Below are 57,671 nucleotides of genomic sequence, written 5' to 3' on the forward strand. Positions count from 1 at the left end.
GTCTGGTGTTATAAAATTGGAGATTTTATTGATGAGAAAATTAAAAAGATAAAAATCAAAAAACACGGCAGAAGGTCTGTTAGTGTATTCAAATACGGACTGGATTATTTATCTAGATTTCTATTAAGTGGATTTAATTTACTAGAAATCAGAATATTTCAGTTTTTGCCATGTACTTAAAAAGTATTTATAAAATTGATAGTAAAAGCTTCTTGGAAACAAGAAGCTTTTTTATATTTACATCAAAAAATACCACTATGAATATTGAAGCAATTAACAAGACGATTCAGCCCCAAAAAGAATCTTTGTTACAACATTCCCTATATAAAAAAGTACAAACAATTGAAGATCTGCATGTTTTTTTAGAAAATCATGTTTATGCAGTTTGGGATTTCATGTCTCTATTAAAAGCTTTACAAGGTAAATTAACCTGCACAACTACACCATGGTTTGCCACCGAAAATCCAGAAACAAGATATTTAATTAACGAAATTGTTTTGGCTGAAGAGACCGATCTAACCATAGACGGACGTCATCAGAGTCATTACGAAATGTATATTGAAGCCATGAAAGCTTGTGGTGCCAATACTGATGGGATTGAACATTTTTTAGCTGAAGTCCATTCCCTTAACAATGTATTTGTCGCCATCAAAAAAAGCAATCTACATCCTAACATTAAAGCCTTTTTAGACTTCACTTTCAGAGTAATCGATGAAGGAAAAACACACGAAATTGCCGCTGCCTTTACTTTTGGAAGAGAGGACTTGATTCCAAGTATGTTCACCGCAATCCTGAAAAATTTTCAGGAAAATTTTCCCCAAACTGATTTAAGTAAATTGATTTACTATTTTGAAAGACACATCGAATTAGATGCTGATGAACACGGCCCTATGGCGATGAAAATGATAACAGAACTTTGTGGCAATGACCCACAAAAATGGTCTGATGTAGAGGAAGTTTCGATTTTAGCTTTAGAAAAAAGAATCGGCCTTTGGGATGCAATTGAAGAAACAATTATGATGAATGTTGAATTGGCATAAAACCAATACTACCAAACAAACGTAACTATTATTTAGAAATAACTCCCTCCAAATTTCAAAATAATGAAAAAACAATTTCAAATAATAGTTGCGTTCCTTTTATTACTTTTTATTGCAAGTTGTAGCAGTGAAAATCCAATTCCTAAAACGACTTATGCAACAACAGTTACAAATCCTACATTAATAACAGTCCCGCAAACACAAAATCAAACCTTTAGATATTTAGCACTTGGCGACAGTTACACCATTGGTCAAAGTGTATGTGAAACCTGTAGATTTCCCGAACAACTAAAGAAAAACCTCAGTAATTTAAATCCAAATAATGCCTATCCATTAAAACTTATTGCGCAAACGGGCTGGACCACAACCAACTTAATTTCGGCGATTGATTTACAAAATCCAAGCTCCGATTATGATTTGGTTACCTTATTAATTGGTGTAAACAATCAATATCAAAACAAACCTTTTTCGGTATACGAGAAAGAGTTCCCTGAATTACTAACTAAAGCTATTGCTTTCGCAAAAGGTGATAAGGCGAATGTCATTGTGGTTTCTATTCCAGATTATGCCCATACGCCTTTTGGCCAAGGATCAGGAAATCAATCGCGGATTTCTATGGAAATTGATAGTTATAATGCTTACGCCAAAAAATATTGCACGGATAACAATATTGAGTTTATAAACATTACTGATATCACCAGACAAGGTTTAACAAATACCAATCTTGTAGCCCAAGATGGATTGCATCCTTCGGAATTAGCGTATTCTCTATTTGTAGAACGGATTTTGCCAAAAGCCGCTGCAGCAATCCAAAAATAAAAGATCAGTCCACTTATTAAAGAAGTATTCCTCCAATTACCCTTTAATAACAGTTTTTATATATCTTTATTTTTTTAAAACATACAAATGTCTTCCCAAGAACGATTAACAAAAGCCTATAAAGAAGCTAAAAGAATTCCTTTTGATGATCAATCAAAGTTTATTCTATTTAGCGACTGCCACCGGAGCGACAATAGTTTTGCTGATGATTTTGCAAACAATAGAAATGTCTATTTTCATGCAATGAACCAGTATTATAATGATGGTTTTGAATATTGTGAGTTGGGTGACGGCGATGAATTATGGGAAAATATATTCTTTAAAACCATTTTTGAAGCGCACAAAAACGTATATCTTTTATTAAAGAAATTTCATGACTCAAACAGATACCATAAAATCTGGGGCAATCATGATATGGTTTTTCGGAATAAAGATCACGCAGAAAAAACGCTTTCAACATATATAAATACCCAAAATGACCGAACCGAACCTTTATTTACCGGTATAAAATGTCACGAAGCCATCGTTTTGGTCCATCAGGAAACCAAACAAGAACTCTTTTTAACGCACGGTCATCAAGCTGATTTCATGAATTATGTAGGTTGGAAAATCAATCGATTTATGGTTGCTGTATTATGGAAACCATTACAAATTTGGGGTATCTCTGATCCGACAAGCCCTGCAAAGAATTATGTAGAACGTATAAAAGTAGAACTGCGAATAAAAAAATGGATTGAAAACAATAATCGAAAGATTACGATTGTAGGACATACACATCGTCCCAGTTTTTCGTACCCAAGTCAAAACTCAACCCCTTATTTTAATGACGGAAGCTGCGTACACCCGCGAAGTATTACCGGTATTGAGATTGCAAACGGAACCCTAACATTAATAAAATGGTACATTGACACAAGGGATAACGGTATTTTACAAATTGTAAGAGAAATACTTGATGGTCCAACCAATCTAAAAGATTACAAATAAAAAAAGCGTTCACCAAGATGAACGCTTTACTTTAATTTTCCGGAGCCAATTCCAGTTCTAATCCTTCCAGGCTTTCGGTGATTGGGATTTGACAACCCAATCGACTGTTCGATTTTACGTAGAACGCTTCAGAGAGCATCGCTTCTTCATCATCACCCATTTCCGGCAATACTACATCATTAAGAACATAACATTGACAAGAAGCACACATGGCCATTCCGCCACAAGTTCCTTCTACAGGTAGTTCATAGGCTTTGCATAATTCCATGATGTTCATGGCCATATCTGTGGGAGCCTGTAATTCATGCACTACTCCTTCTCTGTCTTTAATTTTTATTAATACATCCATAAGTCAGTTGTGAGTTATAAGTTATGAGTTGTGGGTTTGCGTGAGGGATAGAAGCTGGCTACCGAAGTAGCGCGGATAGCCCGACCGTTTTAAGAAAAAAGGCAAATACTCGTTCTATTGAGTAGCCTTTTTTCTTAAAAGGGGCACGCCCTAACATTTATAGGATATTTACAACAGTTTCTATTTGGGGTGCAAACTTTTTGATAGTGGTTTCAACACCAGCTCTCAATGTCATTTGGTTTACACTGCAACTGGTACATGCTCCTTCAAGACGTACTTTTACATGTTTGCCGTCTTCGATGGAAATAAGGGTAATGTCTCCGCCATCAGAGTTCAAAAAAGGTCTGATTTCTTCGAGTGCTTTTTGAACTTCTAGTGTTAATTCTTCTGTTGTCATAATTTAGACTTATTAGGTTTTCAGACCTTTTAGATTTTTAGATTTCTTAGTTTGTCTAAGTAGTCTAAAAATATAAGTAATCTATTTTTTATTTACTGCTGAACAACCTGCCATAGTTGTAATTTTAACAGCCTCAGTCGCAGGCAAATTTTCGTTTCTGCTTACTACTTCTCGCACTACATTGCGGGTTATTTCTTCAAAAACAGTTTCGATTATTGAACCTGTTTGCATGGCTGCAGGACGACCGTAATCTCCGGCTTCACGGATTGATTGTACAATTGGCACTTGTCCCAGGAATGGAACGTCTAAATCTTCTGCAAGATTTCGAGCTCCTTCTTTTCCAAAGATGTAATATTTATTTTCAGGTAATTCTTCGGGTGTGAAGTATGCCATGTTTTCAATAATTCCCAATACAGGGACATTTATTGCCTCAGACATGAACATGGAAACTCCTTTTTTAGCATCGGCCAAAGCTACTGCTTGCGGTGTGCTTACAATCACAACACCCGTAATAGGTAATGATTGTACGATCGAAAGGTGAATATCCCCTGTTCCCGGTGGCAAATCGACCAACATGAAATCTAATTCTCCCCAATCAGCATCAAAAATCATTTGGTTTAACGCTTTAGAAGCCATAGGCCCTCTCCAGATTACCGCTTGACTTGGTGCTGTGAAAAATCCTATTGAAAGAATTTTTACCTCGTAACTTTCAACCGGTTTCATTTTTGATCTCCCATCGACCATTATAGAAATTGGCTTTTCGCTTTCTACGTCGAACATGATTGGCATCGATGGTCCGTAAATATCGGCATCAAGAATTCCTACTGAGAAACCCATTTTGGCCAATGATACTGCTAAATTTGCAGTTACTGTAGATTTTCCTACTCCTCCTTTACCAGAGGCAACTCCGATAATGTTTTTTATTCCCGGTATTGATTTTCCTTTAATTTCTGGCTTGTCCGGAACCTCAACTTTACTATTGATTTTGATTTTAGCATCTGGAGACACTAATTCAAGAATTGTTTTTTTGATGTCGTCTTCAGCACGTTTTTTAATGTGCATTGCCGGTGTGTGTAATACTAAATCTACTACTACCTCATCGCCAAAAGTAACTACATTCGCTATAGCGCCACTCTCCACCATGTTCTTTCCTTCTCCAGCTATAGTAATCGTTTCTAAAGCTTTAAGAATTTCTTTTCTATCTAATTTCATTTTTAGTTAACTGTTTTCTATGGGCGTTTTACCGCCAGAATATTATCTTTATTTAAACTGATTTCAGATTGCAAAGATACTGTGAAAAGTTCTTATTATAAAGGTTTTGTATTGCATTTATTGATGTGGGGATTGCTGGTGGTTATTCATTTTTTCAAATAAATCATCAATTTTTGAAGATTAGGATATAAAGAAGATTCTAAAAATGTATTTCAGGTTGCCAAAAGTGTTTCTCAAAATCCATTATCTGATTATCAACCACAACAATTCCCTCATTTTCCAGTAATTGCTGCATGAGATTTGTTCCGTCAAAGTGAAGTTTTCCTGTAAGCAGCCCTTTTCTGTTCACTACCCGATGTGCCGGAACATCTTCCATATTATGGGAAGCGTTCATTGCCCAACCGACCATTCTCGCGGAACGGGCAGTTCCCAGTGCTTTGGCAATCGCACCGTAAGACGTGACTTTCCCGTAAGGAATTTGTCTGGCTATAATGTACACTCTTTCGAAAAAGTTATCTTCGGACATGAATTTGAATCTAATAAAAAATGGTGATAATGATACTAACCTGAGCTATAGAACTGTTAAATGCTCATGTAATGTTTTATTATGTTAATCAAGGTTACAACTGCTATCAATCCAGTTATACTGCCAATAATGGTATTCATATTTCGCATCATATAATCCGCTTTGTTTTGTATTTTTCCAAAAAAAGTGATGTAACAATAGAAAACCAAAAAAGCACCAAGCACAACCCCATTCACAAAAATAAAAACGAAAGAGGTATCGAAAGAAAACAAATTATACGAGGATAAGGTAATGCTTACCAAAACATAATACGGAATAGGGAAGAAATTAAGTGCAGAAAGTAACATTCCAAGAAAAAAACGAGAACTTTTGCTCTGCTTCTTTATTTTTCCTTTTATCTTCTTTGGCTTTTTGGCTATCAAAAGGAAATAAATGGTTAAGCCTGAGAAAACAACGCAACCAATTTCGCGCAATAAAAGAACCAAATCAGGGCGGTCATCAATAAATCTGGCAAAAAGTATTGCTAGATATGCTTGAAAAAATATTATAATAATCGCCCCAAAAACAAACCACAAAGCACTTTTTTTTCCTTCTTTCAAGTTCACTTTCGCAGCTGTCATATTGAGTAACCCCGGCGGAGTAATCCCTATAAAAGCGGTAATAAAACCGGAAACTAAAGATATAAGTAGATTCATAGGCTAGGTATCAGCATTCAAAAAAGAAAAACAATTCCAGTTAAAACCGTAAAACTATTCTTTAATTTTGAATCGAATATACGTAATTGCTTTGTTAACTTCCAAATATTGTTTTTCGTAAAAAGTCTGAAAAGCAGTCACTTCTTCCGGACTTCCTTCGTTTACGTATACATTATGATTGGCGTACAAAACCTCGTGTCCTTCACCATGAAGCAAACCAAGTGTATAACCGTGCATGAATTCACTATCGGTTTTAAGGTTTACAACACCCTCTTTTTTCAGCACTTTTTTATACAACTGCAAAAACTCGGAATTGGTCATTCTGTGTTTTGTTCGTTTGTATTTTATTTGAGGATCTGGAAAAGTAATCCAAATTTCATCTACTTCATTTTCGGCAAAAATATGATTTATCAATTCGATTTGAGTTCGAATGAAGGCTACATTATGCAAACCTGTTTCAACGGCTGTTTTGGCACCGCGCCAAAAACGCGCTCCTTTGATATCAATCCCAACAAAATTTTTATTAGGATATCTTTCAGCAAGACCCACGGAATATTCTCCTTTTCCACAACCTAATTCCAATACCAATGGATTATCATTTTTGAAAAATTCAGTATGCCATTTCCCTTTAAGTGGAAATAAATCGCCTAGTACTTCTTCTCTTGTTGGTTGAAAAACGTTTTCGAATGTTTCGTTTTCCTTGAATCTCTTTAGTTTATTTTTACTTCCCACGCTTTTACAAATATTTCGACAAAATTAAGGAATTATATAAGACCGAAAGCCCAAGCGGAGAAAAATTAATATAGCGCTATTTATTCCCTACCCTGTGGGTACAAAACTGCAGAGGATATCAAACACGAATTTCACGAATTTACACGAATTAATTTGTGCAAATCAGTGAAATCCGTGTTTAACCTTTTAATATCAACTTAAAATCAGTGTGAATATGCTTAATAATTGTTACCTTGATTCCATTTTAAACCTGCGTCTACACTTGGTTCGATTAGTTCCTTTTTTTATCTCAAAAAAAATAATTTGCAATCTTATCAGATGCATTTTCGAGTTATAAAAAAAATTCGAGATTACACCTTTATTTAGTACCATTCATTTTCTTTAAAATAGCATCTTCTATGTTTGTTTTTACTCTTACTACTTCGTTTGTATTATCATTTGGTATGGTCATAGACAAAACATAGTGTTTTATTTTCCATTCATTTCCTATTTTTACCAAAACGCCTGAACCACGGCAAATTTTCATTTGGGTATTCAGTAATTCGTCAAACCAAGCTGTCCTCCCTTTTTCATCAAAATAAACATGACGCTCTATTGCTGTAAAATTCCATGCTTTTCCTTTATCAAAAAAAGGCTTGGCGAAAGCCTGAAATTCCGTTTTGTTCCAGTTTTCAGTGGCATCAGTGCCAATAAAAATAGCGTCATTAGTCATCATCGCAAAATAATTCTCATAATTTGCATCAGCAGCCGCTTTATGCCAGGAGTCTAGCGTGACATTAATTCTTTCTTTTGAAATTGTTTGTTTCTCTATCAAGCTTTTGCAACTGAATAGTGCTAGAACGGCAAGAACAGCCAGTATTTTTTTCATTTGATTTAGGTATTATTCATGGTTTTTATTTTAATAAATACACTAACAGCCAGCAAATGGAATGCAATTCCCTTATTATGCATTGCGACCCTCTCAGTTATATGATGAACTTATCCTTTCTTATGGATTTCTACTGCTGCCAATATTTATAACATTTAGTTTTGGAATTAAGAAAAATCTGTATTTTACATTCTTAGCAGCTACACCCGATTAAACCGCTTTCTTAAACACAAATTTTGCTGTTTCTTATAAATTATTTCAAGAAAACCAGTAAAATTTGCATTTTATTTTTTGATCCAGAACCCTCTAAAAGTAGCTTGACTCTTTATAATCAGCGTCATCCATGATTTCTGTTTTACTATTACCAACTTGATAGCGCTACCCAATTCTTTCTTCTAAACTGCTTGTGTTTTTCTGTTGTCCGGACAAAAATAGACAGCAGGGGCAATTTTACATATTTATTTCTATTTATTTCATAATTTTTGGATTTACATTCCTTGCTTACATAAAAAGTTTCAAATTCATAAATAAACACAAAACCAAAAGCACTGACAAACAACTATTTACGAATATTTTTTTATTGATTTATATGAATAAAGTAAAAACAATACATAAAACTCAAAAAACCGCCCTTTTCAAAACTGGTATTTAAGTACTTGATTTGCCGTATTTTTGTATACCTATAAATAAATTATTACGCTTTAAAGTTTAAATTATGAAGAAGTTAAGCCCCAAAATTATAATCTTTTTTATTGCCGTTTTGTCTCTAACCATTTCGTGCAAAAAACAAGCAAAAAAGGAAGCAGAAGCCAATAAAATATCCCTTGAAACTCCTTTTGACAGTACCTTGGTAAAAACGTTTTTTGTTAATCATCCAAAATTAAAAAAATACCAAGCTGATGTTGAGAAATTGTATCGCAAACATCAATTCCATTATGTTTGGTATGACGACAACGGAATTAATGATTTCGGTAATCTATTGTATGATAAACTTAACAATCTCGAAGAAGAAGGTGTTCAAGTTGATGTGCCCTATAAAAACAAACTATCAGATATTTACGAAGATGCAGATAACGACCAAAAACCGGATATTGACGCAGAACTTCTAAGCTCTTCTCTTTACTTTTTTTATGCTGACAAAGTATATCATGGAATACCTGCCAGTAAATCGACGGATCTTGGATGGTATCTTCCAAGGAAAAAACAGTCGTATGTTAGTTATTTGGATTCTCTTTTAATTGAACCTAACTTAATCAACAAAGATGAGAAAGGGGTATTAAGTCAATATTACCTTCTTAAAGACGTGTTACAAAAATACCGTGATATAGAAAAGAAGGGCGGATGGAAAACTATTGCCATTGATCCAAATGTAAAATCATACAAACCTGGCGATAATTCTAAAACAATTGCGCAAATAAGACAACGCTTATTCATTACGGGCGATATTTCAAAGGATTCAAAAAGCACGGTTTACGATGATGTTTTAGCCGCTGGAATTTTGAGATACAAAATGAGAAATGGCAATACACTTGATAAAAGTATCTTGCCAGAACACATAAAAGACATGAATATTTCCGTTGGGCAGCGCATCAAAACAATTACGGTCAACATGGAACGTTGTCGATGGATTTCTAATGACATCACAAAATCCCCAGAGTTAATAGTTATCAATATTCCGGCTTATGAATTAACCTATATTCGAAACGGAAAACCGGAGTTACGTTCTAAAGTGGTGGTTGGAAAAGCCTTAAATAAAACGGTCGTATTTAGCGCCGTAATGAAATTTATTGCCTTTAGTCCGTATTGGAATGTCCCAACGAGTATTCTGAAAAAAGAGATACTTCCGGCAATTGAAGAAAACGAAAACTATTTAGCCGAACACAATATGGAATGGAACGGCAACGACGTGAGACAAAAACCAGGAGGTGATAATTCTTTGGGTAAAGTTAAGTTCTTGTTTCCTAATTCTAATAATATATACCTGCACGATACGCCTTCTAAAAGTTTATTCAATAGTGAAGACAGAGCATTTAGTCATGGCTGCATACGAGTTGCAAAACCAAAAGACCTAGCCAATATCATTTTGAAAAATGATCCAAACTGGACTCCGGAAAAGATTGATGCCGCGATGAACAGCGATACGGAGACCATGTATGCACTAAAAAATAAAATCCCTGTTTATATTGGTTATTTCACCTCTTGGGTAGATGACAAAGGACTCATCCATTTTTATGAGGACATCTACAATAGGGATGAACGATTAGCTTCCCTGATATTTGCGAAATAATCATTCGATTCGATCAGTATAAAATTAGTATTCCACAAAAAAATGACATTATCTTCTTTAAGAGATAATGTCATTTTTTTTATGTCGTCCAAAAAGGGATACTTTAATGTGCTTTCATTTTATCAAAAGTAGTTCCCAACACTTTTTTCATCTTTTCTAACGAACCTTGGAAAGCTTTCTCCGTAGTATCAGCATGATTAGTGACTACTATAGGTTGCATATTAGCAGCACGTACTTCGATAAGACAGCGTTTATCATTAATACCGGTTTTATCACTATTTTCATCTCCCAGATGTACTTCAAGACGTGTGATTTTATCTTCAAAACGAGCTAATACTTTTTCTGATTCGCTAGAAAAATAAGCTTCCAATCGTTCGTGTCCCTCAATATTTTTGTCTGTGTTAATTTGAATTTTCATGTTTATTTAATGTTTAGTATTGATTCTCAAATTTAACTATAGTCCAATAAAAACAATAGTAATTAATAAAACCTTATGAAAATAAATCCCATAAATACTATTAGCCAGGCATTGGCAGCAACTATTCATTTATTAATAAAATCATAAAAGAGACAAACAATTGGGGATATACTTTATACTGATTATATATTTTTTTATCTTTATGTACATAATTGGACTATGAGAAAATATCTTTTATCCATCGTAGTAATTGTATGTGGAGTGTCAGTTACTACAATTTACCATAACCGGAATGAAAACCTAACGGCTAAAGTATTTTCTATTGCCAAAAATATTCAGGAATACATTTTTGGAAAACCCGAAATTACCGTTAATAAGGCCATAATCACAGGCTTCTTTGCTAAATATCCCGAATTAAAAAAATACCAATCTGATGTCTCCGCTGTTTACAAAAAACGGAATTACAAATCCATTTGGTACGAGGATCAGCGAATAATTGAATTGGCCGGCATCTTATATGCTAAAGTAAGTCAAATGGAGCAAGAAGGCATTGACTCTAATTTTCCCTGCCAAGATAAAATTGACGGAATATTCGACACAAAATCTTTAACAGCGAATCCATCTGAAACGGATACCGAACTACTGCTTTCCTCTGTGTATGTGTTTTATGCTAAAAAGGTATATTTTGGTATTGACAGCGAAAAAATCAGGGAAATCGGATGGTTTTTACCAAGGAAAAACAACTCTTATGAAAACCTATTGGATTCCTTCTTAGCAGATCCCAGTTTATTGAATCAGAACGATAAAAATATGTTGGGACAATATTATAAACTCCGTGACTTTTTAAAAACATACCGACAAATAGAAAAAAATGGTACTTGGAATCACATTGCCACAGATAGTGCTGTAAAATTATACAAACCGAGTGACAGCTCAAAAACCATTGGCCAAATCAGACAACGTCTTACAGTTATTGGAGATTTAAAACAGGATTCTAAAAATAATGTGTACGATAATGAATTAATGGCCGGTGTATTGAAATACAAAAAACGAAATGGCTATCAACCGAATTATCTCATTACCAATTGGCAAGTGCAACGAATGAATTTACCAATCAAGAAATACATTCAAGCGATTGCCGTAAACATGGAACGTTGCCGATGGATGGATCCTGACTTAACAAATGCCAATGAGGTCATATTTATAAACATTCCCGCTTTTCAATTGGTTTACACCAAAGATGGCACCAAGGCACTAGAGTCCAGTTTGTTGGTTGGAAAAAACATTTCTGAAACGGCAGTTTTTAGCAGTTATGTCACTTCGATTGTGTTTAGCCCATACTGGAATATTCCTCAAAGTATTGTTGAAAATGAATTAGCGCAAGCGGTGTTTGGAGATAAAAACTATTTGGAAAAACATAACATGGAATCCAACAATGGAAGAGTCAGACAAAAACCTGGAGGAAAAAACCCAATGGGACTGGTTAAATTCATGTTCCCTAATCCAAATGATATTTATTTGCACGATTCGCCATCCAAAAGTTTATTTGAATTCAACTACCGAGCCCTAAGCCACGGTTGCATCAATATGCAAAAAGGCAGGGAATTAGCACAATTGCTATTAAAAAATGATCCTGAATGGTCCGTTGAGCGTATCGCTGATGCCATGAAAGGAGAGAAGGAAACCACATATATAATGAAAAACAAGGTTCCCATTTACATTGGTTATTTTACCACTTGGGTAGACGACAAAGGGGATATCCATTTTTATGAGGATATCTACGACAAAGATGAAAAATTAGCTTCGCTAGTAGCTGAGGAATAGATGGTAACGAGATATCTATTCAAAATCGTGTAAATCAACCCCTGTTTAATGTCAATAATCTAATTTTCAACATATTATATTATTTACACTTGTTTTTAATTATCTTTAATATCCTAAAAATTTAAAGATAAATACTATGAAATTCAAACTCTCCTCTTTTAGAACTCTTTTTTTATTATTGTGTTCTATTCTAATTTTTGGTGCGTTCACTAAAATTAAGTCAGACAAAAAATTAGTATCCGGTTTATCGCTCAAAAACATGGACACCTCGGTAAGGCCTGGTGACAATTTTGATGCCTATGTGAATGGTACCTGGGTCAAAAACACCAAGATACCGGCAGACAAACCCTCCTATGGTATTGGCTACATTGTACATGACAAATCACAGGAAGATGTGAAAGCCATCATCGAGAATGCTGCTAAAGGCGGTTTTGCCGATGGTTCCAATGAACAAAAAATTGGAGACTTCTACAGTACTTTTATGGATACTATAACCAGAGACCGTATAGGAATTGCACCCCTACTACCAGAATTCAATAAAATTGACGCCATTTCTAATTATTCTGATCTGGCGAAATATTTTGGTTACGCTAATAAATCAGGGACAAACACCCCATTTGCAATTGGAGTTGTTGCAGATTTTAAAGATCCTACCCAATACATGCTTTATACGTGGCAAAGTGGTCTTGGACTGCCGGACAGAGAATACTATTTTCTTGAAGATGCCAAATCTAAAGAAATACGCAAAAAATATGTAACCCACATCCAAAACATGTTGCAACTTGGCGGGGCAGCAAATCCCGCTGAACTCGCCCCAAAAATTATGGCTTTAGAAACTACTTTAGCTTCGCAACATATGAAAAAAGAGCAAACACGTGATATCGTAAAGCTTTACAACAAGTATGAGATCAAAAATTTAAAGCAACTCATGCCTGATTTTGACTGGAGTTCCATGCTGAATAATGCGGGGATTATCAACCAGCAAAATATTGTTGTAACACAAATAGAATACATTAAATCACTCAATGCTATTATAAAAACCACACCATTGGACACTTGGAAAGGCTACCTAAAATGGAGTGCTGTTCATGCATCGTCAATGTCTTTAAGTACAGCTTTAGATAATGAAAACTTCAATTTTTATGGCAAAACATTAGCGGGAATAGAGATACAGAAACCTTTATGGCGCAGAGGAGTAGAAAAGGTAAATGATAACCTTGGCGAGATTATAGGCAAAGTGTATGTTGAAAAACACTTCTCTCCGGAAGCTAAAGGACAAGTAACAATCTTAGTTAAAAATCTTCTTAAGGCCTATGGCGAAAGCATCAAGAAATTGGATTGGATGAGTCCGGAAACCAAAAAACAGGCATTGGATAAATTATCTAAATTCACCATAAAAATTGGTTATCCTGATAAATGGAGAGATTATTCTACATTAAAAGTCGTAAAAGGAGCGTTATATGGAAACCTCCAAAAATCTACTGCCTTTGAATACGACAGACAAATAAATAAACTCGGAAAAGCTGTTGATCGCTCAGAATGGGGAATGACACCTCAAACCGTAAATGCATATTACAATCCCTTTTTAAACGAAATTGTATTTCCGGCAGCTATTTTGCAACCTCCTTTCTTTGATCCAAACGCAGAAGATGCCGTAAATTATGGCGGAATTGGAGCGGTGATAGGGCACGAAATCGGACATGGATTTGATGATATTGGAAGCACATTTGATGGCAATGGAGTCCTGCGCAACTGGTGGACATCAAAAGATTTAGCAGCTTTCAAACAAAAAACGGGAGCATTAGTTACCCAATATAACGGTTTTAAAGTTTTTCCTGACCTCAACGTAAATGGAGAATTTACGCAAGGGGAAAACATTGGTGACTTAGGAGGACTATCCATCGCTATAAAAGCGTACAAAATGAGTCTCAATGGTAAAAAATCGCCCGTTTTGGATGGTTTCACCGGGGAACAACGTATTTTCCTTGGCTGGGGTCAAAGCTGGCTAAATAAAAGTCGAGAGGAGGCTTTAAGAATCCAAGTGGCAAGCAACGAGCATTCGCCTTCAAAATTCAGGGTAAATGGTGTTGTACGCAATATTCCAGAATTCTACACGGCTTTCAATATAAAACCGACGGATTCGCTATACCTCGCTCCGGAGAAAAGAGTTAAAATCTGGTAATCAAAATATCTAAAAACAAGTTTTTTTAATTTCATATTAAAAAGTTAAACACCAATTTCACGAATTTTCACGAATTAATTTGTGCAAATTCGTGAAATTGGTGTTTAATATCTTACCCGATTTTTGGGTCCACACGGTTGTACTTTATAGCGGAGGTATTTATGCAATAAATTACATTTCAACCTTTTAGATTCAACTATATCATTTAAACACGCCCAATCCATCAGTCTTTTTTTGTATATTTATAGTTGAAAGAAATAAAAACTGTCGACATGAAACGTATCCTTGTCCTATTGTTTTTTTGTATTCCTTCCCATTTACTATTGGCGCGTTCTTACAGCCTTGAAGCAAGTAAAACTGAATCTGCGTTTCCTGCTATTTCCTTTATTTGCAATAACACAATTCCTTTTTTGAATGAACCATTTGACAGCACATTGGTTACTCCTTTTTTTTCTAAATACCCAAAACTAAAATACCTAAAACCAGAAGTGGTCAAACTATACCGGAAACACAATTACCAATTCCTTTGGTATGACCGCAATGGCATGAATGAGTTTGCTGATTTATTGTATAGCAAAATCAACAATTTAGATCAGGAAGGCCTTAAAATACGGGTTCCGTACAAGGAAAAAATGCAATCAATTTTTCAGGATTATGACAACAGGAAAGAATCAAATCTGGAGGTAGAACTCTTGATGTCTTCGTTGTATTTTTTCTATTTCAACAGAGTTTATAAGGGTGTAGATATCGAGAAAACACAACAATTGGGCTGGTATCTTCCCCGAAAAAAACAATCGTATGTCAATCGATTAGATTCGTTGCTACAAGATCCCAGTTTAATCAACAAGAAGGATAAAGACCTTTTGGGACAGTATTATCAGTTAAAAGAAGCCTTGCAAAAATATCGGAATATTGAAAAAAAAGGAGGCTGGAGTACCATTGTTTGGCCAAAAAAAATGAAATCGCTGAAACCGGGAGATACCGCTGATGTGGTTTTGCAAATCAGAAACCGACTTTATCTTACCAGAGATCTGAGTGCCGACTCGAAAAAAAATTGGTACGACAACGAACTTGTGGTCGGGGTGCTGCATTACAAGGAACGCAATGCTTTTATCCCTGATCCCGTTCTGCTACCCAAGCACATCAAAGACATGAATATTCCCGTAAATGAACGCATAAAGACAATCATGACCAATATGGAACGATGCCGGTGGATTTCTCCCAGTTTGATAAAAACACAACAGTATATTATGGTCAATATCCCTTCCTTCAATCTTACCTATTTCAAAAACGGGAAACCCGCTCTGGAATCTAAAGTTGTAGTAGGTAAATCACTGAATAGAACAGTGGTTTTTAGCGGCGAAATGAGTGAAATTGTATTTAGCCCTTATTGGAATGTCCCTTCAAGCATTTTAAGAAAAGAGATTTTGCCGGCTATTGCCAAAAATGCAAACTATCTCGCAAAACACAACATGGAATGGGTTGGTGATAAAGTACGGCAACGACCCGGACCGGAAAACTCACTTGGATTGGTTAAGTTCGTTTTCCCAAATTCTTTTTCCATTTATATGCATGATACACCTGCAAAAAACTTGTTTAAAGAAGAACAAAGAGCTTTTAGTCACGGATGCGTTCGGGTGGCGCGCGCCAGAGATTTGGCCGTTGCCATTTTGAAAGACGACAAAAACTGGACTGTAGAAAAAATCGATGCAGCCATGAACAGAGGCGCAGAAAAGACCTATAAACTTAAAACTAAAATCCCCGTTTATATTGGTTATTTTACCGCTTGGGTAGATCGTAATGGAACGATTCATTTTTATAATGACATCTACGGCCATGACGATCGATTAACTGAATTGTTGCTTTCTGATTGATTTTAGGGAATCGTTTTGAGTACTTAAAATTTTAATCAGTTTAGTTAGAATTGGCTTTTTGATTTGTATTATACTGCTTTTATCCATTTTCTAAATAATCATAAATAAAGTCATTCTCAGTTTCGAATTCTGAATCAAATTTCGTTACAAAACGGGAAGTCAATTTATTAATCCAGTTTTCAATATCTCTTTTCGAATTTAAATTCTCAAGAAAAAGTAATTGTGAATTTTCCTTAGAAAAATCATCATCAAAAAACATAATGATATCCGCCTTGAAACTATCTGCATAGTTCTCTTCAGGTTGATTTAGAAATTGTTCAAAATATTCGATTTTTTCAGATGATGTCATTGTTTAAAAGAATTAGATTATTAAAGGTAGATTATTTCAAAGACATAAAAAAACCGGACTCTACTCCGTTGCAATATAGACCACATTTTGTAATATTTGTTAACATGAATATTAAGCAAAAACTCGGTCTAAAAATAAAAGAGCTAAGAAAAGCGAAAGGTCTTTCACAAGAAAAGCTTGCTAATCTTGCAGAAATTGACAGAACCTATTTACCAACTATCGAAAAGGGAGAAAGAAATGTTTCCATTGAAGTTGTTGAAAAATTAGCAAAAGCTCTTGATGTAAAAATTAAAGACTTGTTTGATGAATAGAGCTTATTATTTAAAATAGATTATTAGTCTAGTTTACAATAATACAATACTTAAAATAGAAAAATGATTATAGAGAACATCAGACAGTTTATAAAGGACAAAGCAGAACAATTTGGCGCTAAAGCAGATAATGAGTTCAACAAACCATACATAGAGCGCAACAATACTAAACAAGAAGCATTGAAAGATAATGGCGCATATTTTGGCTTTATCCATCCTGACGAAGATACTTCTGGCCCGTTTCACGATTTTTCATTGACTATTTTTCCAAACGAACAGAATAAACCATGGTTAGTTTGTTTAGGTATTGGTTCGAGTGGATTTAAAAATGATTATGAATTAGCAACTTATCCAGGACTTAGGAGATTATTTTCAAATCTAATTGACGAAAGAGGCTTTTATAAATCTGATTTTTCAGATATCGAAACTAGTTTGCCAAAAACAATTACCGGAAGCAATGATTTACAACATATAAAAAATACTATAAAAACTTATAGCAAAGTATTACCAGTTTGCCAAATAGTAGATAATCCTGAAAGTAAAGAAGGTAAAAAAATAATTGCTGCTTTTGTAGCTGGTTATGCAAAGTTAAGAGAATGGCCATCGAACAAAGAGCATAGAAAAGCAATTACAGAAGCTCTTGAACCGTTTTTGGAAACAGAGGAAATCGATGAAGCTGAAGAAATCGAAAGTTTGCTAAAAGAAAGAAGATTTATTGTTTTACAAGGACCACCTGGTACAGGAAAAACAAGAACAGCAAAATTGGTATCAGCAAAAATAAAAGCTAAAACATTTTTCACACAATTTCATGCCGAGACTAGTTTTTCTGATTTTATCTATGGAATTAGACCAGATGTTAAGAGCAAAGAACTAAACTATATTGAGAGTCTAGGAAGTTTTACTGAAGCTTTAAAATATGCCAGAGAACATGAAAACGAGAAAACGGTTTTAATAATTGACGAAATAAACAGAGCAAATTTATCTAATGTTTTGGGGCCAATATTTTATCTATTTGAGCACAAAATGGAAAATTCAGATGTTGAAATAGAAATTTACCCAGGCTATAAGATTAATCAACTTCCTAAAAATTTAAATATTATTGCAACAATGAATACGGCAGACAGAAGTTTAGCAGTTGTTGACTTTGCTTTAAGACGAAGATTTGCATGGTATACATTAAAGCCTAAACTGATTAATTCGAAACAATTTCACAAAGAAGATTTCAGCAGAATACAAGAAATTTTTGATTGGTATGCAACAAGTAATGAACTTTCGTTACAACCTGGGCAAGGATATTTTATTGCTTCGTCTGATGAGGAAATGAAAAACAGAATCAAATATGAAATATTTCCATTAATTAGAGAATACTTACAAGAAGGACTCGTTAGAAATGCTAAAGAAGAGTTCAATACTTATTTCTCAAACAGAATTAATCAATCACTTTTTGAATGAGTAAGCCGTTAGATGTTTTTTGTGAAATCCCTTGTTTGACAGAAAAATCATTTTTGTTAAATGGTCTTGTTTTACAAAAAAAATGGTTTAAATCAGCGGATAAAAGAATTATTGGGCAATATTTACAAAAGTTCATTAATTACAACTCAGATAATTTTAATTTTTTAGGGGTTCAGCCATCCATTATTGGCACAGACCAAAACACTTCTTTGGCTTTTCGTACTTCAGAATTCATTGGAACTATTCCATTAAGAGCGTCAGATACTGGTAAGCAAATAGGCGATTTTGTTGTAATGCCTAGATTTACTGCACGAGACAGATTTGAAGATTATATTGAAATTCTTAATCTTTTAGGAACAGAAATTAGTCCTCAAGTAATCGACAGTTTGCCATTAGCTTCCGGAAAAAATTTCCGCCCTCCATTATACTTGGAAGCTGTGAAATTTATTGATTCTCTTGAAGTATTAATTAAAACCCCTTGGAGAAAATTTGATAATATTGAAAAGATAACTTCACAACCAACAGGGCAAGTAAATTGGAATAAATATATAAATGAAGAGTATAAAATCGAAAATCGGTTAAAATTCCCAACACGAAAAAATGTTCTAAGTGAATTTCATAAAGAATATTCTGAAATTCGCTATGTCTTTGATTTATGTAAATTGGAACTTTTATCTTCAAATACACCACAAAGGATAAAAAGCTCGATTAGAAACAGACTAGCCTTTATTGACGAAAAACTTTATTTACACAAACCTATTTCAACTAATAATATCGCTATAAAATCCGCTGACAATCTTAAAGTTAAAAACTGTAAAGATCAAGCAAATAGAATATTAAATTTTAATTTGAAAGACAGCACAGCTTGGCGTGTGGATTTCTCTGATGTTTTCGAAAAGTTTGTTCAATATATTTTTAAAGAAATTTCAAAAGAAACCGGAGGTCATTTATTTTCAAATTATAAATTTCATTCCAAAACCTCTAATCGATATACTTGGGAATTGAAACATATTGAGCCAGATGCAATCTACCAAAAAGAAAATCTTATTGTGTTTATTGATGCTAAATACAAATCAAATCTTTACAACAAATTTGATAAAAGTGAGAATTTAAAAGATGTTCATAGACATGATTTACATCAAATTATGGCTTATTCATCATTTAGCAAAACCGATGATAAATATGGGTTTTTATGTTATCCGTCGGATAAAGTTGAAATAAAAAAAATTAGCTACAAGAACAATATAAATCAATCAACAAACCATGTTTTTATATGTGGAATTCCGCTTAAGAAAGAGTTTGTTCTTGATGCAAAAAAGGCATTAATGGCAGAACTAAATAAAGTGGAAATGAATAATGTGATTAAGATTAATTATTAGTTTCTTATTAAAATATTTCACAATCAATTTCGAAGTATAAATTTTTAAATTCCTCTTCAAGTTCTTCTACAGAATATTTATGATTTTCATCAAAAATGATTTTTTCATTAACATCAAAGTAATAATAATACTTTTCTTTTTTATAAATTAACCAAGTACTAGTTAAAACTCCTCTTCTTTTAGTGATTTCAAATCCACCAGTTATCTTCTCATTAAGTTGCAGAGCAATTTCTTTAATAGTCATAATTTTGAAATTAAGATTAACATTTTTCCTTTTACACAAAGGTTTAACAGTCAAAGGCAGATAACGAAATTATATTTATTTAAACAATTAACCCGCCTACAATTGACCTCATTAATTTTTAGTTTTCAACCTGATTTTATTACGCCAAAAAACGCCGTTAGGTGTTTGATATTGGTAGCAACCGAGAATCCGACCCCTTATAATCCCGTAGGGACGGAACCTATAATCCCTACGGGATATTATTGTGTGTATGGAATAATTTTCTACCAATATTTAATCCCATACGGGATAAAAATATTCATGAGTCAAGATTTCAATAGTCAAATTCCGTTTTCGTTTTATTCCGCAAAAAAACGCTACTCTTTCGAATAGCGTTTTTTGAATTTCTTGTTGGTATAAATTCGTGATGTGATTGCTTCGTTCCTCGCAATGACAATCATTTGGGGAATCTGATGCCCTAGCCCTGATAAAAGTGAAAATCCTTTTTCTAAACGCTGTCAGGGTTCAAAACCCTGACAGCGTTGAAAAAGATTGTAACGGATAGCAGGAAATAGCTCCTAAAAACAGCTCTTAATCAGCTAATTTTTGCAATTCAGTCACTCCCATATTGTACAGGGTAAATGCCTGTATGTCTACGTTTTCCTGAATGGTTGCCGCCACGGATTTTCCTGCGCCGTGTCCTGCATTGATGTCAATACGGATTAAAGTAGGATTAGGTCCGGTTTGTTTTTCCTGTAATTCGGCAGCAAATTTGAAACTGTGTGCCGGCACTACTCTATCGTCGTGATCGCCCGTTGTTACCATCGTGGCCGGATATTGAATTCCTTGTTTTACATTATTAACCGGAGAATAGCCCTTGATGTAGGCAAACATTTCCTTGCTGTCCTGTGATGTTCCATAATCATACGCCCAACCCGCTCCCGAAGTAAAGGTGTGATAGCGCAACATATCCATTACACCCACGGCCGGCAAGGCGACTTTCATCAAATCCGGGCGTTGTGTCATGGTTGCTCCCACTAGCAATCCGCCGTTTGAACCACCGCGAATAGCAAGAAAACTGGAAGAAGTGTAGTTTTGAGCTATCAGATATTCAGCCGCAGCAATGAAATCATCAAACACGTTTTGTTTTTGCATTTTGATTCCCGCATCGTGCCATTTTTTCCCATATTCACCACCTCCACGCAAATTAGGAACGGCATAAATGCCTCCGTTTTCCATCCAAACGGCATTGGCAATGCTGAAACTTGGCGTCAAGCTTACGTTGAAACCACCATAACCATATAATATCGTTGGGTTTTTACCTTCCAGTTTCAATCCTTTTTTATGGGTAATCATCATTGGAATTTTGGTTCCGTCCTTGGAGGTGTAAAATACTTGTTTAGAAACGTAGTCTTCGCTTTTAAAATCTACTTTTGGTTTTTCATATACCGCCGATTTCCCGGATTTTGGTTCGAATGAATAAATCGTTCCCGGGCTGACATAATTTGTAAACGAATAATAAAGGGTTTTTTCTTTTTTCTTTCCGCCAAAACCGCCTGCAGTTCCCAAAGCTGGTAACTTGATTTCCCGAATCATTTTTCCTGAATAATCATATTGTTTCACCACCGAAACGGCATCTTTCATGTAATTAGCAAAAATGAAACCGCCACCCGTTGTTGGTGCTAAAACGTTATCAGTTTCTGGGATGAAATCTTTCCAGTTTTCCGGTTTTGGGTTATTGACATCTACCGTTATTATGCGTTTGTTGGGCGCATTCCAATCGGTTTCTATGAATAATTTTGTGCCTTCATTATCGATTATATTGTTGTCGCTTTTGAAATTATCAACAATAGTCACAATAGGACTATTGGGCTTGGTCAGGTCTTGGATATACAATTCGTTTCCGTAAGTCGAAGTCGAAGCAGTGATAACCAAATAATGATCGTCCTCTGTCACGCTTCCGCCTACATAGCGTCGTTTTTGGTCTGCGCCAAAGATGATTTGGTCTTGCTTTTGCGGTGTTCCTAACTTGTGGAAATACAGTTTGTGTTGGTCCGTTTTTGCAGACAATTCGCTTCCCTTTGGTTTGTCATAACTGGAATAGTAAAAGCCTTCATTTCCTTTCCAAGACACACCGCTGAATTTCACATCAACAATGGTATCTTCAATTATTTTTTTGGTGATGGCATCCATGATGATCACTTTTCTCCAATCGCTTCCACCTTCTGAAATGGCATACGCAACTTTAGAACCGTCTTTGGAGAAATCTAATCCGCCAAGCGAAGTGGTTCCGTCTTTAGAAAAAGTATTGGGATCTAAGAAAACGGTTTCTGTTCCTTTGGCGTCTTTTCTATACAATACTGACTGGTTTTGCAAACCGTTGTTTTTGTAGTAATAGGTATAATTCCCCTCTTTGAAAGGGGCACCTATTTTCTCATAATTCCATAGTTTTTCCATTCTTGCTTTTAACACATCACGAAACGGAATCTGGGCTAAATAATCATAGGTAACTTTGTTTTGGGCTTTTACCCAAGCGCCGGTTTCGGCAGATTTGTCGTCTTCGAGCCAGCGGTACGGATCGGCAACTTTGGTATCAAAATACACATCAACCGTTTCGCCTTTATGGGTAACTGGATATTTCATTGTAGTTGGTTTTTGGTTTTGGCAAAAACTTGCAATTGTGGCAGATAAAGCCATTAATAAAAAAGTGTTTTTCATTAAATTCTGTTTTTAGGTTATAACAAAAATAGGAAAATAGTTAGTGTTCCCGATAAGGGAAGTCTTAAAAAAATGTTAGTCGCTCGAATGGTTTTTTTATTACAGTTGTGACAATTTAAAACGAATTATACATTTTCATAATACTGAGAATTATTAACCATATAAGTCATGTAAGTTTTTTTTAAGTTTAAAAATAATCGACGCTTGCAGTAGTGTGAGCTTCATTCGTCAAATCTTATATGACTTATATGTTATAAAATAATAAACCATATAAGGCATTTAAGGTCATATAAGTTTTTTATGCTCAAAAATAATCAACGCTTGCAGTAGTGTGAGCTTCATTCGTCAAATCTTATATGACTTATATGTTATAAAATAATAAACCATATAAGGCATTTAAGGTCATATAAGTTTAAAACTAATTCATTTGTGTCACAATTTGAACTGAATTCTTGTATGACTTATATGTTGAAAAATAGTAAACATATAAGACATATAAGTTTTTTTAATCAAATTACGCAACAGGTTTAACGTCAAATATAAAAGCAAATCTTATATGACTTATATGTTAAAAATATTAGCCAAAAGACTTATTTTATGGTGTAAAGAAAAACGCTACTCTTTCGAATAGCGTTTTTTTTATGCTTACGCAAAAGTGCTACAAATTAAAATTTACCCCAAAAACGATGTTTCTTCCTATGTTAGGGATTCCATCGGTTTTCAATCTGGAAAGATGCGCGATATAGCTTTTGTCCAATAAATTATTTCCGTTCAAATTAATATCAAAAGCCGTTTTACCGAGTTTTACTTTTCCTCCAAAACCTAAATTTACCAATGTGTATCCATTCGATTTTGTTTCAAAACCACTCACGTTATTTTGATTGAAAGTAGAGGAGAAATTCAAAGTGGCGAATCCCTCTTCCAACCAATTTTTGATTTTAAATTCGGTTCTAATGGTGTTGTTCCAATTGTTTGCAGGAATTAAAGGCAGAAAATCCCTCCCGACGCTTCGGGATTGCTTCTTGCCGGTTACAGTTTCAAAACTGGTTTCAAAATGAAGCCAATCTAATGGATGTGGGTGAAAATGCAATCCTATTTCTCCACCGTACAACTTGGCATTATTCTGAATATAATCAAAAACAGCATTTTCATCAATCATTTCTCCTGTTGGTGAAGTGTAGATATAATTGTTGATGTGGTTGTAAAATCCATTGGCAAAAAATTCAAAATGGCTGTTTTTATATTCCAAATTCACATCGGTTTGTACATTTTGTTCCGTTTTCAAATCACTGTTTCCCACTTCATAACGGTTGGTTCCTCCGTGAACGCCATTGGAAGTTAATTCGGCTAAATTCGGCGCTCTAAATCCGGAAGCAAGATTCAATCGTAATGTCAAATCTTCGGCCAGCTTGGTTTTGTAGCCCAGCGAGGCATTAAAACTATCGTACGATCTATCGATGGCTTTAAAATAGCCTTCCTGACCTTCCATTCCATGTTCTTGCGTGGTGATTTGTCTGTTATCAAAACGCAATCCCCCTTGTAAAACGTTTGAGCCCCATTCATAATTTGCAGTTCCAAAAACTCCAAAATCATTGGTTGTAGCATCCGGGATCAAATACTCATTACCGGAATTCACATTGCTTTGGTGCATTCCCTGAATTCCAAAAATAGATTCGACTTTTCCTATTTTTGGCAAATGGTATTTCGCATCATAATTGAATGTTTTCAATTTCATGTGTAAACTGGCGACATCACTATCAGTGAACTCCGAACGGTCATTGGCAACATAGCCTAAATCAACATCCAGTTTTGAATTTTTTAAATATACTATCGAATTCAAACTCAACAGATGATTGAAAACGCCTTGCTTTGGAAAACCTGTTTTCTTACTTGTAGATTGTTCTGCAATACCATTTTCCGGAATTCCTAAATCCAGTTTGTTGTAATTGTAACGAAACACCGTCGAAAATTTTGAATCACTGTAACCAATTCCTGTTTTGAAATCAGTTTCATTGTAACGGGTATTAGTCACACGGTCTCCCTTAGCAATTTTGTAATCTGAATGTGTATTATAACTTCCTCGAGCAAGGAATTTCCAGTTATCAGTGGACGTTTTCAATCCCAAAGAGGAATTGCTACCTAAGGTATTCGAGAACAATTTCTGACTGAAATTAGCTTTGAAGGTATTGGCATCGGCAAATTTCTCTGGGTTAAAATACAGAACGCCACCCAAAGCATCTGAACCATAAAGCAATGAAGCCGGTCCTTTGATAACCTCAACACTTTCTATTCCGGAATCGTTTAATCCCAAACCATGTTCGTCTCCAAACTGTTGATTTTCCATTCGGACGCCTTGAGAATAAACTAAAACCCGATTCCCACTCAAGCCACGAATTACTGGTTTTCCAATAGAAGTTCCGGTAGAAACCTGCGAAACCCCTGGAATTGTAGCCAATCCTTCGATTAAGGTGGCGGTTCCTTTTCGCTGTAATTCTTTGATGTTTTGGTGTTCCACTTTCATCACATTCTGCGATTGTATTTTATTGAAAGCAGTAGAAACAATCACCTCATCCATCTGGAATATCGTTTCTTCAAGGATTACATCTAGTGTATTTTCTTTTTGTAAGCCATTTATTGTTTTGTTTTGGATTCCAAATCCAACGAAAGTAAAGGTTAATTTCAGGTTCCCATCAGGAAGATTATTGAATGTATATTTTCCGTTCTCATCAGTTGCGGTTCCCTTGTGCAGTTCTGATGCATAAACCGAAACGCCTTTTATGGGTTGGTTTTTCAAATCAGTCACCGTTCCTGATACTGAATTTTGCGCATTAAGCATAACCGAAAACCCCAAGAATAGGGCTATAATAAAATATTTCATTGAAATGAATGTATTGTTCCTAGCCACATTCTTCTCTAAAATAAAGGAAGATGAGTCTGGAATTATTTAGTAAATAAAATAAAAATGCTACGTGCTGGAATAAATCAACAGAAGTTGAAATGAATCAACAGAAGCTGAAATAAATTCAGCTTAAACTATTTGCAGGAGGTCCGCGAAGGGAATATAAACTGCCGGAAAACGAAAGAGCCGTTTCCTCTGGACTAATGAAATAAGGTATTTCTTTATATGTGGAATGTAATTGATACGTAAATTCTTTTGGAGAAATATAACTGCCAAAAGTAAAATCACAGACATAACAATGATCAAAATTATGATGCTGATGCGTTATCTCTTTATTAGTAACATTGTATTTATGATGGCATTGCTTTTCGTAAAGCTGCTTCTCTAAATGTTCATAGATATGAAAGGACTGAAACAGTATTGAGAACAATACCGCAATCGCCAAAGAAACACTTATTATGAGCTTATTCTTTTTCATCCACGGCAAAGATATGAAAACAATTTAGAAAAAATAACAACCCCTTTTTACCATATAATACATTTAATAAAACATAAGCTTACAAAGAGCTTTTCTTAAATGAACTTATATTCCTTATCTGTTCAAAAATCAACTTTTTTTATTGGCAAAAAAAAACCCATTTGTTCTGACAAATTATACTTTGTCAAAAACAAATGGTTTTAGATTTGAACCAAAATTAAGTATTAAACCAATTTTGCTGCAATTAAATATTCTGCAATTTGAATGGTGTTTGTTGCCGCTCCTTTTCTTAAGTTATCAGCAACAATCCACATGTTCAATGTATTTGGCTGGCTTTCGTCACGACGAATTCTCCCTACAAAAACATCGTCTTTTCCTTGTGCATACATTGGCATTGGATACGTATAGGTGTCATTGTTATCCTGAACCACCACTCCGTCGGTATGATGCAAAATATTTTGAACATCAGACACTTCAAAATCCTTGGTAAACTCAACATTTACTGCTTCGCTGTGACCACCAACAATAGGCACACGAACAGCAGTTGCCGTAACAGCAATTGTTTTATCACTCAATATTTTTTGAGTTTCACGAACCAATTTCATCTCTTCTTTAGTGTAACCATTATCTTCAAAAGAATCACACTGTGGAATTGCATTTCTGTGAATTGGGTATTTATACGCCATTTCACCTTGAACTCCGGCATATTCATTTTCTAATTGTTGAACCGCTTTTACACCCGTTCCTGTGATGGATTGATAAGTAGAAACAATAACACGTTTGATATTGTATTTTTTATGTAAAGGTGCCAAGACCAAAACCATCTGAATAGTAGAACAGTTTGGATTCGCAATAATTTTATCTGCTGCCGTTAATTCGCCTGCATTAATTTCAGGTACAATTAATTTCTTGGTTGGATCCATTCTCCAAGCCGATGAATTATCGATTACTGTTGTTCCTGCTGCCGCAAATTTTGGAGCCCATTCTAGTGAAGTGTCACCTCCTGCAGAAAACAAAGCAATATCTGCTTTCATATCTACAGCAGTTTGCATGCCTACTACTTTATATTTTTTACCTTTATATTCTATCTCTTTCCCAACTGATCTCTCAGAAGCTACAGGAATTAATTCTGTAACAGGGAAATTTCTTTCTGCTAAAACTTTCAACATTACTTCGCCAACCATTCCAGTAGCGCCTACAACTGCTATTCTCATAGTATATTTTTGTTATTTGGACATTCAATTTGAATTGCAAAAGTAAGTAATATTGAAATCAAAACAAGCGCATTCACAAAAAATAACAAAATGTTATAATTATAACAACCTAAGTATTTAGACCTGTAAGATCCGTGATTTGTGTATTTTAAACAAAAAGAGAAACCGCCTCAATTAAGAAGCGGTTTAGTTCTGAAATTAATTCAGGATAAATTAGAATATATAGTATAGCGGGATTATTTTTTTAATAAATCTCTAATTTGAGTAAGCAATTCCTCTTGAGTTGGTCCGGCTGGAGGAGATGGGGCAACCACTTCTTTTTTTCTGGCTTTTTCGACAGCCCTTAAAATAATAAAAATGAAGAAAGCAATTATAACGAAATTGATAATTGCCTGAACTAAATTTCCGTACGTAATTACAGCGGCTCCCGCTTTTTTTGCCTCTGCTAAAGTTTCATAACTGTTTCCATTAAGCGCGATAAATTTTTGTGTAAAATCAATTCCGCCTGTTATCAGTCCAACAATTGGCATGATTACATCATCTACCGCAGAACCTACAATTTTTCCAAAAGCAGCACCAATAACTACGGCAGTTGCTAAACTCAACACATCGCCTTTCATTAAAGATGCTTTAAAATCGCCAAAAAATCCCATAATTAATTTTTTTAGGTTAAAAATATATTTTGCTAAACGAATTTAATCAAAATTTTAATACAATTAACAGACACTTCCCCAATTAATTACTCTCTATAAAACACCCGCTTCACTCGTTGCGAAATACTGGTAAGGATTTCATACGGTATTGTGTCTAACTTTTGGGCAATATAATTAACGGTTGGGCTTTCGCCAAAAATAACTGCAGCATCACCTTCCTTGCAATCAATTCCGCTGACATCGACCATTAGCATATCCATACAAACGCTTCCAAGAATAGTCGCTTTTTCATTTTTAATGGTCACAAAACCAACTCCATTTCCCCAGCCTCTCGAAATTCCGTCGGCATAACCTATGGGAATTGTGGCAATTATTGTTGGTTTCTCTGCCATAAATCGTCTGCCATAACCCACACTATCACCTGCAGGAATGGTTCTGATTTGAGAAATTATCGATTTGAGGGTGCCTACATTTTCTAAATATTTCTGTTCTTCACTATCATTTGAAACTCCGTAAAGTCCAATTCCAAGGCGAACCATATCATATTGTGATTCCGGATAATTACTAATCCCCGAGGTATTTAAAATATGTCGAATAGGTTTTATTTGCAATTCAGTCATTAATTTTGAAGATAATTTTTCGAACAAATCAATTTGTGAATGCGCAAAATCCTTATGTTTTAAATCATCGCTCGTAGCCATATGAGAAAGAATACTTTTTATCTGAATGGTTTGATTTCCTTTTAAAGCAATTATCAAATTATCAATTGTATTGGCTTCAAAGCCCAAACGATGCATCCCTGTATCGAGTTTGATATGAATAGGAAAGTGCTTCAATTTTTTCTGTTCCGCAATTTTAAGAAAGGCGCGAAGTCCTTTCAAACTGTAAATTTCTGGTTCTAATTGATGTTGGATGATCGCCGGAAAACTGGTGTTTTCAGGATTCATTACCATAATGGGCATATGAATTCCCAGATTTTTCAATGAAATTCCCTCATCGGCGAAAGCGACACCCAAATAATCCACTTTATGATGTTCCAGTAATTTGGCAATTTCAAATCCACCGTTTCCATATCCAAAAGCCTTGACCATTACCATCATCTTGGTTGTTGGTTTCAACTTTGATTTAAAGAAATTTAAATTATGACTGATGGCATTCAGATTAATTTCAAGAACCGTTTCATGCGTTTTTTCTTCTAATAGGGAAACAATTTCTTCAAATTGAAAAGTCCTTGCTCCTTTTATTAATATAGTTTCATTACTGAAAATTAAATCATCAAAATCAGCAATGAACTCTGCCGTGTTTTTATACGTTATACAGTTTGCAAATTTACCTTTAAATGCCAAAATAGTTTCTCCAATACCTATTACCCGGCTGATTCTGTTCGAAATAATAAGTTCTGCCACTTTCGAATATAATTCCTCATTAGACAAACCACTTTGCAAAATGTCCGATAATATCACCGTTTTCTTTTGGTATTGCTTTTGACTTTCGAGAAAATCCAATGCTATTTTTAGGGATTGAAAATCAGAACTATAACTGTCGTCTACTACGCTGCAATTATTGATTCCATTCTTGACTTTCAAACGCATTTCAACAGGATACAATAATTTTATTCTGTTTTGGATCGTTTTTACATCGTATTTGAAATACAACAAAACCATCACACATGAGATTGCATTTTCGACAGAAGCCGCATCTTGAAACGGAATTTCAATTTCAAAAATTTCCTCAGCATGACGAATATGTAAAATTGTTTTGTCTAATACCGGACTTTTAGTAATAAAAACATCAGCTGTTGAATCTTTGAAACTCCAGGAAAAAAGGCGTCTATTGTCGTACCTAAACAAATTAGCATCAATAATCTCACTCTTTTGATAAATAACCACCTCCGAATCCCTGAACAACAGGAGCTTCTCTCTTATCTTTTCTTGTAAGCTTCCAAAGCCTTCATCGTGTGCGGACCCTATACTTGTTAAGATTCCAATAGTTGGTTTAATGATTTTTTCTAGTTTTCCCATTTCTGAACTGGTAGAAATTCCCGCTTCAAATATTCCAAGATTGTGTTGCTCATTTATAGCAAGCACTGATAACGGAACACCCACTTGTGAGTTGTAGCTTTTAGGGCTCCTTATGGCATTATAATCCGGACTAAGCAGAAAATTTAGCCATTCCTTCACAATTGTTTTACCGTTACTTCCGGTTAATCCAATCACTGGAAAATCAAAAAGACTGCGATAATAGCTTGCAAATTTTTGCAAAGCCACTAAAGTATTTTCGACAATCAGAAAATTAGCTTTTCCTATACAATCGACAGGGATATGAGTAACCACAAAATTTTGTACTCCTTTTTCAATTAAATTTTCAATATATAAATGCGCATCATTATTAGCTCCGACCAATGCGAAGAATAAAGTTTGCGAACCATTTTGCAAAGAGCGACTATCAATAGAAATACCATCTATTGTTTTAGTTCTATTATTATCTACAAATACTGCCTGCATTTGTGAAATGATATTTTGAATTTTTAGAATCATTAATGTAAAAAGCGAATGACGCTCATTTAAAGATTTATACATATTACCATTAGAAAACAGACCAATACTTTACTCCCCAATTATTTAATTCGTACCAATTATTGTTCTTTATGGTTCATCAAAAATAACATTTCTTTTGACAACGAAGAGTTTGAGAACTGATAAATTATAATCATTTTAAAATTATTAATCACCAATTGAAATTATTTAAAAGTCTTTATAAAAAGTTAACTAACTCAAAAATACAGCTTCCCTTTGCAAAATTATTTATATTTGTTGACGCCAATCAATATCACAACTCTTGAAAAAAATCCTTCCTTTATTCTCTTATATTTTTCATCCGATATTCATCCCGGCAATGGCCACCCTATTTTATCTTTTTTTTAATACCACTGTGTTTGGAACGGAAGAAAAATTATTTGTGTTTTTTCAAGTGGCGATTATCACGGTAATTATTCCGATACTATTTTTTCTAATATTAAAAGCTGTTGGTAAAATTGATTCTATTATGGTTGCTGAAGTAACGCAACGCAAAATACCATTGATTCTTCAATGTTTTTTAATCATTATATTGGTTCGAAAAAGCATTACTATACACCGATATCCTGAATTGCATTTTTTCTTCTTAGGAGCGTTGCTCAGTACTATTTTGGCTCTTTTATCATTATTTGGCAATATAAAAGCAAGCCTACATATGATGGCAATAAGCGCACTGACGGTATTTGTAATTGCGATAAGTCTTCATTTTCAATTTCAGAATACTTTTATCATTGCATTTTTAATACTCGCAAATGGTCTTGTTGCATCCTCTCGTATAGAAATGAACGCACATACTAACAAAGAGTTAATTATAGGGTTTGGTTTAGGAAGTATTCCGCAGCTTCTTTTATTATTTTTATGGCTATAATATATAAAAGATTATTCCAATATTTAAGGACTTCATAGCGATGGGCTGCCCTTCAATTTTAGCCGATTTAAATAAAGAATTCAAACCATAATAGGCATATACATTTATTGTATTATAACCAGTTGAAATATACGCTCCATAAAGAAGCTTATTAAAATCATTATTATTGGTTACAATGATTTTTCCCTGAGCATCTTCAAAAATGGATCTGTCAAGAATTAAATAACTCAACTTGAAGCCACCGTAAATCCTCCAAAACTTATGGCTTTCATAAGTCGATGTTCTCCATCTAAATTCTAGAGGTACCTCAACTAAAAGTTGTGAAAATTTATTTTTATTAAAACTGGTATCTGGATCAATAATCGAATAAGATGGCGCTTGATCTGGTTTATAAACCGCCAGATTCTGATTGTAATTATTAAACGACAGACCAATTCCAGCAGCTATTGCATGCGTTCTATTTTTGTTGGTAGGCATATCCCTTAAAAATCCAAGTGAAAATCCAGTAGACAATTTGCTTTGAGACAAACCGTCGGGTTTATTTGTTAAGGTATTATATGTAAATCCAAAATAGAATTGGTCCTCCCTGTACAATGAATCGATTTTTACTTTTGAAGCACCTTCTAAAGTTGTTATTTCCTGGGAAAAAACATTGAAAACATTTAGAAGAATAAAACAACTTAAAAATAATATTGCGTTGTTATTTTTGTTTAATGATTGCTTCATGTGAGTCTTAAAATATATTTTTCGATTAAACTATTGTTTATAGTTGCACAAATATAAGATTTTGCCACGTACCCGAAGTGAATTCCTGTGAAAAAACGCAGTTCCAAATTTCATTAAACTCTTTAAAATTCTGACTTATAATCAAATCAAAAAGTTATAAAAAATAACATCAACATTAAAGCAATCATTGACAAACTTGCGGTAGTAAAAAGAAATGCACCCATATACAAAAACACTCCTTCTTTTTTATTTTCTGTTTCCATCTGTTAAGTTTTTTAAATTTCTAAATTTCAACCTTTTTTTAATAATCTATCAAACACTCCTTTTTTCTGGGTTCTTCACTTAATTATTTAAAGAATGTTCCAAATAATAATTTCGCTACAGTTTGATTTTTTAATCCTTACTTAAAATTACAAAACTGACGTTTATACTACAAATATAATCGATAAAATACACAATTATTTATTTTTAGTATTTATTATCTTACATAATTTACATATTCTGTTATATTTTTAATACAAGCAAAATCGATTTATATAATACGTTTAGTCAAAACTAAGGCCACAACAAAAAATACGTTATTATGAATAAATTAGTATTGCTCGAAAACAAAAATCAAGAAGACTAAAGACTGCCACAGGTTCAAAAACTTTTACTTATCCGGGAGGGGTTTCTGAAAAGAGGACGGGATCAACTCATCATAGACAAACAAGCTGCGAACCCTTGAATTAGGTTAATTTAGGGCAACCCTAGAAAGGGCGTTTTACAAAGAAAATACTACTTGGAATTTCACGCCTGATCCTTTTTTGCCTTATACACCTAGACAAACAAAAAGGTTTGTACCGCTGTAAAACAAAAAATGCTCCCCTTTCCGGAAGCATTAATTTCTCAGCAGAGAGGATGGGATTCGAACCCACGATGCAGTTACCCACATACTAGCTTTCCAGGCTAGCTCCTTCAACCACTCGGACACCTCTCTATTTATTTGGTCTGCAAAGAACACGAAAAAAAATGAGTTAGAAAAGTAAAATCTACTTATTATATCATTTCTCCTCGTAAAGATGTTTCGAAAATCTTTTTGAAATCATTCGACGCAATTTTTTGCCCCAGTAAATACATTAATTTCGTGATTGCCGCTTCGGTGGTGATGTCTTTTCCAGAAATAACACCAATTTCTTTCATAGAAGTACTCGTTTCATATTGACCCATACTCACACTTCCGGCAGAACACTGTGTCACATTAATGACATGCAGGCCTTTATTAATGGCTTTTTTCAAAAGGTTGATAAACCAATCTTCTGTAGGAGCGTTTCCAGCTCCATAAGTCTCTAAAATGACTCCTTTAAGATTCGGAATATCAAGAATGGCAGCCAAAACAACTTCACTAATTCCCGGAAACATTTTAATAATAGCCACATTGTTATCTAACGTCTTATGCACTTTCAAATGTAAATCAGTTTTTAAAGGCAAAAATAATTCTGAATTCAGTGTTAGATGCACGCCAGACTCTACTAAATGCGGGTAATTTGGAGATGTGAATGCGTTGAAATGTTCCGCATTTATTTTTGTAGTTCTATTACCTCTGTATAATTTATATTCAAAGTAGAGACCTACTTCACTAATGACTGGCTTTCCATTTTCACGCAAAGAAGCAATTTGAATAGCAGTTATTAAATTCTCTTTTGCATCAGTACGCAAATCTCCAATAGGCAATTGGGATCCGGTAAAAATGACTGGTTTAGATAAATTTTCGAGCATAAAACTTAAAGCAGATGCTGAATAAGACATAGTATCAGAACCATGTAACACCACAAACCCATCAAACGAAGTATAATTATCAGCAATGATTGTTGCAATTTTTGCCCATTTTTCAGGATTCATATTGGACGAATCAATAGGGTTCTCAAAAGAAATCGTTTCTATGTCGCAATCCAATTGTTTCAATTCCGGTATTCTTTGCAATAATTTACTGAAATTAAAAGCTCTAAGTGCACCGGTCACAAAATCTTTTTTCATACCAATAGTCCCGCCGGTATAAATCAAAAGTATTTTGGATTTAGACAACATCCTGATATTTCAATTTATTTACAACAGGATTGGCATACATGGCAAGAAAACCTTCCAAAGCAACTGGATTATCATGATCAATTCTCATTTCTAATCGGCGCTCAAAAAGTAATTTCTCGCTCTCCGTATATAAGTGCGAATAGGTATTGGATTTATTTACTATATCGTAAGCGATGAAATTTGTAGGCCATAATTTATAATTGCTTAATATTGTATCGTCTATAACCTGCGCCAAAGCTTGTATTTGCTTGTTTGCGTTGTCATTTTGAGCTGTGATTTTATCAATTTCAGTATCTAAAACTTTACCTACATGAATATGAATTCTCTTTTTTTGTCCCATAGCACCACTAAGAATGGTCATGAAATCCTCATTTTTTTCCTTAACATAAATTTCGTTATTGGCTTCTGCCATCAATTGAGGCATTTTCAAAGCATCAGTAGGGTCATATTCATATGAAATAGATACTGGAACTATTTTTATTTTTTTGAAATAATCCATCAAATTCTTCTCGTCAGAACCCATCCCTAACATTTTTAAAACGCCTGGATTAGTCACATCATTTCCATCTTTTGTTCTTCCCTCTCGCTGTGCAATCCAAACGGAACGATTTTCATGAAGTAATAGATTCCCAATATATTCTGCTAGTAATTTGGAGCTTTGGAGCATTTCTCTAGGAGTCAGACCGCGTAACACCAGAAAATTACGATTCAGTTTCGCTAACGTACTTAAAAAAGCCTTTTTAACTAAATTGTCTCCAATTGCTGAAGCCGTCATTCCTAAACCATGTTCAAATAATGCGGTATTCAATAAGGTTGTATCCAAAAGAATATCTCGATGATTCGAAATAAACAAATAGGAAGTATTTTTTTCTAAATTTTCAAAACCAGAAGTCGTCAAACCCTCAGAGCTTTTCTCTAATACTTTTTGAACGGAATGATAGATGAAATTACATTGAAAATCACGTATAGAATGCGTTTTCTTGAGTTGTTCTTTCCAAACTTCGTCTTCCACATCAGGGAAAGTAAAGTTCATTAATGCCTTCATCATCGGATGATGTATCACATTGTGAAGAGCCTCGTTTACTTCGGAATCGTAAAACGGCCGAATAGCGTCAAATTTTTGCATTTTGGTTCTCAATTTTTGTGTGGGCAAATGAACAAAAAAAAAATTAAAATAATGTAATTTCTTCTTTAAATACCAAAAATAGCTTTAGAATTATCAGTTGTTACCCTCGCAATTTCATTTGCCGAAAGGCTATAAATAAGAGCCAATTTATCTACAACATTAATTAAATAACTACTCTCATTGCGTTTTCCTCGAAAGGGAATTGGGGCCAAATAAGGAGAATCCGTTTCCAGAACGATGTGTTTTAAATCTATTTTATGTAAGAATTGATCAATCTTTCCATTTTTGAATGTTACAACGCCACCAATACCAAGCTTCATATTATAGGAAATCGCTTTTAAGGCTTGTTCGTAAGTCCCTGTAAAGCAATGAAAAATCCCAAAGAGATCATCCGATTTCTCATCTTCCATAATATTAAATATTTCATCGAAAGCTTCTCGACAATGAATGACAATAGGTAATTTATAGTGTTTTGCCAATCGTATTTGAGTTCTGAAAGCAATTTGCTGCTCTTGCAAATGGGTTTTATCCCAATACAAATCAATCCCAATTTCTCCTATCGCATAGAATTTTCTTTTCTTCAATTCATTTTCAATATGCTGTAATTCTTCCAGATAATTCTCCTTTACATAGGTTGGGTGTAAACCCATCATCAAGAAAACATTTTCAGGATAATTTTCCTCTAATTCGTACATCGCTTTCGTACACGTTGAATCAATAGCGGGAATAAAGAACCGTGAAACTCCAACATTTATCGCACGTTGTATCATTTCGCTACGGTCTTGATCGAATTCCTCGCTGTAAAGGTGCGTATGCGTATCGGTAATTATTGTTGTTGTTTCCAAGTGTAAAGTTTAAGGATACAAATTTACAAGATTAAAACTAGTCGAAAAAGTTGTTTCATAAAGATTCTCAAAGAAAAATAGGATTCTCAAAATTCCTTCAAAAATTCATAAAAACTACATGTATCTTTGTGAAACACAAATTAAAATTCTGAAATAAATTCAGCATAAATGAAAAACCTCCACGATATTCTTAAAAAAGAAAATTATAAAAAAGTAAAATTCAAAATTACCAAAACACAACATCTTTTAATAAAAGCTAAAATCAATGGAGTCATGGGGAACTTTATTCTCGATACGGGAGCTTCAAACAGTTGTGTAGGATTTGAAAGTGTTGACCTGTTTCTATTGGAAGCGAAAAAATCAAAAACGAAAGCTTCTGGCGCCGGAGCAAATGGTATGTTTACCCAACTTGCTTCAAAAAATCAACTACAACTTGGCTCGTGGAAAAATTTAGATTTTAATCTCATTGTTTTTGATTTATCTCACGTAAATGAAGCATTAATGCAGCACAAATCAAAACCCGTACACGGAATCATTGGTGCCGATGTTTTGATGAAAGGGAAAGGGATAATCGATTACTTTAATCATTACTTGTATTTGAAACACTATACTTTTTCAACGAAAAATAAGCAACAATACCACTAATCATCATCAATAAACCACCAAGGATAAATGGCATTCCTGCAAATTCAAATGGCGAACCTTTATGTGTAAAATAATAAAAAAGACTCGACATTACTGGTGGTCCAATAATGGTTGCGGCACTCGTTAAACTCGCAATTGTTCCTTGAATTTCGCCTTGTTCTGATGGCAAAACATGATTCGTAATGATAGCTCGCATTGATGGACCGGCAATTCCTGCAAGACAATACGGAATCAAAAAGAGAAACATCATCCAGCTTTCTGAAACAAAAGCAAACAAAAACATTCCAATAGTATATAATGTCATTCCAACATAAATACTTTTTTCATTTCCTAGTTTTCGACTAGTCCACCGTATCAATCCTCCTTGAACAAGACTTACTAAAACTCCAACAACGCCTAACGAAATTCCGACCATTTTTTCGTCCCAACTAAATTTGTACATCGTAAAATAACTCCAGTTACTTTCTACCGCATGTCCCGCAACATAAATCAAAAACAGAGCAAATAATAATCCATATAGTGAAGGGTATTTCTTTAAATTAAAAAAAGCACCAATTGGATTGGCTCTTTTTAAATTAACGGACCTTCTATTTTTTTTTGATAATGATTCGGGCAAAATAAAATAACCGTACAAAAAATTCAGCAAGCACAAAACTGCTGCTGCATAAAACGGAATCCTAGATCCGAAATGCCCCAAAACACCGCCTATAACGGGTCCAATTATAAATCCTAGCCCAAAAGCCACACCAATCATTCCGAAGTTTTTGGCTCTATTCTCTGGCGTACTCACATCAGCTATATACGCCGCAGCGGTTGAAATACTCGCACCTGTTAATCCTGCAATTATTCTTCCTATAAATAGCCATGTAATCGTTGAGGCAAACGCCAACAATATATAATCCAATGAAAAGGCAAAAAGCGAAATTAAGATTATGGGTCTTCGCCCAAATTTATCGCTCAAATTACCAATTAAAGGTGCAAACATAAATTGAGTTATCGCATAAGCAAATGTTAACCAACCGCCATATTTTGCTGCATCACTAACATCGCCATGTATTAATTCTTTAATCAATTTTGGAATAACTGGAATGATAATTCCCCAACCAGTTATATCAATTAGCATTGTGATGAAGATAAAGCTGATAGCGGCCTGTTTTTTATTTGATGCCATAAAATAGTATTGGTTAGAAAGGCAAATAAACAAAAAATCCGTTTAGAAAATTTTCTAAACGGATTTTTGTTATTTATGAATTTGTTGAATTACAATTCTAATGCTTTTTTAGGATTGTTATCCAACAATAATTCTAATGGATTCTCTAAAGCTTCTTTTACGGCTACCAAGAAACCAACAGACTCACGACCATCAATAATTCTGTGGTCATAAGATAACGCCACATACATCATTGGGTGAATTTCCACTTTACCGTTTACAGCAATTGGGCGCTCAATAATGTTATGCATTCCTAGAATTCCAGATTGTGGAGGATTGATAATTGGAGTAGATAACATGCTTCCAAAAACACCCCCATTAGTAATCGTGAACGTTCCACCAGTCATATCATCAACTGTAATTTGTCCATCACGTGCTTTGATGGCTAATCTTTTAATATCAGATTCTACGCCACGGAAGGTCAAGTTCTCTGCATTACGAACAACAGGAACCATAAGTCCTTTTGGTCCTGAAACTGCAATAGAGATATCACAAAAATCGAAAGCAATCTTATGATCACCATCCATCATTGAGTTAACATCTGGGAATAATTTTAACGCTCTGGTCACTGCTTTAGTAAAGAAAGACATATATCCTAAACCAATTCCACCATGTTTCGCTTTGAACGCATCTTTATATTCATTACGCAATGTATTGATAGGCGTCATGTTTACTTCATTGAAAGTAGTCAACATCGCTGTTTCATTTTTAGCAGCAACCAATCTTTCTGCTACTTTACGACGCAACATAGATAATTTAGTTCTTTCCGTACCACGAGATCCTCCGGTAGGAGTTCCCATTGATGGCACAGCATTTACCGCATCATCTTTAGTGATTCTTCCGTCTTTTCCTGTTCCTGAAACTGATGCAGGAGTTATGTTTTTTTCGTCTAATATTTTTCTCGCTGCTGGAGATGGAGTTCCTGAAGCATAAGTGAGCCCCCCGGCCCCCAAAGGGGGAGTTGACGTAGCTACTGGAGCTACTTTCACTTCTTCTTTCTTCACTTCAACTTTTCCAGCATCCGCTCCCCCTTTGGGGGTTGGGGGGCTCGCATCTGTATCAATAAGACATACAACTGCACCAACTGCAACTGCATCACCTTCTTCTGCTTTTAATGTAATAATTCCGCTTGCTTCTGCAGGCAATTCTAATGTTGCTTTATCGGAATCAACCTCAGCAATTGCTTGGTCTTTTTCTACATAATCTCCGTCTTTTACCAACCAAGTTGCAATTTCAACTTCTTTTATAGATTCCCCTGGTGATGGGACTTTCATTTCTAAAATCATGTTCTATTATTTTAAATTATGAATTTTAAATTTTAAATTGTTCTAAAAACAACCTATGCTTATTATATGTACCATTTTAGCCCTGATGGTAGCGGCATCCTTTTTCTTTTTTCTTTAAAAAGAAAAAGATATAGCGCACAGCAGGAAATAGCTCCTTATTATCTAAATAAATTTTTATCAAAAACCATTCTTATCGCATCGGCCTGACGACGTTTTGCTCGTGTATAACTTCCTGCCGCTGGTGCCGCATAGGCTTTAAGCGATGCTAATCTCCACTTTACCAAATCAAAATTCATCAACATATAGCTATAAGCCCCCATATTTTTAGGCTCTTCCTGTGCCCAAACATAATCATCAGCATTTGGATATTTAGCGATAATGTCTTTTAATTGTTCTACCGGTAATGGGAATAATTGTTCTATTCTAACTACAGCAACATCTTTACGACCATTGATTTCTCTTTCGCTAGTGATGTCATAATAGAATTTACCTGTACAGAAAACTAATGTTTTTACATCTGCTTTATTCACTATTACATCATCGAATGTTTCCTGAAAACTACCGTTTGCAAACTCCTCTACACCTGAAACAACTCTTGGATCACGCAATAAACTTTTTGGAGTAAAGACAATTAGCGGTTTACGGAAAGTTGTTTTCATTTGTCTTCTCAATAAGTGGAAGAAGTTGGCGGGTGTTGTACAATCAGCAACATACATATTTTGTCTGGCACACAATTGTAAATAACGCTCCATTCTTGCAGATGAATGCTCTGCTCCTTGTCCTTCATATCCGTGAGGCAATAATAAAACGATTCCGTTTTGATTGTTCCATTTATCTTCTCCACAAGAAATATATTGGTCAATCATAATTTGGGCTCCATTACTGAAATCTCCAAATTGTGCTTCCCATATCGTAAGTGTATTTGGATTTGTTAGAGCGTAGCCATAATCAAAACCTAAAACACCATATTCAGATAAAAGGGAATTGAAAATATTAAATTTCCCTACCTTACCTTCTAAATTATTTATCAAAACTACCTCTTCCTCAGAATCTTCGACTTTCACTACGGCATGACGATGAGAAAAAGTACCTCTTTCTACATCTTGCCCAGAAATACGGACATCATATCCTTCTTTTAATAAAGATCCGTAAGCTAAATGTTCGGCCATAGCCCAATCCAACTTATTAGTTTCGAAAAACATTGTTTTTCTATCGTTTATTAATTTTTGGATTTTGCTGATAAACTTTTTATCCGCCGGCAAATTACAAATTGCATTTGCAACGTCAGTAAGTCCTTCCTTAGGATAAGAAGTATCAACATTTAAAAGCATTTCAACATCAGTAACTTGTTCGAAACCTCTCCATTCATTTTTCATAAATGGTGTAATAATAGTCAAGTCTTTTTTACGGGATGCTTCAAGATTTACTTCAAGATTTGACTTGTATTCTTTTTCTAATCCATTTACATAAGTAGCATCAATAACTCCTTCTGACAAGAGTTTCTCTGCATAGATATCTCTAGGATTTTGATGTTTTGCAATAATTTTATATAGAACTGGCTGCGTAAAACGAGGCTCATCCCCTTCATTATGCCCATATTTTCGATATCCTAATAAATCAATGAATACATCTTTACCAAATTGCATTCTGAAATCTAAAGCAAATGACATAGCATGTACCACCGCTTCCGCATCATCTGCATTAACGTGCAAGACTGGCGACAGCGTTACTTTGGCAACATCCGTACAATATGTTGATGAACGAGCATCGAGATAATTAGTTGTAAAACCAACTTGATTATTGATTACAATGTGAATTGTACCTCCCGTTTTGTATCCATCCAATTGCGCCATTTGCACAATTTCATAAAGAATTCCCTGACCAGCGATTGCTGCATCTCCGTGAACGGCGATTGGCAATACTTTTGAGAAATCATTAGGGAAATACTTATCTTGTTTTGCTCTTGTAATTCCTTCAATTACGGCACCTACTGTTTCAAGATGCGAAGGATTTGGAGCCAAATTAATATTAATATTTTTTCCTGATCTGGTTACTTTTTCAGCCGTAAGCCCTAAGTGATACTTTACATCTCCGTCAAAATATTCCTGATCGTAGTCTTTTCCGTCAAATTCTCCAAAAATGTCCTGGGTAGATTTACCAAAAATATTGGCTAGAACATTCAAACGACCACGATGTGCCATTCCCATCACAAATTGCTCTACTCCCTGCTCTGCTGCTTTTTCTATCAAAGCATCAAGTGCCGGAATAATAGATTCTCCTCCTTCAAGTGAAAATCGTTTCTGACCTACATATTTTGTATGCAAGAAATTCTCAAAAGAAACAGCTTGATTTAATTTTTCAAGGATTGTTTTCTTTTCATTGACAGAAAAACTGGGTTGGTTATCATTTTTCCCTAATTTTTTCTGGATCCATTCCACCACTTCCGGTTTACGAATATACATATATTCGACCCCAATATGCTGACAATAAATAGTCTCAAGGTGTATTATAATTTCCTGAAGTGTACAGGGTTGAATCCCAATAACTTTAGCTGCATCAAAAACCGTATTTAAGTCGGCTGAAGAAAGACCAAAATTAACAATGTCCAATGTAGGAGATGATGTTCGTCTGTCTCTTACGGGATTTGTTTTTGTAAACAAATGTCCACGAGAACGATACCCGTCAATCAGCTTTAATACATTAAATTCTTTTTGAAGTTTTTCCGACACATGCGTACTCTCCATATTCCCAGAAGCAACATTTGCTAAATAGGTTACTGGATTCTCCTCATTATAAGTAGTCATTCCAAAGTCGAAACCTTGAAAAAAACTTCTCCAACTTGGCTCTACGCTGTCTGGATTTACTAAATATTGATCGTATAATTGTGCGAAAAATTCGGTGTGTGCTGCGTTTAAAAATGAAAACCTATCCATATCGTTAGTGTCTGTACTTTTTTGTTAAATAGTTTGACAAAAGTACAATAATCAATTATATCTAAATCTTTTTTTTACCTACTTTTACGTAAAGATTTGTTAAAATAACCAACGAAATATGAAAAAAACACGGCTTTTACCCATTTTAAAACCAATTATGATTTTTTCGCTCCTCTTGTCTTCCGGTTTTTTATTGGCTCAACAGCAAACGACATCGCTTAAAACTCAAAGTGATTTCTGGAGAAAAGTACAATTTGGCGGAGGTATTGGATTAAGTTTTGCTTCCGGTTATACGGATGTTTCTCTTGCACCAAGTGCTATTTACAATTTAAATCAGTATGTGGCTTTGGGGCTTGGCGCCCAATACAGGTATGTAAAGCAAAAAAATTATTATGCGTCCCATTTATATGGAGCAAGCATCATAGGACTGTTTAATCCAATCCCAGAAATCCAACTTTCGGCAGAAATAGAAAAATTGAGGGTTAACGTTAATTTGATTAATTCTAATAATAATTCTCAAGACTATTGGAACACCGGTTTATTTCTTGGTGCTGGTTATAGAACCGGCAATGTGACTATTGGCGCTCGTTATAATGTACTAAGCGATAATAACAATGTTTATGGTAATGCCTTTATGCCATTTGTAAGGGTGTATTTTTAATCCTCCACCCAACCCCCTCCGAAGGAGGGGGAGACAAAACCGTAGAAAAAGCGATTAACGATATTTATTCCTAAACCACACTTTTTGCCATTCTCATTTCAAAATTAAGAAGGCAATACTCTCAGCAAGAACCAATAAATTAGATCCGTCGATTTTACTTATTCTTCTTGTTCAAATAAAATTTTTTCGCCGTTATTAAATTTAAGAATGATTTCGTGAATAATATTTCTTGTCCCCGCGAAGAGATTTAATTTTAAAGAATCGTCTAACCGCACCCACATTATATCTTTAGTTTCTTTTGAGTTAAAAATAAATTCGGTTTCCTTTGTAAAAGATAAATAAGCAAAATCTAAATGACAATGTGCAATTTCTTTATCAGAAGCAGGGATTGATTGTTGGTAAAAATATTCTGGAGGTAAAATCCATTCTGAATCATCAACTTTCTGTTCTTTGTGAAGAAAAGAAAAAAGTTTGATATTTAGTCCTGTCTCTTCTTTAACTTCTCTAATTGCACCTTCTATTTGATTTTCAAATGGTTCTATATGTCCACCAGGAACCATCCATCGATTAAATTTTTTATGATGAATTAGCAGTATTTTTAAATCCTTTTCAAATTTATTAATGATAAATATACTAGTTGTAAATTGTTTAAGCATAGCATCTTATGACATGATTATTATATGTTATTAAAAAATATGTGACAGGAAATTGTCTTACCAAGAAATCATTGTTTAAAACGACACAAAGAAGATATTTGCAAAACAAGTGAATTAAAATCAACACATTACACCTAATACTTATTCCTAAACCACACTTTTTGCCATTCCCTTTTTAGAATTAAAAAAGATACTTGTTCGGCAAGAATTACTAAATCTGATCCGTCCAGTTGTTTTATTTGTTCTTCAGAAACATCAATAATGTATAGCAGATTAAGATATTCGGCGAATTTATACTGTATGAGTCTATAAATCTTTTCGTGTAATTGCAGTTTTAACTCAGCAGGAGAAATGCTCATAGGAAAATCAATTGCTTCATTAGCTAGATTAAAATCCTTATTCATTTGTTCAATTAACTTCAGATATAAGGCTTCTTTTTCAGCTTCTGAAATAAGCAAATCAATATTTTGTGGCGCTACGAACATTTTATTTTAGATTTTAGATTAACGAATTGAGATTTTAGATTTGGCAGCCGTGTTTATTTTGATTTTAGAATACAATTTCATCAGAAGTAAAACTTCAACAATTAAAAATCTATACTTTTCGGCCCATTAAATTTTCTCCAAAAGTTCTCAATATTGATTTTTTATCATCGTCAATATTCATTTTCTCTATTATTTCAAATGCCTTAAACGTAAATTCCTGAATTGCATCCTGAGTAGCTTTTGAAGCGCCTGAATTATTAAATATTTCTTTTACGGAACTAATTTTATCTGAATTGTGACGCAGTTGCTTAGCAAATAAACTCGTTAATTGCTGTGCTTCTTTTTTTTCCGAAAACGCTAAAGCTTTTAAATACAAATAGGTTTTTTTGTTTTCAATAATATCACCTCCAACTTGTTTACCAAAGGTTTCGGGATCACCAAAAGCGTCTAAATAATCATCTTGCAATTGAAAAGCAAGTCCTAAATTTAATCCGAAATCATAAATTAAATTCGCATTTTCTTTGGAAGTTTTAGCAATAATCGCTCCCATTTTCATCGCTGCAGCCACTAAAACTGCTGTTTTGTATTCGATCATTTTCAGGTAATCCGGAATTGTAACATCAATACGAGTTTCAAAATCTACATCCCATTGCTGTCCTTCGCAAACCTGAAGCGCTGTTTTGCTGAACAATTTGGCTAGTTTCCGGAATATTTTTGGTTGATATTTTTCAAAATACTGGTAGGCTAAAATTAGCATCGCGTCACCAGATAAAATCCCGGTATTTATATTCCATTTTTCATGAACAGTTGCCTTTCCTCTTCGCAAGGGAGCATCATCCATAATATCGTCATGAACCAATGAAAAATTATGAAAAACTTCAACAGCTAATGCTGCAGGTAATGCTTTTTTATAGTCAGTATCAAAAATTTCAGCCGTCATCAACGTAAGTACAGGACGTATTCTTTTCCCCCCTAAATCTAATATATAATGAATGGGTTCATATAGATTTTTAGGCTCTTTGATTTCATATTGTGATTGCAAATATTCTGAAATGAACTCCTGATACTGATAAATGCTATGCATAAAAATTAATTTTTGGCTAATTTACAGTATTCATAATAGATTACAAACTGCGTTCCTTAAGGAAATGTTAAATAAACAAAAATACAATGGAAACTTCTTTGGTATTCAAAGTTTCCGTATTACCTTTGCACACGAAATTTCAACATTTCAATTACACAAAATAACCTTTCCAATTATTATGAAAACAAAATGGACAATTGATTCAAGCCAATCAGATGTTATGATCAAAAATAGACACTCCATAATTGCTTATTTGGATGGTACAATAAATAAATTCGAAGGTCACGTAGATATTCAAGATAACGAGCTTGAAGATGCTTCGATTGAATTTGCTTTAGATATAAACAATACAGATACAAAACTAGAACAAATAGATACGCACTTAAGACTGAACGATTTATTTGACACCACTGAATATCCTGTTATTAGCTTTAAATCGACTTCTTTTCAGAAAGTAAATAAGAATATTAACTTTTTGAAAGGAAATCTAACGATTAAAAATATTACTAAAGTAATTGAATTAGACGCAGAATTCATTGGAATCAATACTACCAATGGCATTGAAAAGGCAGCTTTTGAAATTATAGGAAAAATAAATCGCAGAGATTTTGGCTTAAAGTATAATTCTTTTGCACAAACTGGAGGCTTAGCAATAGGACAAGACATCAAATTAATTGCCAATTTAGAATTCACTGCCTAAAAAACAAGTTTACTTAAATGTTAAATTCATGTGAATATTTAGGAAACTATTTTAGTCTCTAAAGTTTCCTTATTGGATTTATACTTTAATTTGACCATTCAAATACTGAATTTGAAATAAATTAAAAAACTGAAACATCCCAACACTAAGGATCAGCACAAAAAAATGAAAGATAAAATTATATCAAAAGCAAGCGACATGTTTTTAAAACTAGGTTTTAAGAGCATCACCATGGATGATATTGCAGGAGAAATGTGCATATCTAAAAAAACAATTTACAAGTATTTCTGTAATAAAGAAATACTTATTGAAGAAAGTACAGCAGCCATTCATAAAGAAATTCATGAAATTATTGACACCATCATTAAGAAAGACCACAATGCAATTGAGGAAAATTTTGAGATCAGGAAGATGTTCAAAGAAATGTTTAAATCATCTGACACCTCCCCTATCTATCAGTTAAAAAAACATTACCCAGAAATATATGAAAAGGTAATGCTGAGAGAAATCAACGAATGTAATTCTGCTTTTGAACAAAATATTAGAAAAGGAATCCAACAAGGTTTATATCGAGAAAACATCAATATCGATAGTTATATCCAATTTTATTACCAGTTGGTATTTAGCATTAAAGCAAATATTGTTTCGGAAAAAGAAGGGCAAAAAATAGAACTTGAAATATTAGAATACCATACTCGAGCGATGGCAACTCCAAAAGGATTACTTGAACTTGAAAAACATTTACTAAACTACACTATATAATGAAGAAACTAATCTTAATCACATTCTTGATTTTTGCCATTACTGCGAAATCACAAGAAGCAAAATCGCTGACACTAAAAGATGCGATTACCTATGCTTTAGAAAATAAAGCAGATGCAAAAAAAGCGAAACTAAAAGTTGAAAACAGCGATTACCAAATCCAAGAAGTTCGTTCTAGAGCATTGCCCCAAATTTCAGCTAATGGAGGATTAACTTACAATCCTATCCTTCAAACTACATTTCTTGATGCCGGTTCCTTCGGTGGTGAAAAAGGGCAAACCATTAAAGCTACTTTTGGACAAAAATGGAGTTCTACAGCTGGTTTGTCATTGACTCAAGCCCTTTTTGACCAATCCGTTTTTACAGGTTTAAAAGCGGCAAAATCAACTAGAGAATTTTATCAAATAAACGATCAATTAACTGAAGAGCAAGTGATTGAAAGAGTAGCAAATAATTATTACCAAGTCTATGTTCAAAGACAAAAATTAAATGTTCTGGACAGTAATTATGTTAACACCAACAAAGTAAAAAACATAATTAAAGGGCAATTTGATAATGGTTTGGCTAAAAAAATTGATTTAGACAGGATTTTAGTAAAAATATCAAATATTAATACACAACGTCAACAAGTTTTGAACGCAGTTCAACTACAGGAAAACGCCCTGAAATTTTATATTGGAATGCCAATTGAAACGAAAATAATCATTCCTCAAACAGAGTTTCAAGTTACCCCTCAAGCCATATCTGATACCCCAAATACCGAAATCAGAACGGAGTATTTGCTTTTGAAAAAACAAGAACAACTGCTAACGTATCAGAAGAAAGCGGATCAAGCGGCGTATTATCCTACGCTTAACCTATCTGCCGGTTACAACTATATAGGTCAAGGTCCTAAACTACCTTGGGGAGGAAAACCAGCTGATGGTGTTTACTGGTCGGATTTCTCTTCTATTGGTTTGAATTTAAAAGTGCCCATTTTTTCAGGATTTGCAACACGAGCAAAAGTGAGACAAGCGGACATTAATTTAAGATCAATTAAAGAGGATTTAAACGACACTAAATTAGGACTTGATCTAGCGTATGAAAATGCCAAAATACAAATTGAGAATAGCATCATTACCATTGGAAACCAAAAAACAAATGCGCAATTAGCACAGGACGTTTTAAGTAACACAAGAAATAATTACGTACAAGGATTAGCGTCTTTAACTGACCTATTGGATGCTGAAAATTCATTAACCGAGGCACAGAATAACTATACATCCGCAATATTAGATTACAAACTGGCAGAAATTCAATTGATCAAATCAAAAGGAGAATTAAGAACATTAATAAATAACTAATAAAATGAAAAAAAATATAATAACCATAGGATTAATCGTAGCCGCTTTAGCAATTATTTCTTACACTTTAATGAATAATAAAAAGGAAAACGAAGCAAAAACTGCTATTGTAGCGGAGAAAAATGCTAGTGTTTCTGTTAAAGTCGGAACTGTTAAAACCGAAGAAGTTTCACTTGATTTCTCGGCAAATGGTAATTTTGAACCCTTACAGGAATTAAAATTTTCAGCCGAAAAACCAGGCAGAGTGGTACGTGTTCTTGTGAAAGAAGGAGACAATGTAAGAATTGGACAAACTTTAGCAATTATTAGAAGTGAGCAAATTTCATCTGACTTACAGACAGCTCAAGCTTCGTATCAAAATGCACAAGCAGATTACAATCGTTTTGAAAACGCTTTTAAAACTGGCGGAGTTACAAAACAGCAATTAGATCAAGCTAAATTAGGTCTAGTTACTTCAAAATCCAGATTACAACAAGCTAAGGTTAATATTGGCGACACTAATATCAAAGCAACAATTAACGGAATTGTAAATAAAAGATATATCGAGCCAGGTTCAGTTCTTGGTGCTGCAACACAAATGTTTGATATCGTAAATGTTTCAAAACTAAAACTGAAAGTTACCGTAAACGAAAGTCAGGTAGCGAGTTTGAAATTAGGTAATACTGTACAAGTTAGTGCCAGCGTTTACCCTGACACAAAATTTTCAGGAAGAATTACTTTCATCGCTCCAAAAGCAGATACAAGTTTAAACTTTCCGGTAGAAATAGAAATTGCTAATAATTCTTCCAATGATTTAAAAGCTGGAATGTACGGAACAGCTGAATTTGCATCCAACCAACAAAAACAATCGTTGATGATTGTTCCTAGAAATGCATTTGTAGGAAGTGTTAGCAGTAACCAAATTTTTGTTGTAGAAAATGGCGTTGCTAAACTAAAAACGGTAACTGCCGGAAGAATCCTTGGTGATAAAGTAGAAATTATAAGCGGGCTTTCTGATGGAGAAACCGTAATTATTACAGGTCAAATCAATCTTCAAGACGGATCTAAAGTGGATATTATAAAATAGTCGAAAGTCATAAAGTCAAAAGTCACAAAGTCAAAAGTAGAAAAACTAAGACTTTATACCGTAAACTTTAAGACCTAAAAAGTAAACATATGAAATTAGCAGAAATATCCATAAAACGTCCTTCATTAGTAATTGTGTTGTTCACAATTCTAATCCTTGGTGGACTATTCAGTTACAGCCAATTGGGCTATGAATTGATTCCTAAATTTGAACAAAACGTAATTACGATTGCTACCGTTTATCCCGGAGCTTCGCCAAGTGAGGTCGAAAATACGGTGACTAAAAAAGTAGAAGATGCAGTAGCATCATTGGAAAACATCAAAAAAATTGACTCTCGTTCGTACGAAAGTTTATCAACGGTATCGATTACTTTAAACACAAAGGCTAAAGTGGATATTTCGTTGAACGATGCACAACGAAAAATTAATGCCATAATTAGTGATTTGCCAGATAATGCCAAAACTCCTTCGTTAAGTAAATTCTCATTGAGTGATTTACCGATTATGACTATTGGTGCCAATGGAAAAATGGATGAAGTCGAATTTTATGATTTGATCGACAAGAAAATTGCTCCCGTGTTATCCCGTGTGACAGGTGTGGCTCAGGTAAACATCATTGGCGGACAAGAAAGAGAAATTCAGGTTAGTCTTGATGCAGTTAAAATGCAGGGTTACGGTCTTTCTGTTCCCCAAGTGCAACAAGTAATCTTATCTTCAAATCTAGATTTCCCTACAGGAAACATTCAGACAAGGGAACAAAAAATCCTGATTCGTTTAGCCGGAAAATACAAAAATGTTGAAGAATTAAAAAACTTAATTGTTTCCTCTAAAAATGGCATCCAAGTTCGTTTGGCTGATATTGCTGATGTTCAGGATGCACAAAAAACAGCGGAGAAAATAGCGCGTGTTGACAGAAAAAGCGCCATCATTTTACAAATTGTAAAACAATCGGATGCCAATGCAGTTGCCGTTAGTGAGCAAGTTCTAAAAACGATAACAAAATTAGAAAGTGATTATAAAGCCAATAGCGTAAAACTGAATGTAGCTAATGACAGTACGGTTTTCACCTTGGAAGCTGCTGATTCTGTAATTCATGATTTATTGATTGCCGTGTTTCTTGTGGCGTTTGTAATGTTGTTTTTCTTACATAGTGTTAGAAACTCATTGATTGTAATGGTTTCTATACCGGCTTCTTTAATCTCTACTTTTATTGGGTTTTATTACCTTGGATACACGCTGAATTTAATGAGTTTACTGGGACTGTCTCTGGTTGTAGGTATTCTTGTGGATGATGCGATTGTAGTTTTGGAGAATATTTACAGGCATATGGAAATGGGTAAAAACCGTGTTCGTGCCGCGTATGAAGGAACTGCAGAAATTGGTGGGACGGTAACCTCAATCACCTTAGTAATTGTTGTGGTATTTTTACCAATTGCAATGAGTACGGGACTAGTTTCAAATATTATTACCCAGTTTTGTGTAACGGTAATTATTTCAACATTATTCTCTTTATTAGCTTCGTTTACAATAATCCCTTGGTTGTCTTCCCGTTTTGGAAAACTAGAACATATTGAAGGTAAAAATGTTTTTGGAAGAGTAATCCTTGGATTCGAAAAACAATTAACCCGTTTCACCAACTGGATTTCAGGTTTACTGGAATGGTGTCTGAATCATTATAAAACAACTCTATTAGTTGTTTTGGTACTGTTTTTTGGATCTGTTGCACTTGTTCCTGCAGGATTTATTGGTGGAGAGTTTTTTGCCCATTCAGATAGTGGGGAGTTTTTAGTTCAAATAGAATTGCCCAAAGATGCTTCATTGGAACAAAGTAACTTCATGACTCAAAAAGCAGAAGCTTATTTGAATACGCAAGAATATATCAAAAGTTTGATTACTAAAGTTGGTCAAACCAGTGAAGGTATGGGTTCGTCTCAGGCTACAGCATACAAAGCCGAGATTGATGTAAAAATGATTGATCAAAAAGACCGATTGGATGATGCATCTGTTTATGCTGCAAAAATGAAACGCCAATTAGAAAAAATATTGGTCGGGGCCAAAGTAAAAACGACTCCGGTAGGTATTTTAGGAACTGCAGAGGATGCCCCGATAGCCTTAATTGTTACAGGTTCGAGTTTAGACAATGCTATGATTTTTGCGAAAGCAGCAGAAGCAGAATTGAATAAAATTCCTGGAGCAACCGGTGTGAAATTATCAGTAGAATCCGGAAATCCTGAAATTAATGTTCAGGTAGACAGAGATAAAATGGCTGCCCTTGGTTTGTCCTTACAAACCGTAGGTTTAACCATGCAAACGGCCTATAGCGGGAATACAGACGGAAAATTCAGAGCCGGAGAGTATGAGTATGACATTAATATTAAATACAGCAGTTTCGACAGAAAAAGCATAGATGATGTAAGTAATCTTCTTTTTATAAATGAAAGAGGAGAACAAATTAAGTTGTCACAATTTGCAACTGTAAAAGAAGGTTCTGGTCCAAGCCAATTAGAAAGAAGAGACAAAACAGCATCTGTAACCGTAAAAGGACAAACTGTTGGTGTACCTGTAGGAACTGTTGTTGCCCAACTTGAAGCAAGATTAAGTAAGATGAAAAAACCTGTAGGTGTAAATTACATCTGGGGTGGTGATCAGGAAAATCAAAGTGAAGGTTTTGGAACGTTAGGTTTTGCTTTATTAGCAGCCATTATTTTGGTTTATCTGGTAATGGTGGGATTATATGATAGCTTTGTTCACCCATTTGTAGTATTATTTGCTATTCCGCTTTCGTTTATTGGAGCCTTATTAGCCTTGGCTTTGACCAATAATACGTTGAATATATTTACGATTCTTGGGGTAATTATGTTGATTGGTCTGGTTTGTAAAAATGCAATTATGTTGGTGGATTATACCAATCAGCGAAGAGCTGCGGGTGAAACTATAAGAACAGCACTAATTCAAGCTAATCACGCACGTCTTCGTCCAATTTTGATGACCACGATTGCGATGGTATTTGGTATGTTTCCAATTGCATTAGCATCTGGTGCTGGTGCTGAATGGAAAAATGGTTTGGCATGGGTAATTATCGGCGGATTAATCAGTTCATTATTCCTAACATTGATTATTGTTCCTGTGATTTATGAAATCATGGAGAAATTAATTTACAAATTCACAAAAGGAGAAAAAACCGATTACGAAGCTGAAATGGTAGCCGATTACGACCATAAGGAATTGAGTGAAGATGGATTTAATCCAAAACATACTTTATAAAACAATTTATATTAAAATCACAAAAACCTGTTCATTAATTTGAACAGGTTTTTTTTGTTTCTATTCTTAACCGGTAAAACTATTTTAGACCGTCTGCATACTGTTTTTAGCTTTACTTATAGACAACTAAAACTTAACTAATTAAAAATAGGTATTGGTTTAGAATTTCTACTTTTTTCCTAGTCCATAATTTAGCAGAAATTAAAAAAACCACATTCTACAAAGAAGGAATTAAACTTAAATATTGGTTATTGTAAAATTATAAAATCTTTTTTTAAATTCACAAACAAATGATTTACTGCGTGTTAATAAATAAAAAGCAACCCTTCCCACAATAACACTGAAACTTGATTCAAAACTTTGGCACGCTACTTGAATACTACTAATCAAATAAGTAAAAAAGCGAAAGCCGAAAAGCTCAAGAGTAGGCAAAATACAAATAACATATATTATGAAAAAAATTACCTTTTTAGTAGCTAGTATCTTCCTTATTGGAGGTGGTGTAGCGAATGCAACAGAGAAAAATAGTTTTTCTCATGAGAGAAGATCGCCTGTTGATTTTAGAAACGCTGAACCAATTGTGTTCACAGAAAGAGGAGTTGAGTTCTTCGTGTTTACTGACGGACAATTTGATTTCAATACACGCCCAACAACTGGCGGCCGTGACATGTATTATAAAGCTGCAAGGACTAGTGCAGTAAATAGAACATATGGTGCACCGTCTAATTTTAGAAATGAAAATTACGGTATAAAAGTGGAACACGATAATTTTGGACGTGTGAGACGTATTGGAAATGTGTTTATCAACTATGATGCGAATGATAGAATTAAAAGAGTTGGTTCAGTATACATGACTTACAACCGTTATGCATTGGAACAAGTAGGCGGATTGCAAATTATCTACAACCGTCGTGGTCAAATTATTGATAGGATTGGAAGTGTGAAAGGACGTCGCGCTTATGAAAATAATGTTGGCAATTACGAACCTACTTATGGTGGTAACCAAAATAACAATGATAATGACGACTGCGATGATGATCATGGAAATAATCAAAATTCAGACGATCAAAATCAATACTATTTTAAAAACGGTGGGACAAAAGCACAAAAAGAAGAAACTAAAGTAGTAGGAAGTGTAGATATCAGAATTGATAAAAGACGTTAGTTAGGTTTAAATGGTTTGTTAGAAAAACCCGTTGATATTCGTATCAGCGGGTTTTTTGTATGACGATAACACCTTTATAGTGTAATTAGTCACAACCATTGATGTCGCAACTATTTTCAGTTGTTGTATTGACCAATGTCACTTTCGATTCAAATTTACCTTCTTGCCACGCTTTTTGCAACGTTTCTAAAAATGTAGAAGCAGGTTGCGCTCCGGAAATTGCATATTTATTATCTAAAACAAAAAAAGGAACTCCCTGAACACCGATAGCATTTGCCTCTTCTTGGTCTTTTTGCACTTCTGTACCATAAGTATCAGAATTCAAGACCTGAGCAATAGCTTCAGCATCTAGTCCTACTTCAATTCCAAGTTTGCTTAAAGTAGCGAGATCATTAACATTCTTTCCTTCGGTTAAATAGGCTTTGAACAATAGTTCTTCTAAATCATTTGCAAGATTATACTTTTTGGCCAAATGCAACAAGCGATGCGCATTAAAAGAATTAGCCAAAATCGCTTTTTCAAAATGAAAATCCAGTCCTGCTGTTTTTGCATTTTGGGTCATGTTATCGAGCATGTTTTGAGCCCAATCATTGTCCTTTCTATATTTTTCTGCCAAATGTTCCACCATATTATCCTCCGGAGAGGCGACAAAACTCGCATCCAATTGATAACTTTTCCACTCAATCTCGACATCTTCTTTATGTTCGAAATTTTGCAAAGCTTCTTCCATTCTTCTTTTTCCTATATAACAAAACGGACACATAATATCCGACCAGATTTGCACTTTTAATTTATTTTCCATCTTCCTTTATTTAGTAATTGTAATTTACAATTGATTCTATGATGCAAAATTAATCAATTCTGTTTTGCCGTTTTTGGGTTTTAGGTTTTTATTATATATAATGGAATAGTAAATATTTATTCAATCAAGAATACTTTTTTAAACCAAAAAAACCACCAAAATTTCTTTTGATAGTTCTCCGTATATTATTAAAGCTTTGGCTTATGCCAATAAATCCAAAACTAAGGAAGGAAACAAACCTAATGCAATATTCAACACAATCGCTATAACGGCCACTGCGTAAATAATAACCGGAGTTCCTTTTCTTTCCTCATTTGGCTCCTTAGTATACATCGCCAAAATCAATTTGAAGTAGTAACCAACGCTTATTATAGAATTCACTACTGCTACGATCACTAAAGCCAAATAACCCGCTTGAATCGTCTGACTGAACAAAACCAACTTAGCAAAGAAACCAGCAAAAATTGGAATACCAGCCATAGAAAGTAAAGCTGCGGTAAGAATAGCCGCTAACAATGGATTGGTTTTTCCAAGTCCGTGGAAATTCGTAATATCTTCGTTATTTCTGTTTTTACAAACGTATAAAATCACACTAAATGCCGCGATCCCAGACAAAGAATAAGCTGATGCATAATACAACAAACTACCCGCTGATGCAGATAGACTCAATAAAGTCATCAACATGAATCCAGCATGGGAAACTCCTGAAAAAGCAAGCATACGTTTCACATTCGTTTGTCTCAAGGCCATGATATTTCCAACAGTCATCGAAGCCATAGAAATGACAACGACAACCATTTTAAATGACTCAGAAACATCAGCATTCATAACAGAAAGCAATTTGTATAAAGTAGCCATCGCAACAACTTTTGCTAAAGTACTCATCAATGCTGTTGTCAAGACAGGAGAACCTTCATAAACGTCCGGTGCCCAAAAATGGAAAGGAACAGCAGCAACTTTAAACAACATTCCTATAGTCAACAATACGATTCCAATAGGAAACCAAATTGGTAATTCAGCAGATTGTGATAAAGCACTGATTTCAGAAACATCAAAACTTCCCATTGCTCCATAAATTAAACAGATCCCAAATAAAATAATTCCCGAAGCAAAAGATCCCATTAGGAAATACTTCATTCCCGCTTCATTACTTTTTAAATTCATACGTTCACTTGCCGCAAGAATGTAAAGTGATATTGATAATACTTCGATTCCTAAAAAGAACATCGCTAAGTTTCCAAAAGATACCATCGCAACAGCTCCTGCCAATAAGAATACTTTTATAGCAATAAAATCTGATATTTTTGATTGGTGATTTTCGTAAAAATTATGACTTAAAGCCACCAAGAAAATAGTAAGTACAATAAACAAACAAGAAAATGTAGTTGAAAATTTACTTACAGCAATCATATTGTTATAGTAACTTTCTGTCGAATTAAATTCAGACATGGTTAGACCAAGAACTCCTAACAATCCAATGATTGTTATAGGCACAATGGCTTTTCTCAAATTAAAAATTTCAAATAAAAGGCATAAAACACCTAATCCTATTATAGCTATTAATGTATTCATTGTTTTATTTGACTAGTTAATTCTATTAATTTGAGTTAAAATTTCTTGAAGACTTGGTGTGATCAAATCTATAATTGGTTTTGGATACATTCCAAAAAAGAATAAAACGGCAATTATTATCACCAGCGTTGCTCCTTCATTAAAAGTTACATCAGCAAATATTTTTGTATTAGTCTCCCCTAGCATGGCGTGTTGAAACATTTTCAACATATAATACGCTCCTAATATTATGGTTGTTCCTCCTAAAATCGCAAACCAAATATTAATTTGTGAAAGGCTATATAAAACGGTAAATTCTCCAACGAAGTTAAAAGTAGAAGGCAACGCTACCGAAGCCAAAACCAAGATTAAAAACATCGAAGTGAATTTTGGGGTTTGTGAACGAATACCGCCCATTTCAGCAATTGCTCTTGTTTCATATCTTCTAAAAATAATCTCAGCAACATAAAACAAACCAACCACTACAAAACCGTGAGCAATCATTTGCAAAACTGCCCCTCGCAATCCGTCTAATGTTAATGTGTACGTTCCAGCGGCAATTAAACCAACGTGAGCCAATGAAGAATATGCTAATAATTTCTTTAAATCTTTTTGTCTTAAAGCAACGATTGAACCATATATTACACCTGCAATTCCAAGTCCAATGAAAATATACATGTATTCTTTAGCGGCAAGCGGAGCCAATGGCAATTGCCAACGAATAACACTGTACAATCCCATTTTTAGCATAATCCCAGATAAAAGCATCGTTCCAACAGTTGGTGCTTTTTGGTATACATTAGCCTGCCAAGTATGGAAAGGTATCAATGGAATTTTGATGGCATACGCCAAGAAAAAAGCCAAGAATATCCACAGTTGTTCCGTTGTTGATAAATTCAATTTGTATAAATCTTCAATTAAGAAGCTTCCCGCTTTTTGGTACAAATAAACAAAAGCCACCAGCATAAACAATGATCCAGCAAGTGTGTAGATAAAGAATTTAACTACTGCTTTTTTGCGTTCTTCAGCGTCTCCGTTACCCCAAATTAATGCGATAAAGTAAATAGGAATCAATGATAATTCCCAGAAGATGTAATATAACAAACCATCTGATGCTAAGAATGTTCCCGCCATTGCAAATGACATAAACAAGATTAATGCATAAAAGGATTTTGAATTTTTATAGTCATTCTTAAAAGAAGAGAAAATAATTATTGGAGTCAATACCGTTGTCAACAAAAGCATCGCCATCGATAATCCGTCCGCTTTTAAAGCAAAAGAAATATTAGGTTGCGTAATCCATTGGTTGATAAAACTGATGTTTTCACCTAAATTAAAGTGATTTAATAATACAATAGAACAGCCTGCAGCGGCCAACCCAAAGAACAAAGCTACTTTTGAAGCTAGTTTATCGCCTGCAAGGAAAGTTGCAAACGCACCAATTAAAAGTATAATTAATATTAGAGATACATTCATAGTATAAGATTATTGAGCTAAAAATAAATAGGAAACAATGGCACAAAGCCCCAATACGAAAACCAATAGGTAAAGTCCAATACTTCCGTTTTGTATTTTCTTTCCTTGAAAACTTATTTCATTGGTTAATTTTCCAAATCCAAAAACGAAAGCTGACAAACTCGTTTCAACATTGTCTCTGAAAAAACGTGACATTACATTAATCGTTTTTACAAAAATAGAATCATAGATTTCATCCACATAATATTTGTTGTACAGTACTTTCGAAAAGCCTGTGATTTCAGCATCTTCGCTAGGAACCTTATTTTGTTTGATGTACTTAGCGTAAGCAATCCCAATTCCTAACAATCCTCCAACAACCGCAACAGCCATCAACATGTATTCGGTAGTTCCTAAATGATGTTCACCACCTGCTAATTTTGGTAAAATTGGAGTCAAATATTCATTCAACCAACTGTTCCCTGGCAAACTAATCAAACCACCTACAGTTGC

Annotated in this window: 49 protein-coding genes, 1 tRNA gene and 1 pseudogene (1 of these 51 running past the window's edge); 20 read left to right on the forward strand and 31 right to left on the reverse strand. The window is 34.3% G+C overall.

The window, feature by feature from the left end:
• The 4 genes and pseudogenes from ACFX5F_RS08325 to ACFX5F_RS08340 all read left to right on the forward strand — a co-directional run.
• A pseudogene (locus ACFX5F_RS08325) lies at positions 1–180 on the forward strand (IS4 family transposase); the annotation flags it as partial.
• Positions 181–257: 77 nt separating this feature from the next.
• On the forward strand, positions 258–1,040 hold the full coding sequence (locus ACFX5F_RS08330; RefSeq protein WP_379851610.1) for a DUF3050 domain-containing protein: 783 nt from the start codon (positions 258–260) through the stop codon (positions 1,038–1,040).
• Between the two features lie 63 nt (positions 1,041–1,103).
• Positions 1,104–1,859, forward strand: a complete 756-nt coding sequence (locus tag ACFX5F_RS08335; protein ID WP_379851611.1) for an SGNH/GDSL hydrolase family protein — start codon at positions 1,104–1,106, stop codon at positions 1,857–1,859.
• A gap of 87 nt (positions 1,860–1,946) precedes the next feature.
• Positions 1,947–2,843, forward strand: a complete 897-nt coding sequence (locus ACFX5F_RS08340; protein WP_379851612.1) for a serine/threonine protein phosphatase — start codon at positions 1,947–1,949, stop codon at positions 2,841–2,843.
• 31 nt (positions 2,844–2,874) lie between these two features.
• On the opposite strand, the gene ACFX5F_RS08345 is transcribed toward ACFX5F_RS08340, so the two are convergent.
• The 7 genes from ACFX5F_RS08345 to ACFX5F_RS08375 all read right to left on the reverse strand — a co-directional run bounded on the left by ACFX5F_RS08345 (position 2,875) and on the right by ACFX5F_RS08375 (position 7,622).
• On the reverse strand, positions 2,875–3,192 hold the full coding sequence (locus ACFX5F_RS08345; protein ID WP_379851613.1) for a 2Fe-2S iron-sulfur cluster-binding protein: 318 nt from the start codon (positions 3,190–3,192) through the stop codon (positions 2,875–2,877).
• 157 nt (positions 3,193–3,349) lie between these two features.
• Positions 3,350–3,589: a NifU family protein gene (locus ACFX5F_RS08350; RefSeq protein WP_103998375.1), complete on the reverse strand. Its 240-nt coding sequence runs from the start codon at positions 3,587–3,589 to the stop codon at positions 3,350–3,352.
• 81 nt (positions 3,590–3,670) lie between these two features.
• Positions 3,671–4,801 (reverse strand): Mrp/NBP35 family ATP-binding protein, encoded by a 1,131-nt coding sequence (locus ACFX5F_RS08355; RefSeq protein WP_379851614.1) that lies wholly within the window; start codon positions 4,799–4,801, stop codon positions 3,671–3,673.
• Positions 4,802–5,000: 199 nt separating this feature from the next.
• Positions 5,001–5,327 carry an MGMT family protein gene (locus ACFX5F_RS08360; RefSeq protein WP_379851615.1) on the reverse strand — a complete coding sequence of 109 codons (327 nt, stop codon included), beginning with the start codon at positions 5,325–5,327 and terminating at the stop codon, positions 5,001–5,003.
• A 56-nt stretch (positions 5,328–5,383) separates the two neighbouring features.
• A complete protein-coding gene (locus ACFX5F_RS08365; protein ID WP_379851616.1) occupies positions 5,384–6,022 on the reverse strand; it encodes a LysE family transporter in 639 nt (212 codons plus the stop codon).
• Between the two features lie 54 nt (positions 6,023–6,076).
• Positions 6,077–6,754 carry a tRNA (guanosine(46)-N7)-methyltransferase TrmB gene (gene trmB, locus ACFX5F_RS08370; RefSeq protein WP_379851617.1) on the reverse strand — a complete coding sequence of 226 codons (678 nt, stop codon included), beginning with the start codon at positions 6,752–6,754 and terminating at the stop codon, positions 6,077–6,079.
• A gap of 358 nt (positions 6,755–7,112) precedes the next feature.
• Positions 7,113–7,622, reverse strand: coding sequence for a nuclear transport factor 2 family protein (locus tag ACFX5F_RS08375; RefSeq protein WP_379851618.1), 510 nt, complete (start codon positions 7,620–7,622; stop codon positions 7,113–7,115).
• Between the two features lie 715 nt (positions 7,623–8,337).
• On the opposite strand from ACFX5F_RS08375, the gene ACFX5F_RS08380 reads away from it, so the two are divergent.
• Positions 8,338–9,909, forward strand: coding sequence for a L,D-transpeptidase family protein (locus ACFX5F_RS08380; protein ID WP_379851619.1), 1,572 nt, complete (start codon positions 8,338–8,340; stop codon positions 9,907–9,909).
• 103 nt (positions 9,910–10,012) lie between these two features.
• Here ACFX5F_RS08380 and ACFX5F_RS08385 read toward each other — a convergent pair whose 3' ends face one another.
• Positions 10,013–10,327 carry an HPF/RaiA family ribosome-associated protein gene (locus ACFX5F_RS08385; protein WP_379851620.1) on the reverse strand — a complete coding sequence of 105 codons (315 nt, stop codon included), beginning with the start codon at positions 10,325–10,327 and terminating at the stop codon, positions 10,013–10,015.
• Between the two features lie 219 nt (positions 10,328–10,546).
• On the opposite strand from ACFX5F_RS08385, the gene ACFX5F_RS08390 reads away from it, so the two are divergent.
• The 3 genes from ACFX5F_RS08390 to ACFX5F_RS08400 all read left to right on the forward strand — a co-directional run bounded on the left by ACFX5F_RS08390 (position 10,547) and on the right by ACFX5F_RS08400 (position 16,207).
• Positions 10,547–12,151: a L,D-transpeptidase family protein gene (locus ACFX5F_RS08390; RefSeq protein ID WP_379851621.1), complete on the forward strand. Its 1,605-nt coding sequence runs from the start codon at positions 10,547–10,549 to the stop codon at positions 12,149–12,151.
• Positions 12,152–12,287: 136 nt separating this feature from the next.
• The gene (locus tag ACFX5F_RS08395; protein ID WP_379851622.1) at positions 12,288–14,333 is read left to right on the forward strand and encodes a M13 family metallopeptidase; all 2,046 of its coding nucleotides are present in this window, start codon (positions 12,288–12,290) and stop codon (positions 14,331–14,333) included.
• A 272-nt stretch (positions 14,334–14,605) separates the two neighbouring features.
• Complete coding sequence (locus ACFX5F_RS08400) at positions 14,606–16,207, forward strand: L,D-transpeptidase family protein (RefSeq protein WP_379851623.1); 1,602 nt, start codon at positions 14,606–14,608, stop codon at positions 16,205–16,207.
• 79 nt (positions 16,208–16,286) lie between these two features.
• Here ACFX5F_RS08400 and ACFX5F_RS08405 read toward each other — a convergent pair whose 3' ends face one another.
• Positions 16,287–16,556, reverse strand: a complete 270-nt coding sequence (locus tag ACFX5F_RS08405; protein WP_379851624.1) for a hypothetical protein — start codon at positions 16,554–16,556, stop codon at positions 16,287–16,289.
• A gap of 104 nt (positions 16,557–16,660) precedes the next feature.
• Here ACFX5F_RS08405 and ACFX5F_RS08410 point away from each other — a divergent pair, with 104 nt between their 5' ends.
• From ACFX5F_RS08410 to ACFX5F_RS08420, 3 genes are all read left to right on the forward strand, one after another.
• On the forward strand, positions 16,661–16,867 hold the full coding sequence (locus ACFX5F_RS08410) for a helix-turn-helix domain-containing protein (RefSeq protein ID WP_282717628.1): 207 nt from the start codon (positions 16,661–16,663) through the stop codon (positions 16,865–16,867).
• A 63-nt stretch (positions 16,868–16,930) separates the two neighbouring features.
• Positions 16,931–18,319 (forward strand): McrB family protein, encoded by a 1,389-nt coding sequence (locus ACFX5F_RS08415; RefSeq protein ID WP_379851625.1) that lies wholly within the window; start codon positions 16,931–16,933, stop codon positions 18,317–18,319.
• Entirely contained in the window at positions 18,316–19,698 is a 1,383-nt protein-coding gene (locus ACFX5F_RS08420; protein ID WP_379851626.1) for a hypothetical protein, read from the forward strand. The genes ACFX5F_RS08415 and ACFX5F_RS08420 overlap by 4 nt, the downstream gene beginning before the upstream one ends.
• Positions 19,699–19,705: 7 nt before the next feature.
• On the opposite strand, the gene ACFX5F_RS08425 is transcribed toward ACFX5F_RS08420, so the two are convergent.
• From ACFX5F_RS08425 to ACFX5F_RS08455, 7 genes are all read right to left on the reverse strand, one after another.
• Complete coding sequence (locus ACFX5F_RS08425; protein ID WP_379851627.1) at positions 19,706–19,942, reverse strand: hypothetical protein; 237 nt, start codon at positions 19,940–19,942, stop codon at positions 19,706–19,708.
• 570 nt (positions 19,943–20,512) lie between these two features.
• Entirely contained in the window at positions 20,513–22,639 is a 2,127-nt protein-coding gene (locus ACFX5F_RS08430) for a prolyl oligopeptidase family serine peptidase (protein WP_379851628.1), read from the reverse strand.
• A 658-nt stretch (positions 22,640–23,297) separates the two neighbouring features.
• Complete coding sequence (locus ACFX5F_RS08435; protein WP_379851629.1) at positions 23,298–25,517, reverse strand: TonB-dependent receptor; 2,220 nt, start codon at positions 25,515–25,517, stop codon at positions 23,298–23,300.
• Between the two features lie 145 nt (positions 25,518–25,662).
• Positions 25,663–26,016 carry a hypothetical protein gene (locus ACFX5F_RS08440; protein WP_379851630.1) on the reverse strand — a complete coding sequence of 118 codons (354 nt, stop codon included), beginning with the start codon at positions 26,014–26,016 and terminating at the stop codon, positions 25,663–25,665.
• Between the two features lie 224 nt (positions 26,017–26,240).
• Positions 26,241–27,230: an aspartate-semialdehyde dehydrogenase gene (locus ACFX5F_RS08445; protein WP_379851631.1), complete on the reverse strand. Its 990-nt coding sequence runs from the start codon at positions 27,228–27,230 to the stop codon at positions 26,241–26,243.
• A gap of 236 nt (positions 27,231–27,466) precedes the next feature.
• Complete coding sequence (mscL, locus tag ACFX5F_RS08450) at positions 27,467–27,883, reverse strand: large conductance mechanosensitive channel protein MscL (RefSeq protein WP_379851632.1); 417 nt, start codon at positions 27,881–27,883, stop codon at positions 27,467–27,469.
• 86 nt (positions 27,884–27,969) lie between these two features.
• Positions 27,970–30,387: a bifunctional UDP-N-acetylmuramoyl-tripeptide:D-alanyl-D-alanine ligase/alanine racemase gene (locus ACFX5F_RS08455; protein ID WP_379851797.1), complete on the reverse strand. Its 2,418-nt coding sequence runs from the start codon at positions 30,385–30,387 to the stop codon at positions 27,970–27,972.
• A 334-nt stretch (positions 30,388–30,721) separates the two neighbouring features.
• Between ACFX5F_RS08455 and ACFX5F_RS08460 the strand changes: the two genes are divergently transcribed.
• Positions 30,722–31,327, forward strand: coding sequence for a hypothetical protein (locus ACFX5F_RS08460; protein ID WP_379851633.1), 606 nt, complete (start codon positions 30,722–30,724; stop codon positions 31,325–31,327).
• Here ACFX5F_RS08460 and ACFX5F_RS08465 read toward each other — a convergent pair.
• From ACFX5F_RS08465 to ACFX5F_RS08485, 5 genes are all read right to left on the reverse strand, one after another.
• Entirely contained in the window at positions 31,322–32,053 is a 732-nt protein-coding gene (locus ACFX5F_RS08465; protein ID WP_379851634.1) for a porin family protein, read from the reverse strand. The two genes, ACFX5F_RS08460 and ACFX5F_RS08465, sit on opposite strands and share 6 nt — an antisense overlap.
• 892 nt (positions 32,054–32,945) lie before the next feature.
• A tRNA-Ser gene (locus ACFX5F_RS08470) sits at positions 32,946–33,032 on the reverse strand.
• A 59-nt stretch (positions 33,033–33,091) separates the two neighbouring features.
• Positions 33,092–34,120 (reverse strand): asparaginase, encoded by a 1,029-nt coding sequence (locus ACFX5F_RS08475; RefSeq protein ID WP_379851635.1) that lies wholly within the window; start codon positions 34,118–34,120, stop codon positions 33,092–33,094.
• The gene (locus ACFX5F_RS08480; RefSeq protein ID WP_379851636.1) at positions 34,110–35,246 is read right to left on the reverse strand and encodes a 1-acyl-sn-glycerol-3-phosphate acyltransferase; all 1,137 of its coding nucleotides are present in this window, start codon (positions 35,244–35,246) and stop codon (positions 34,110–34,112) included. The genes ACFX5F_RS08475 and ACFX5F_RS08480 overlap by 11 nt, the downstream gene beginning before the upstream one ends.
• Positions 35,247–35,311: 65 nt before the next feature.
• Positions 35,312–36,091, reverse strand: a complete 780-nt coding sequence (locus tag ACFX5F_RS08485; protein WP_379851637.1) for a TatD family hydrolase — start codon at positions 36,089–36,091, stop codon at positions 35,312–35,314.
• Positions 36,092–36,259: 168 nt separating this feature from the next.
• Here ACFX5F_RS08485 and ACFX5F_RS08490 point away from each other — a divergent pair, with 168 nt between their 5' ends.
• On the forward strand, positions 36,260–36,736 hold the full coding sequence (locus ACFX5F_RS08490; RefSeq protein ID WP_379851638.1) for a retropepsin-like aspartic protease: 477 nt from the start codon (positions 36,260–36,262) through the stop codon (positions 36,734–36,736).
• Here the strand turns inward: ACFX5F_RS08490 and ACFX5F_RS08495 are convergent.
• The 3 genes from ACFX5F_RS08495 to ACFX5F_RS08505 all read right to left on the reverse strand — a co-directional run bounded on the left by ACFX5F_RS08495 (position 36,672) and on the right by ACFX5F_RS08505 (position 42,165).
• A complete protein-coding gene (locus ACFX5F_RS08495; protein ID WP_379851639.1) occupies positions 36,672–37,907 on the reverse strand; it encodes a TCR/Tet family MFS transporter in 1,236 nt (411 codons plus the stop codon). The two genes, ACFX5F_RS08490 and ACFX5F_RS08495, sit on opposite strands and share 65 nt — an antisense overlap.
• Before the next feature lie 89 nt (positions 37,908–37,996).
• A complete protein-coding gene (odhB, locus tag ACFX5F_RS08500; protein ID WP_379851640.1) occupies positions 37,997–39,232 on the reverse strand; it encodes a 2-oxoglutarate dehydrogenase complex dihydrolipoyllysine-residue succinyltransferase in 1,236 nt (411 codons plus the stop codon).
• A 158-nt stretch (positions 39,233–39,390) separates the two neighbouring features.
• The gene (locus ACFX5F_RS08505; protein ID WP_379851641.1) at positions 39,391–42,165 is read right to left on the reverse strand and encodes a 2-oxoglutarate dehydrogenase E1 component; all 2,775 of its coding nucleotides are present in this window, start codon (positions 42,163–42,165) and stop codon (positions 39,391–39,393) included.
• Between the two features lie 118 nt (positions 42,166–42,283).
• Here ACFX5F_RS08505 and ACFX5F_RS08510 point away from each other — a divergent pair, with 118 nt between their 5' ends.
• On the forward strand, positions 42,284–42,826 hold the full coding sequence (locus tag ACFX5F_RS08510; protein WP_379851642.1) for a hypothetical protein: 543 nt from the start codon (positions 42,284–42,286) through the stop codon (positions 42,824–42,826).
• A gap of 158 nt (positions 42,827–42,984) precedes the next feature.
• Here the strand turns inward: ACFX5F_RS08510 and ACFX5F_RS08515 are convergent, their stop codons facing one another.
• The 3 genes from ACFX5F_RS08515 to ACFX5F_RS08525 form a co-directional block, all read right to left on the reverse strand.
• The gene (locus ACFX5F_RS08515; protein WP_379851643.1) at positions 42,985–43,482 is read right to left on the reverse strand and encodes an NUDIX hydrolase; all 498 of its coding nucleotides are present in this window, start codon (positions 43,480–43,482) and stop codon (positions 42,985–42,987) included.
• Between the two features lie 134 nt (positions 43,483–43,616).
• On the reverse strand, positions 43,617–43,967 hold the full coding sequence (locus ACFX5F_RS08520) for a hypothetical protein (protein ID WP_379851644.1): 351 nt from the start codon (positions 43,965–43,967) through the stop codon (positions 43,617–43,619).
• 109 nt (positions 43,968–44,076) lie between these two features.
• The gene (locus ACFX5F_RS08525; protein WP_379851645.1) at positions 44,077–45,051 is read right to left on the reverse strand and encodes a polyprenyl synthetase family protein; all 975 of its coding nucleotides are present in this window, start codon (positions 45,049–45,051) and stop codon (positions 44,077–44,079) included.
• 178 nt (positions 45,052–45,229) lie between these two features.
• Between ACFX5F_RS08525 and ACFX5F_RS08530 the strand changes: the two genes are divergently transcribed.
• From ACFX5F_RS08530 to ACFX5F_RS08555, 6 genes are all read left to right on the forward strand, one after another.
• Positions 45,230–45,751, forward strand: a complete 522-nt coding sequence (locus tag ACFX5F_RS08530) for a YceI family protein (RefSeq protein ID WP_379851646.1) — start codon at positions 45,230–45,232, stop codon at positions 45,749–45,751.
• 165 nt (positions 45,752–45,916) lie between these two features.
• Positions 45,917–46,513, forward strand: coding sequence for a TetR/AcrR family transcriptional regulator (locus tag ACFX5F_RS08535; protein WP_379851647.1), 597 nt, complete (start codon positions 45,917–45,919; stop codon positions 46,511–46,513).
• On the forward strand, positions 46,513–47,856 hold the full coding sequence (locus ACFX5F_RS08540) for a TolC family protein (RefSeq protein WP_379851648.1): 1,344 nt from the start codon (positions 46,513–46,515) through the stop codon (positions 47,854–47,856). Before ACFX5F_RS08535 ends, ACFX5F_RS08540 begins: the two co-directional genes overlap by 1 nt.
• Positions 47,857–47,860: 4 nt before the next feature.
• Entirely contained in the window at positions 47,861–48,922 is a 1,062-nt protein-coding gene (locus ACFX5F_RS08545) for an efflux RND transporter periplasmic adaptor subunit (protein WP_379851649.1), read from the forward strand.
• Positions 48,923–49,011: 89 nt separating this feature from the next.
• Positions 49,012–52,185, forward strand: a complete 3,174-nt coding sequence (locus ACFX5F_RS08550; RefSeq protein ID WP_379851650.1) for an efflux RND transporter permease subunit — start codon at positions 49,012–49,014, stop codon at positions 52,183–52,185.
• Between the two features lie 451 nt (positions 52,186–52,636).
• The gene (locus ACFX5F_RS08555; protein ID WP_379851651.1) at positions 52,637–53,350 is read left to right on the forward strand and encodes a hypothetical protein; all 714 of its coding nucleotides are present in this window, start codon (positions 52,637–52,639) and stop codon (positions 53,348–53,350) included.
• A gap of 85 nt (positions 53,351–53,435) precedes the next feature.
• Here the strand turns inward: ACFX5F_RS08555 and ACFX5F_RS08560 are convergent, their stop codons facing one another.
• The 4 genes from ACFX5F_RS08560 to nuoL form a co-directional block, all read right to left on the reverse strand.
• Positions 53,436–54,152: a DsbA family oxidoreductase gene (locus ACFX5F_RS08560; RefSeq protein ID WP_379851652.1), complete on the reverse strand. Its 717-nt coding sequence runs from the start codon at positions 54,150–54,152 to the stop codon at positions 53,436–53,438.
• Positions 54,153–54,353: 201 nt separating this feature from the next.
• On the reverse strand, positions 54,354–55,724 hold the full coding sequence (locus tag ACFX5F_RS08565) for an NADH-quinone oxidoreductase subunit N (protein ID WP_379851653.1): 1,371 nt from the start codon (positions 55,722–55,724) through the stop codon (positions 54,354–54,356).
• Positions 55,725–55,736: 12 nt separating this feature from the next.
• Positions 55,737–57,179: a complex I subunit 4 family protein gene (locus tag ACFX5F_RS08570; protein ID WP_379851654.1), complete on the reverse strand. Its 1,443-nt coding sequence runs from the start codon at positions 57,177–57,179 to the stop codon at positions 55,737–55,739.
• 9 nt (positions 57,180–57,188) lie between these two features.
• Positions 57,189–57,671, reverse strand: the 3' end of a protein-coding gene (gene nuoL / locus ACFX5F_RS08575; protein ID WP_379851655.1) for an NADH-quinone oxidoreductase subunit L. The gene runs 1,401 nt beyond the window's last position; 483 of the gene's 1,884 nt are visible here — the last part of the coding sequence; its start codon lies off the right edge, out of view — the gene reads right to left on this strand; it ends in the stop codon at positions 57,189–57,191.

Origin of the sequence: Flavobacterium zhoui, from assembly GCF_042787235.1 — a bacterium.
Classification (GTDB): domain Bacteria; phylum Bacteroidota; class Bacteroidia; order Flavobacteriales; family Flavobacteriaceae; genus Flavobacterium; species Flavobacterium zhoui.

Excerpts from the sequence above, each read along its gene's own strand:
- mscL (WP_379851632.1), bottom strand. The coding sequence starts at position 27,883 with ATGGGATTTTTTGGCGATTTTAAAGCATCTTTAATGAAAGGCGATGTG.
- ACFX5F_RS08430 (WP_379851628.1), bottom strand. The coding sequence starts at position 22,639 with ATGAAAAACACTTTTTTATTAATGGCTTTATCTGCCACAATTGCAAGT.
- ACFX5F_RS08365 (WP_379851616.1), bottom strand. The coding sequence starts at position 6,022 with ATGAATCTACTTATATCTTTAGTTTCCGGTTTTATTACCGCTTTTATA.
- ACFX5F_RS08335 (WP_379851611.1), top strand. The coding sequence starts at position 1,104 with ATGAAAAAACAATTTCAAATAATAGTTGCGTTCCTTTTATTACTTTTT.
- odhB (WP_379851640.1), bottom strand. The coding sequence starts at position 39,232 with ATGATTTTAGAAATGAAAGTCCCATCACCAGGGGAATCTATAAAAGAA.
- ACFX5F_RS08445 (WP_379851631.1), bottom strand. The coding sequence starts at position 27,230 with ATGAGAATAGCAGTTGTAGGCGCTACTGGAATGGTTGGCGAAGTAATG.
- ACFX5F_RS08375 (WP_379851618.1), bottom strand. The coding sequence starts at position 7,622 with ATGAAAAAAATACTGGCTGTTCTTGCCGTTCTAGCACTATTCAGTTGC.
- ACFX5F_RS08570 (WP_379851654.1), bottom strand. The coding sequence starts at position 57,179 with ATGAATGTATCTCTAATATTAATTATACTTTTAATTGGTGCGTTTGCA.
- ACFX5F_RS08530 (WP_379851646.1), top strand. The coding sequence starts at position 45,230 with ATGAAAACAAAATGGACAATTGATTCAAGCCAATCAGATGTTATGATC.
- ACFX5F_RS08525 (WP_379851645.1), bottom strand. The coding sequence starts at position 45,051 with ATGCATAGCATTTATCAGTATCAGGAGTTCATTTCAGAATATTTGCAA.
- ACFX5F_RS08440 (WP_379851630.1), bottom strand. The coding sequence starts at position 26,016 with ATGAAAAAGAATAAGCTCATAATAAGTGTTTCTTTGGCGATTGCGGTA.
- ACFX5F_RS08520 (WP_379851644.1), bottom strand. The coding sequence starts at position 43,967 with ATGTTCGTAGCGCCACAAAATATTGATTTGCTTATTTCAGAAGCTGAA.
- ACFX5F_RS08415 (WP_379851625.1), top strand. The coding sequence starts at position 16,931 with ATGATTATAGAGAACATCAGACAGTTTATAAAGGACAAAGCAGAACAA.
- ACFX5F_RS08535 (WP_379851647.1), top strand. The coding sequence starts at position 45,917 with ATGAAAGATAAAATTATATCAAAAGCAAGCGACATGTTTTTAAAACTA.
- ACFX5F_RS08475 (WP_379851635.1), bottom strand. The coding sequence starts at position 34,120 with ATGTTGTCTAAATCCAAAATACTTTTGATTTATACCGGCGGGACTATT.
- ACFX5F_RS08455 (WP_379851797.1), bottom strand. The coding sequence starts at position 30,387 with ATGCAGGCAGTATTTGTAGATAATAATAGAACTAAAACAATAGATGGT.
- ACFX5F_RS08545 (WP_379851649.1), top strand. The coding sequence starts at position 47,861 with ATGAAAAAAAATATAATAACCATAGGATTAATCGTAGCCGCTTTAGCA.
- ACFX5F_RS08540 (WP_379851648.1), top strand. The coding sequence starts at position 46,513 with ATGAAGAAACTAATCTTAATCACATTCTTGATTTTTGCCATTACTGCG.
- ACFX5F_RS08420 (WP_379851626.1), top strand. The coding sequence starts at position 18,316 with ATGAGTAAGCCGTTAGATGTTTTTTGTGAAATCCCTTGTTTGACAGAA.
- ACFX5F_RS08355 (WP_379851614.1), bottom strand. The coding sequence starts at position 4,801 with ATGAAATTAGATAGAAAAGAAATTCTTAAAGCTTTAGAAACGATTACT.
- ACFX5F_RS08465 (WP_379851634.1), bottom strand. The coding sequence starts at position 32,053 with ATGAAGCAATCATTAAACAAAAATAACAACGCAATATTATTTTTAAGT.
- ACFX5F_RS08550 (WP_379851650.1), top strand. The coding sequence starts at position 49,012 with ATGAAATTAGCAGAAATATCCATAAAACGTCCTTCATTAGTAATTGTG.
- ACFX5F_RS08395 (WP_379851622.1), top strand. The coding sequence starts at position 12,288 with ATGAAATTCAAACTCTCCTCTTTTAGAACTCTTTTTTTATTATTGTGT.
- ACFX5F_RS08555 (WP_379851651.1), top strand. The coding sequence starts at position 52,637 with ATGAAAAAAATTACCTTTTTAGTAGCTAGTATCTTCCTTATTGGAGGT.
- ACFX5F_RS08515 (WP_379851643.1), bottom strand. The coding sequence starts at position 43,482 with ATGCTTAAACAATTTACAACTAGTATATTTATCATTAATAAATTTGAA.
- ACFX5F_RS08505 (WP_379851641.1), bottom strand. The coding sequence starts at position 42,165 with ATGGATAGGTTTTCATTTTTAAACGCAGCACACACCGAATTTTTCGCA.
- ACFX5F_RS08340 (WP_379851612.1), top strand. The coding sequence starts at position 1,947 with ATGTCTTCCCAAGAACGATTAACAAAAGCCTATAAAGAAGCTAAAAGA.
- ACFX5F_RS08345 (WP_379851613.1), bottom strand. The coding sequence starts at position 3,192 with ATGGATGTATTAATAAAAATTAAAGACAGAGAAGGAGTAGTGCATGAA.
- ACFX5F_RS08490 (WP_379851638.1), top strand. The coding sequence starts at position 36,260 with ATGAAAAACCTCCACGATATTCTTAAAAAAGAAAATTATAAAAAAGTA.
- ACFX5F_RS08410 (WP_282717628.1), top strand. The coding sequence starts at position 16,661 with ATGAATATTAAGCAAAAACTCGGTCTAAAAATAAAAGAGCTAAGAAAA.
- ACFX5F_RS08435 (WP_379851629.1), bottom strand. The coding sequence starts at position 25,517 with ATGAAATATTTTATTATAGCCCTATTCTTGGGGTTTTCGGTTATGCTT.
- ACFX5F_RS08510 (WP_379851642.1), top strand. The coding sequence starts at position 42,284 with ATGAAAAAAACACGGCTTTTACCCATTTTAAAACCAATTATGATTTTT.
- ACFX5F_RS08390 (WP_379851621.1), top strand. The coding sequence starts at position 10,547 with ATGAGAAAATATCTTTTATCCATCGTAGTAATTGTATGTGGAGTGTCA.
- ACFX5F_RS08495 (WP_379851639.1), bottom strand. The coding sequence starts at position 37,907 with ATGGCATCAAATAAAAAACAGGCCGCTATCAGCTTTATCTTCATCACA.
- ACFX5F_RS08565 (WP_379851653.1), bottom strand. The coding sequence starts at position 55,724 with ATGAATACATTAATAGCTATAATAGGATTAGGTGTTTTATGCCTTTTA.
- ACFX5F_RS08350 (WP_103998375.1), bottom strand. The coding sequence starts at position 3,589 with ATGACAACAGAAGAATTAACACTAGAAGTTCAAAAAGCACTCGAAGAA.
- ACFX5F_RS08330 (WP_379851610.1), top strand. The coding sequence starts at position 258 with ATGAATATTGAAGCAATTAACAAGACGATTCAGCCCCAAAAAGAATCT.
- ACFX5F_RS08480 (WP_379851636.1), bottom strand. The coding sequence starts at position 35,246 with ATGCAAAAATTTGACGCTATTCGGCCGTTTTACGATTCCGAAGTAAAC.
- ACFX5F_RS08425 (WP_379851627.1), bottom strand. The coding sequence starts at position 19,942 with ATGACTATTAAAGAAATTGCTCTGCAACTTAATGAGAAGATAACTGGT.
- ACFX5F_RS08400 (WP_379851623.1), top strand. The coding sequence starts at position 14,606 with ATGAAACGTATCCTTGTCCTATTGTTTTTTTGTATTCCTTCCCATTTA.
- ACFX5F_RS08380 (WP_379851619.1), top strand. The coding sequence starts at position 8,338 with ATGAAGAAGTTAAGCCCCAAAATTATAATCTTTTTTATTGCCGTTTTG.
- ACFX5F_RS08385 (WP_379851620.1), bottom strand. The coding sequence starts at position 10,327 with ATGAAAATTCAAATTAACACAGACAAAAATATTGAGGGACACGAACGA.
- ACFX5F_RS08560 (WP_379851652.1), bottom strand. The coding sequence starts at position 54,152 with ATGGAAAATAAATTAAAAGTGCAAATCTGGTCGGATATTATGTGTCCG.
- ACFX5F_RS08360 (WP_379851615.1), bottom strand. The coding sequence starts at position 5,327 with ATGTCCGAAGATAACTTTTTCGAAAGAGTGTACATTATAGCCAGACAA.
- ACFX5F_RS08405 (WP_379851624.1), bottom strand. The coding sequence starts at position 16,556 with ATGACATCATCTGAAAAAATCGAATATTTTGAACAATTTCTAAATCAA.